This is a genomic window from candidate division KSB1 bacterium, from assembly GCA_034506395.1.
GTDB lineage: Bacteria > Zhuqueibacterota > Zhuqueibacteria > Thermofontimicrobiales > Thermofontimicrobiaceae > Thermofontimicrobium.
Map to the genome: position 1 here is coordinate 1 of JAPDPQ010000034.1, position 52,645 is coordinate 52,645.

37 protein-coding genes and 1 riboswitch are annotated in these 52,645 nt (G+C 44.9%); of the genes, 29 read left to right on the top strand and 8 right to left on the bottom strand.

The window, feature by feature from the left end; translation table 11 throughout:
• Window positions 1-525 precede the first annotated feature (525 nt).
• Window positions 526-2,499 (top strand): tetratricopeptide repeat protein, encoded by a 1,974-nt coding sequence (locus ONB37_16885; GenBank protein ID MDZ7401834.1) that lies wholly within the window; start codon window positions 526-528, stop codon window positions 2,497-2,499.
• A 167-nt stretch (window positions 2,500-2,666) separates the two neighbouring features.
• Here the strand turns inward: ONB37_16885 and ONB37_16890 are convergent, their stop codons facing one another.
• The gene (locus ONB37_16890) at window positions 2,667-2,810 is read right to left on the bottom strand and encodes a hypothetical protein (protein ID MDZ7401835.1); all 144 of its coding nucleotides are present in this window, start codon (window positions 2,808-2,810) and stop codon (window positions 2,667-2,669) included.
• Here ONB37_16890 and ONB37_16895 point away from each other — a divergent pair, their 5' ends adjacent.
• The 14 genes from ONB37_16895 to ONB37_16960 all read left to right on the top strand — a co-directional run bounded on the left by ONB37_16895 (window position 2,811) and on the right by ONB37_16960 (window position 24,171).
• Window positions 2,811-4,016 (top strand): helix-turn-helix domain-containing protein, encoded by a 1,206-nt coding sequence (locus ONB37_16895; protein ID MDZ7401836.1) that lies wholly within the window; start codon window positions 2,811-2,813, stop codon window positions 4,014-4,016.
• A 1,052-nt stretch (window positions 4,017-5,068) separates the two neighbouring features.
• Window positions 5,069-5,854, top strand: a complete 786-nt coding sequence (locus ONB37_16900) for a hypothetical protein (protein ID MDZ7401837.1) — start codon at window positions 5,069-5,071, stop codon at window positions 5,852-5,854.
• Window positions 5,851-6,609, top strand: coding sequence for a 4Fe-4S dicluster domain-containing protein (locus tag ONB37_16905; protein MDZ7401838.1), 759 nt, complete (start codon window positions 5,851-5,853; stop codon window positions 6,607-6,609). Before ONB37_16900 ends, ONB37_16905 begins: the two co-directional genes overlap by 4 nt.
• Window position 6,610: 1 nt before the next feature.
• Entirely contained in the window at window positions 6,611-7,828 is a 1,218-nt protein-coding gene (gene nrfD, locus ONB37_16910; GenBank protein MDZ7401839.1) for a polysulfide reductase NrfD, read from the top strand.
• Window positions 7,829-7,959: 131 nt separating this feature from the next.
• Complete coding sequence (locus ONB37_16915) at window positions 7,960-9,624, top strand: ATP-binding protein (GenBank protein MDZ7401840.1); 1,665 nt, start codon at window positions 7,960-7,962, stop codon at window positions 9,622-9,624.
• 331 nt (window positions 9,625-9,955) lie between these two features.
• Window positions 9,956-11,371, top strand: coding sequence for a sigma-54 dependent transcriptional regulator (locus ONB37_16920; GenBank protein ID MDZ7401841.1), 1,416 nt, complete (start codon window positions 9,956-9,958; stop codon window positions 11,369-11,371).
• Between the two features lie 397 nt (window positions 11,372-11,768).
• Complete coding sequence (locus ONB37_16925; protein MDZ7401842.1) at window positions 11,769-12,128, top strand: response regulator; 360 nt, start codon at window positions 11,769-11,771, stop codon at window positions 12,126-12,128.
• Window positions 12,129-12,137: 9 nt separating this feature from the next.
• Window positions 12,138-14,711: a T9SS type A sorting domain-containing protein gene (locus ONB37_16930; GenBank protein ID MDZ7401843.1), complete on the top strand. Its 2,574-nt coding sequence runs from the start codon at window positions 12,138-12,140 to the stop codon at window positions 14,709-14,711.
• Window positions 14,712-15,162: 451 nt separating this feature from the next.
• The gene (locus ONB37_16935; GenBank protein MDZ7401844.1) at window positions 15,163-16,608 is read left to right on the top strand and encodes a T9SS type A sorting domain-containing protein; all 1,446 of its coding nucleotides are present in this window, start codon (window positions 15,163-15,165) and stop codon (window positions 16,606-16,608) included.
• A 410-nt stretch (window positions 16,609-17,018) separates the two neighbouring features.
• Complete coding sequence (locus ONB37_16940; protein ID MDZ7401845.1) at window positions 17,019-17,810, top strand: CxxxxCH/CxxCH domain-containing protein; 792 nt, start codon at window positions 17,019-17,021, stop codon at window positions 17,808-17,810.
• Between the two features lie 286 nt (window positions 17,811-18,096).
• Window positions 18,097-19,383 (top strand): hypothetical protein, encoded by a 1,287-nt coding sequence (locus ONB37_16945; protein MDZ7401846.1) that lies wholly within the window; start codon window positions 18,097-18,099, stop codon window positions 19,381-19,383.
• A 152-nt stretch (window positions 19,384-19,535) separates the two neighbouring features.
• Window positions 19,536-20,708 carry a cytochrome c family protein gene (locus ONB37_16950; GenBank protein MDZ7401847.1) on the top strand — a complete coding sequence of 391 codons (1,173 nt, stop codon included), beginning with the start codon at window positions 19,536-19,538 and terminating at the stop codon, window positions 20,706-20,708.
• A gap of 284 nt (window positions 20,709-20,992) precedes the next feature.
• Window positions 20,993-22,921 (top strand): cytochrome c3 family protein, encoded by a 1,929-nt coding sequence (locus tag ONB37_16955; protein ID MDZ7401848.1) that lies wholly within the window; start codon window positions 20,993-20,995, stop codon window positions 22,919-22,921.
• Between the two features lie 80 nt (window positions 22,922-23,001).
• Complete coding sequence (locus ONB37_16960) at window positions 23,002-24,171, top strand: response regulator (GenBank protein MDZ7401849.1); 1,170 nt, start codon at window positions 23,002-23,004, stop codon at window positions 24,169-24,171.
• Between the two features lie 96 nt (window positions 24,172-24,267).
• Here the strand turns inward: ONB37_16960 and ONB37_16965 are convergent, their stop codons facing one another.
• Together ONB37_16965 and ONB37_16970 are read right to left on the bottom strand one after the other, a co-directional pair.
• The gene (locus tag ONB37_16965) at window positions 24,268-25,068 is read right to left on the bottom strand and encodes a response regulator (GenBank protein ID MDZ7401850.1); all 801 of its coding nucleotides are present in this window, start codon (window positions 25,066-25,068) and stop codon (window positions 24,268-24,270) included.
• Window positions 25,052-26,587, bottom strand: coding sequence for an ATP-binding protein (locus ONB37_16970; protein ID MDZ7401851.1), 1,536 nt, complete (start codon window positions 26,585-26,587; stop codon window positions 25,052-25,054). Before ONB37_16970 ends, ONB37_16965 begins: the two co-directional genes overlap by 17 nt.
• A gap of 652 nt (window positions 26,588-27,239) precedes the next feature.
• Here ONB37_16970 and ONB37_16975 point away from each other — a divergent pair.
• The 10 genes from ONB37_16975 to ONB37_17020 all read left to right on the top strand — a co-directional run bounded on the left by ONB37_16975 (window position 27,240) and on the right by ONB37_17020 (window position 40,282).
• On the top strand, window positions 27,240-27,818 hold the full coding sequence (locus ONB37_16975) for a molybdenum cofactor guanylyltransferase (GenBank protein ID MDZ7401852.1): 579 nt from the start codon (window positions 27,240-27,242) through the stop codon (window positions 27,816-27,818).
• A complete protein-coding gene (gene fdhD, locus ONB37_16980) occupies window positions 27,811-28,593 on the top strand; it encodes a formate dehydrogenase accessory sulfurtransferase FdhD (GenBank protein MDZ7401853.1) in 783 nt (260 codons plus the stop codon). The genes ONB37_16975 and fdhD overlap by 8 nt, the downstream gene beginning before the upstream one ends.
• A 21-nt stretch (window positions 28,594-28,614) precedes the next feature.
• A complete protein-coding gene (locus ONB37_16985) occupies window positions 28,615-29,511 on the top strand; it encodes a formate dehydrogenase accessory protein FdhE (protein MDZ7401854.1) in 897 nt (298 codons plus the stop codon).
• A gap of 221 nt (window positions 29,512-29,732) precedes the next feature.
• Window positions 29,733-32,756, top strand: a complete 3,024-nt coding sequence (gene fdnG / locus ONB37_16990; GenBank protein MDZ7401855.1) for a formate dehydrogenase-N subunit alpha — start codon at window positions 29,733-29,735, stop codon at window positions 32,754-32,756.
• Window positions 32,756-33,544 (top strand): 4Fe-4S dicluster domain-containing protein, encoded by a 789-nt coding sequence (locus tag ONB37_16995; protein MDZ7401856.1) that lies wholly within the window; start codon window positions 32,756-32,758, stop codon window positions 33,542-33,544. Before fdnG ends, ONB37_16995 begins: the two co-directional genes overlap by 1 nt.
• A gap of 1 nt (window position 33,545) precedes the next feature.
• Window positions 33,546-34,670 (top strand): Ni/Fe-hydrogenase cytochrome b subunit, encoded by a 1,125-nt coding sequence (gene hybB, locus ONB37_17000; protein ID MDZ7401857.1) that lies wholly within the window; start codon window positions 33,546-33,548, stop codon window positions 34,668-34,670.
• A 168-nt stretch (window positions 34,671-34,838) separates the two neighbouring features.
• A complete protein-coding gene (locus tag ONB37_17005) occupies window positions 34,839-35,966 on the top strand; it encodes a redoxin domain-containing protein (GenBank protein ID MDZ7401858.1) in 1,128 nt (375 codons plus the stop codon).
• 45 nt (window positions 35,967-36,011) lie between these two features.
• Window positions 36,012-37,106 carry a hypothetical protein gene (locus ONB37_17010; protein ID MDZ7401859.1) on the top strand — a complete coding sequence of 365 codons (1,095 nt, stop codon included), beginning with the start codon at window positions 36,012-36,014 and terminating at the stop codon, window positions 37,104-37,106.
• Between the two features lie 60 nt (window positions 37,107-37,166).
• A riboswitch (molybdenum cofactor riboswitch) is annotated at window positions 37,167-37,287 on the top strand.
• Between the two features lie 250 nt (window positions 37,288-37,537).
• Complete coding sequence (locus tag ONB37_17015) at window positions 37,538-38,332, top strand: hypothetical protein (protein MDZ7401860.1); 795 nt, start codon at window positions 37,538-37,540, stop codon at window positions 38,330-38,332.
• Window positions 38,333-38,335: 3 nt separating this feature from the next.
• The gene (locus tag ONB37_17020; GenBank protein ID MDZ7401861.1) at window positions 38,336-40,282 is read left to right on the top strand and encodes a TonB-dependent receptor; all 1,947 of its coding nucleotides are present in this window, start codon (window positions 38,336-38,338) and stop codon (window positions 40,280-40,282) included.
• Between the two features lie 89 nt (window positions 40,283-40,371).
• On the opposite strand, the gene ONB37_17025 is transcribed toward ONB37_17020, so the two are convergent.
• The 5 genes from ONB37_17025 to ONB37_17045 form a co-directional block, all read right to left on the bottom strand.
• Window positions 40,372-41,427: a hypothetical protein gene (locus ONB37_17025; protein ID MDZ7401862.1), complete on the bottom strand. Its 1,056-nt coding sequence runs from the start codon at window positions 41,425-41,427 to the stop codon at window positions 40,372-40,374.
• A gap of 34 nt (window positions 41,428-41,461) precedes the next feature.
• Window positions 41,462-43,645: a TonB-dependent receptor gene (locus ONB37_17030; GenBank protein ID MDZ7401863.1), complete on the bottom strand. Its 2,184-nt coding sequence runs from the start codon at window positions 43,643-43,645 to the stop codon at window positions 41,462-41,464.
• 152 nt (window positions 43,646-43,797) lie between these two features.
• Window positions 43,798-44,607, bottom strand: coding sequence for a hypothetical protein (locus tag ONB37_17035; protein ID MDZ7401864.1), 810 nt, complete (start codon window positions 44,605-44,607; stop codon window positions 43,798-43,800).
• Between the two features lie 57 nt (window positions 44,608-44,664).
• Window positions 44,665-46,416, bottom strand: coding sequence for a T9SS type A sorting domain-containing protein (locus ONB37_17040; protein ID MDZ7401865.1), 1,752 nt, complete (start codon window positions 46,414-46,416; stop codon window positions 44,665-44,667).
• Window positions 46,417-46,891: 475 nt separating this feature from the next.
• Complete coding sequence (locus tag ONB37_17045; protein ID MDZ7401866.1) at window positions 46,892-47,866, bottom strand: hypothetical protein; 975 nt, start codon at window positions 47,864-47,866, stop codon at window positions 46,892-46,894.
• A 787-nt stretch (window positions 47,867-48,653) separates the two neighbouring features.
• On the opposite strand from ONB37_17045, the gene ONB37_17050 reads away from it, so the two are divergent.
• The 4 genes from ONB37_17050 to ONB37_17065 form a co-directional block, all read left to right on the top strand.
• A complete protein-coding gene (locus ONB37_17050; GenBank protein ID MDZ7401867.1) occupies window positions 48,654-49,772 on the top strand; it encodes a histidine kinase in 1,119 nt (372 codons plus the stop codon).
• A complete protein-coding gene (locus tag ONB37_17055) occupies window positions 49,741-50,523 on the top strand; it encodes a response regulator (protein MDZ7401868.1) in 783 nt (260 codons plus the stop codon). Before ONB37_17050 ends, ONB37_17055 begins: the two co-directional genes overlap by 32 nt.
• 536 nt (window positions 50,524-51,059) lie before the next feature.
• Window positions 51,060-51,521 (top strand): response regulator, encoded by a 462-nt coding sequence (locus ONB37_17060; protein ID MDZ7401869.1) that lies wholly within the window; start codon window positions 51,060-51,062, stop codon window positions 51,519-51,521.
• Between the two features lie 86 nt (window positions 51,522-51,607).
• On the top strand, window positions 51,608-52,645 hold a 1,038-nt coding region (locus ONB37_17065; GenBank protein MDZ7401870.1), incomplete at its 3' end, for a carboxypeptidase-like regulatory domain-containing protein.

Here is a 52,645-nt window from a genome sequence, read left to right on the forward strand (position 1 = left end):
TTCCGATAATGACTGGCAGCATATCATAACTTCATTTTCCGTTAATCGGATATGATGGATCTTATGGTTAGACATCTAATGGTCAAGTGTCGCAAGGCTCAATCCAGTAAGCTGTGCTGCCGTCGCTAGGGTAATTAGCTCCTGACTTCCGCAAATTGGACAACATGCAATTGCTGGAGTTTGGCCTTTTTTTACCCTTTTGTGGTATTTAATAATGTTGATTTCCTTTATTTTCTTTCTAATGATTTTCTCCTGATTTAATCAACTCCTGCTTCTCTCCCATTGAACACAAAGTATATCTCTTCAAGCCATGGAATTTTTTAACAAGAAAATTTAAAAATAATTTTGATGACTTGCTTGACAAAACCATGAAAAAATTTTGAAAAAATTACGGCATGTTCGCTCTTCAAGCACATTCTATTTACTAAAATGAAAAATTATTTCTTGACAATGAAAAATTTATGTTTTAGATTTTAGCTGCAATCATAAGACGCTCTTTATATTTGGAGAACTACCGAGATCCGTATGGCTCGCAAAGGAGGAAAAAAAGTCTATCGGTTTTTCGATTTTACGATTGAAACACGTGAGCATCGTTTGCTAAAGGATGGTCAAGAGATCTATCTTCGGCCCAAGACGTTTGACACCCTGTTATACTTGATCGAGCATCATGGTCGCCTGGTCCCAAAAGATGAATTAATGAAACAGGTGTGGACTGATACCATCGTTACTGAGGCGGCTATGGCTCACTGTGTCGAGGAAGCACGAAAAGCGCTCGGGGATATTCCGCATAATCCCTGCTACATCAAGACGATTCCCCGCTTAGGCTATAAATTCATCGCACCTATTCAGAAAATTTGGCTGAACCAAGACGAGGTCGTTGAGGAAGAATTATCGTTTCTGCAAGTCACTGTTCGGGAGGAAGAACGGGAATCACCAAAGGAGATTGGGGATTCGAAAGCAATGGCATTCCCTTCAATTTCGTTCTCCCCTTTGCTTGTTCATTTACCAAACCGCCTGCAGTCATATTGGTCAAAAACACGAAAAAAAATAACCGTGCTTGTCCTGCTATTTTTAATGATGATTTTTGTTGGAAGATATCTATATCATCGCAGCCATCCTGATATTCAATCGATCGCAGTCCTCCCCCTCACCAGTTTGAATGCTGATCCCTCACAGGATTACTTTGCTGATGGAATGACCGAATCGTTGATCAATGAGCTGGCAAAGATCAGTGCAGTTCGGGTGATTTCACGCACATCGGTGATGCAATACAAGGGCGTCTATCGGCCGCTATTAGACATTGCGCAGCAACTGAAGGTGGATGCCGTTGTGGAAGGTTCGCTATTCTATTCTGATGATCGGGTGCGGATCACCGCACAATTGATTCAAGCAAAACCTGAGCGTCATTTGTGGGCAGATAGTTATGAGCGAAAGATGAGTGACATCCTCGAATTGCAAAGCGAAATCACTACAGCAATTGCCACTGGGATCAACGCAAAACTGCAGCCGCACGAAAAAGCCCATTTAAGTCGAATTCGACAAGTTAATCCTGACGCTTATCACGTTTATCTAAAAGGTCGCTTCTTCTGGAATAAGCGAACACCAGAGGGTTTTAAAAAAGGAATCGAGTATTTCAATCAAGCGATTGCAATTGACCCAAGCTATGCACTGGCTTACGCTGGGTTAGCCGATTGCTATAATCTGCTGAACGATTATGATATATTAGAACCCAGAGAAGCAATTTCCAGAGCCAAAGCGGCTGCTGAGCAGGCCCTGGCCATAGAACCAACCCTTGCCGAAGCTCATGCTTCGCTGGGTTTTGCCCTGGCCCGCTACGATTGGGACTGGAAAGGCGCCGAGCAGGAGTTGTTGCGTGCTATTGAATTGAAACCCAATTATGCGATTGCCCACCATTGGTATGCGCTGCAACTTGCGATGATGGGGCGATTCCGAGAAGCCAGGACGGAAATCAATAAAGCGCTGGATTTGGATCCGCTATCGCTAATTCTCAACGCCAATATTGGCTGGATTTATTTTTTCGAGAGAAATTATGATCTGGCAGAAGAGCAGTTGAAGCGAACACTCGAAATGGATCCAAATTTTATGTCGGCTCAAGTCAAGCTCGCCTGGGTCTACGAACAGCAGGGCCGTTATGAGCAAGCGATTGATCAATTTAACAAGGTGCTTGCTACATTCGGCGATGAACCGCATGTTTTGGCATTACTGGCAAATAGCTATGCGCTTGCTGGACTAAGTAGTAATGCTAAAAAAATTATCGAAGAATTGATTGCGGCCTCAAAGCAGAGATATATCTCTCGCTACTGGATCGCAATGATCTATGCCTGTCTTGGAGAAAAAGATAACGCTTTTTATTGGCTGAATCAAGCGATCGTTCAAAAAAATAGCGGATTGGTCTGGCTGAAGGTCGAGCCCAAACTGGATCAGTTGCGGACAGACCCAAGATTTTCTGAAATTATCCATAAAGTTGGGCTGTTTTAGTGGCATTCAAATTAGATTTTGGGGCTTAAAATCTAAAAGATTATGGTGGTGTTTTTACAAATTGACTGCATAGCCACTCATCATTGAGAAAGAGAATTTGGCGTACGGCGAAAACATTTTTGGTGTAATTCGGTTATTGATAAGAATCATTTACTCATTATTCATCTTTAGCGTTTATCTAGCTCTTTAGAAAGCATTTTCCACCTCACATAAACGATGGCAGCTCTGGCTTCGGGGATCTCCTGGATGCGAGCTGAGGAGACCACGTTTACGATGGCCCTGGCCGAAAGCTGTTTGTTGATCGCCTCCATTTGTCCTTCTGCAAAGCTGAACAATACGTCGAGCTATTAAAATTTCTGGTTTGGTGCGAGATCAATCGCACGCCTGTGAAAAAATACCCCATCGGGGTGGAAATTCTCAAGAAGGTCAAAGGGTCCAATCCCGCCATCGATCCGTCGGTGCGTATCTATATCCATCGGCTCAGGAATAAAATCAAGGCCTATTATGACGACGAGGGGAAAACCGATAAAATCATACTGACGATCCCTAAGGGGCATTATGAGGTTCGATTTCAGCAGCAATCCTTTGTCAAGCGAACCTTGCTCCAGCGCTTAGCTTCTAGACGCCTGCTCGTTCTCGGCATCATCATAGCGCTGGCAATCACCAATAGTTTGACTCTCTTTTTTTACCTCAGCCGACCAAAATCCACTCCAACCATCAGCAACCCGATCCCCAAGGATGATCCGATCTGGAGCGATTTTTTCAGCAATCACCTGCCCACCACCATTGTGATCGGCGACCATTTCCAGTTCTGGGAATTTGATAATGACCAGCAAAAGCCTCGAATTATTATCGATTATGGAATTAATAACCAAGCCGAATTCGAACAGTTCAGCCAGAAATTTCCCAAGCGCTCGGTAAAAAAAGAGCGCCATGGCGGACTGCCCGTAAATTCTGCCTGGAACATTTATGACCTCGCTCATGCCCTGTATTCATTTGATCAAACTGCCACCATTGAGCTTTCTTCTCTTTTTGCGGCGACGCAATTTGATTTGAAAAACTTCATCGACCGCAATGTGATCTATATTGGGGGCTTCAGCAGCCTCCGTGAGATTGGGACGATCCTCGCCAAGTTGCCAATCCAGTATAAATACACCAATAATTTCAAAGGGATTCTGACGGTGAGAGTTCCTGAGTCGGACTCGCTCATCAGCTTTGTGGGCAAGAAAATCGATAACCAATACCATCAGGATGTGGGGTTGATCGCTAAGGTTGCGGGTTCAAACAACGAGAATTATCTGTTCCTGTGTGGCTTCGCTTTTCCCTCCCAGATTGAAACCGTGCGCTTGCTCAATCGCCCTGAGCTGTTGGCTAATCTCTATTCTCAAATTGCAGTAGATAAGCGGGCTTTTCCCAAACACTTTATCATCATCGTTGAAATTTTATGTACCGAATTTTCAGCAATCAGCACCAAGGTGAAATATTTTCGAGAGATTCCTGCTACGGTTCAAAAATAAGCATTGAACGCCATAGTTACCTATTGCTCTTAAATTTCGCACTAGCCCCTCAACTATCAAATAGCAAACGAAAATTATCCATGACTTGTTAAGAGATTAAATCCTTTTGAAAATAATCTCTATCCCCTCCGTACATCCTCAGCTACAAATTAAATACGCAAAAGCGTTTCATATTTCTTTAGGATTTCTACATCCAATTAAATTACCCAATGGCATAAATCTTGGTCAGCTTTTTTTCTATCAAAGGGATAGAATTTTCGCCATCCAAAAGCAGTTTTGGTTACAATACCCAACAAGTCCGGTGAAACAATTTATTTGCTAATAAGAAATTCATAAGAAAATAGTGAAACTGGAAAATTGTTGTAAAGGAGAACTCTGATCCTAAAAAAATTTGCTTGATTGTTTGTTAATAATTTGATATTATGAAATAGGGCTCAAAGTGGTCAAATAGTTGGTTCTCGATAATTAACCATTTGCACAATAAATCCATAGAAAACTCAATTGCTGACTAACCAGTTTGAAGATGACCCGAGCTATTTTAGATTTGAAGCATTCAATAAATGCGATATTAGATTCTGTGAAAGCACCCTTAATAGTATCTGATTGCTGAATACTTTTCATGAAAGAGCTCCCTATCAACAAAATGACCCTTCGAAATGGATCGATAGGGCCATTCGGTAAGGGTATAAATTAAAACGTCTCCAGAAATGCTTAATATGCTTTACCAAAGGGGATGAATTTGACGTGGGGTATGCACTATCAAAAATGGCCAGCTTGGTAGCTGGACGATTGAGTAGTCAATGGTTGACACATTCAATTTCAGCTCTGGTGAATTCCATCTGTTTGTGAAAATTTTATTTCAAAACCTATGCTGCTAATTTTTCTCTTGCGAAGCTATCATATAACCAGGATATGAAAAAACTCATAAACAAAACCACCTCGATTGATAATTTTTCATTCTGAGAGCATTCATTTCTGAGGCCATCGATAGAGCTTTTTCATTTCCTGCAATATATTCTGTTTATTATTAACCAAACCATGGAAAGCAGAAAATGACAGACTCAGCCGAGAAACGGAACAACTGGTTTTCCAGAATCCTTCAAAAAATGCCTCAACAAATCAGAGCGCTAATCATTCTTGTTATCATCTTTTTGGCTGCCTTCATTTTCGGCAGGAGACTGCTGATCCCCAAAACCTTTGGAATTTACGGTCACTATCGGGCGGCGGCCGTGGATTTGAATCTGGCCGTGCCAGCTCGATATGCGGGACAGCAAATCTGTAAAGAATGCCACGAAGATATTGTGGCGATCCGAGATCAATATTCGCATCGTACCATTGCCTGCGAATCGTGTCACGGGCCTGGCTTGGCCCATAGCGAGTCGCCTGACGAGCAGGATCTGCTAGTGCCCAGAGAACGGGAATTTTGCGTCCGCTGTCACGATTACATTGCGGCTCGGCCCAAGGGTTTCCCGCAAATAAACGCAGCGACCCATAACCCTGGGAAGTCCTGCCTGGAATGCCATCCAGCACATGCCCCCACTCTACCGCACGAACCAGGCGAGTGCAGCGCCTGCCATAGCCAGGTGGCAACTGCGCTGGAAGAATCGCAGCATCAGTTCATGTCCTGCACCGATTGTCATCAGGTGCCAGAACAACACAAGATGAATCCCCGAGCCAATAAGCCCGTTCTGCCACAAAGCCGTGAGCTTTGCGCCGATTGTCATGCCGAAGGCAGAGAGACAACCGTCGATGCGCCTCGTGTGGAGCTGGCGACGCACGGCGGCAATTATGTCTGTTGGCAATGTCATTACCCCCACTTTCCCGAGGTGAAACAATGAACAATATAAGAACTGATCAAAGCCGAAGAGAATTTCTCAAACGATGTCTACAAATCATTTCTGCAGCGGCATTGGTGCCGTTGAGCGCCCAGGCCTTCGCAGCGGAAGGTTATAATCCCACTAAGCACGACTACGGAATGGGCATTGATGTCCATAAATGCATTGGTTGCGGTCTGTGTGTTCAGGCCTGCAAGACGGAAAACAACGTCCCCAAAGAGCCGTTCTATTTTCGCACCTGGATCGAGCGCTACACCATTCCTGTGGCGGGTGAAATTACCGTGGAGAGTCCCAATGGTGGCAGCCAGGGCTTTCCGCCCAGTGCATTGGCCCCAAAAGATGTGATGCGCAGCTATTTCGTGCCCAAGTTGTGCAACCATTGCGCCAAGCCGCCGTGCGTGCAAGTTTGTCCCGTCGGGGCGACGTTCGTCTCTCGGGATGGCGTGGTTTTGATGGACCCCGACTATTGCATCGGCTGCCGCTACTGCATCCAGGCCTGTCCTTATGGGGCCCGATTTATGAATCCCCATACCAGAGCCACGGACAAATGCAATTTCTGCTATCATCGCATTACCAAAGGGCTGCTGCCTGCCTGCGTCGAGGTCTGTCCCACTCAGGCTCGGATTTTCGGCGAATTGACAGCGACGCCGAATCCCTTATCCCGATTCCGCCGAGTCAATAAAATTCAGGTGCTCAAACCTGCGTTGAATACCGAGCCCAAGGTCTTTTACGCCAACTTAGACGGGGAGGTGCGATAACGTGGAAAAATTATTTGCGCTGCTCAATCATGCCTTGCAGAACGTGACTGGCTTTATCTACCCCAATGAAGTCGAACTGCATTGGAACATTCTGATCGTCATCTATCCGTATATCACAGGTCTGGTGGCAGGCGCTTTCATTCTGGCGTCGCTGGAGCGGGTGTTTAATGTCAAAGAAGTACAGCCCACTTATCGCCTGTCATTGCTGACGGCGCTGGCCTTTCTAATCGTGGCGCCGCTGCCATTGCAAGCGCATCTGGCTCGACCCGAGCGGGGTATTGAAATGTTTCTTACGCCGCATCTGCAATCCGCCATGGCCATGTTCGGTTTTGTTTATTTGTGGTATTTACTGGCGGTCTTATTGTTGGAAATCTGGTTCGATTATCGGGACAACATTGTCCATTGGTCTCGCAGTGAAACAGGAATCAAAAAAATCATTTATAAAATTCTTACGCTGGGCACGACCGATGTATCTGAGCAGTCGATCGCCCTGGATCGTAAGATCGGCAAATTCATCACCATCATCGGCATTCCCTCGGCGTTCCTGTTGCATGGTTATGTGGGATTCATCTTCGGTTCGGTGAAAGCCAATCCCTGGTGGAGCAGCGTGCTCATGCCCATTGTGTTTTTATTCTCCGCCATTGTTTCGGGCATCGCTATGGTGCTGCTGCTTTATATGATCAGTAATTTCCTACGGGGCAAAAAGAACAACATGCCATGTCTGGACAAGCTGGGTTCCTACTTGCTGTATGTAATGCTCATCGACTTTTCGCTGGAGTCGCTCGATTTTATCCAGCGGCTGTACGAGGCTGAGGAATCCATCAAAATATTGGGGGAAATGGTGCGAAGCAAGCTTTTCATCAGCTTGATCGTCTCGCAGGTGATCATTGGAACCGTGTTGCCAATTCTATCTTTGGCGTTTGTCAAACTGATCCGCACAGCCGAAGCATTTCGTCGAGCCATTTATTTTATTACCGCCATTCTGGTGCAAATCGGTATTTTCAGCATCCGCTGGAATGTGGTTATTGGTGGCCAATTGTTCTCCAAAAGCTTCCGAGGGTTGACCGTTTATAAAGTGGAGCTCTTTGGCATCGAGGGGCTCTTGATGGCGATCGGTTTGCTGGTCCTGCCCTTTGTTATCTTATGGATATTGGTGAAAATTTTGCCGCCGTGGAGCGAGAGCGATCTCTCGATCGATCCACTGCGCAATCAGAGATAACCAAAGATCAATTGCCAATCTCATAACCTGCTGCCGGCAGGATGTCAAATAGAGCAAGGCGTCATAGCCTTTGGCCTATTGATCATTTGATTTTTAGTTCACTGAATTTTGTTGGAGCGGATGTAACATAAATGAAATATCGGACGCTTATTTTCGTGCTCCTTGCGATCATCATTTTTGTGCTTGGCCTGATTGCCCATTTGCAATATTTTCGAACCAAGCGGCATATTATTGAGTTTTACAGCCAAAAGCAGATGACGCTAGCAAGACAGGCCTCATTAGGTTTGGAAGCATTCATCAAAGATCGCATTCGAACTTTGGAGGTCTTAGCAGATAAACCAGATTTTAAACAATTCGTGATCCCGAATATTTCAGCCGAATTACAATACACCTACAACAAAGTTATAGGTTTTGAATACCTTATTTTGGTGGATCTTTTTGGCCTTCCGAAAATCGGATACCCAGATAATTTTCCGTGCTTAACGGACCAAGCTCCTCAAATGCAACAAAAGTTCCTCGAATCTTTTGCAGCCGCTCGAGATCGTCGAAACACTGAAATATTCTCAAAAGATACCCTTGTAAGTGGGAAAGTTTTTATCTGTTTGATTTCACCAATTTATTCATACCGCAATGAATTTCAAGGCGCTATTTTAGGGGTGCTACATATCAATACAGCTTTACAAGAAGCGCTAAAACCCGTCTTTAAAGGAAAAGATGATTACGTTTGGCTTCTCAATGAAGGGGGCTATTTGCTCTATCACCCCAATCATGAAGATATGCTGCTGCGAAATATGATCAAATCGGAACCAAGCTGTCAGACATGTCACCAACCATTTATCTTTGAGCAACAAATGCTCATGACTGAAATTGGGGTTGGGATCAAACAAAATCGAAACTCTCCGAAAGTGTTGATTGGCTACGCTCGAGTCTCGTTACCAAATACCCATTGGATTGTGGCAATCAGCTCTCCTATCTCCGAGCTACTGGTATCGATTCGAAATCAATTTATCAGTTTCCTCTTGCTGGTTATTTTCATGATGCTGGCAATCACCTTAGGTGCTGTTTTGATCAGTCGCATTAACCACAAATTAATGCTGGCCAAATGGGAACGGGACCAGGAACGTCAGAAGCATCTGGCTATTATCGGCGCCATGGCAGCTCGCATCGCTCATGAAATCAAAAATCCTCTGGCCAGTATTCAAACGGGCATTCAGTTGCTGGAAAGCCAGCTCCAGAATGGAGAGCCACAAAAGAGCTACTATGAGCGCCTACGGAATGAAATCCAGCGGGTTGATAAAATCTTGAAGGGACTGTTGTCTTACGCCCGTGAGGAGCGACTTGAAACCCGATTAATGGATATCACCCCATTGATCAAACGCTTTGCGGCGTTAATCACACCGACGCTGGAAAAGCAGGGATTGGTACTGGAGACGCATATCGACGCCGATCTGCCACAGCTCTGGTTGGATGAGCTCAAAATGGAACAGGTGCTCTGGAATATTATGTTGAATGCAGCTCAGGCCAGCCCCCCTGGCGGACGAATTACTTTGGCTGTTAATAAAAATCACGGGGGACTGGAAATCCGATTGCGGGATGAAGGTTCAGGAATTCCAGATTCGATTCGTCAAAAGATCTTTCAGCCGTTTTTTAGCACCAAGCCCCACGGGACTGGTCTGGGGCTGGCGATCAGTCAGAAAATTGTCGAATTGCATCGAGGCAAAATTACCATCGAAAGCAAGGAAGGAGCAGGCACCACTGTGGTAATCTATTTGCCTGCGCGAGAAGCCAAAACATGATGGCTGAGAAAACTTTCCCTGCTAATTGATAGCTGTCCGAAATTATTATCAAGTGTCATTTCGAGCCACCAGTTGGCGGAGAGAAATCTGTAATTCCAATCTTTGTGTAAAAATTAGATTCCTCACTTCGTTCGGAATGACAATCTCAGGGACATTTCGTTCAGGCTCTAATTAAGCCAATGAAACCAATCTCGCAACTGACGAATTTTCAGCTTTAATGCAATCGACAAGGTTTTAATCATTAGGCCTCACATGAAATTTGCCAATGTTAATCCCGAAGAGTAACAACTGTGTAAATCTCATTTAACATCCATTGGAAGCCATTTGAAAAATGAACCCTTATATTTTAATTGTAGATGACGAGGAAAACCTGGCCTTTTTTCTAAAGAGTGCACTGGAAGCCAAAAATTATGCAGTGGAGACGGTGGGATTATTGGCTGAAGCGAAAAAGGCGCTGGAGTCCAAATTTCCCGACCTGCTGCTGCTGGATTTGAATCTACCAGATGGGAATGGACTGGAGTTATATCGCCTCATGAAAGAAAAGGGCCTGGGCATTCCGACGCTGGTGATCACCGCCCACGCCTCGGTAGGATCGGCTATCGAGGCGCTGAAATTGGGGGTGGATGATTACATTATCAAACCTTTCGAGCTGGATGAAATTCTGGTCAATATCGAAAAGCAGCTTCAGCGATTTCAACTCAACAATCAATTCAATTACTACAAGCAACGGTTACAGGCATCGTATCAGGACGAATTTTTCATCAGCACGCTGCCCGAGATGCAGCAACTTCAAAATCTGGCAATAAAAGTAGCGCAGGTTGAAGAAAGCACCATCCTCATAGAAGGGCCAAGTGGTACAGGCAAAGAGATGCTGGCTCGATTTATTCATCACCATTCGCCGCAGGCCGATGCTCCTTTTGTGGAGATCAATTGCGCTTCTTTGCCAGAAAATTTATTGGAGAGCGAACTGTTCGGCTATGAGCCTGGTGCCTTTACCGATGCCAAAAAGCGCAAGATCGGCTTGATCGAATTGGCGCATAAAGGGACGCTATTTCTGGATGAAATTTCAGAGATGTCTCCTGCCCTGCAAGCAAAATTGTTACGGGTGATTGAGACTCGGGTATTCAAACGATTGGGTGGGATCAGGGATATTAAAGTGAGCTTGCGGATTATTGCCGCTTCGAATCAAAACATTCGCCAGCGAGTGGAAGAAAAAAAATTTCGTGAGGATCTATTTTTCCGACTGAACATGTTCTATCTGACGCTCCCACCTTTGAAGGATCGTAAAGCTGAGATTCTGCTAATGGCACAGTTCTTTTTAGAGAAGATTGCCCGTCAACTACGGCGTCCAGTGCGACGCATCGCTGCTGATGCCCAGAGGATGATTCTGGATTATGATTGGCCAGGCAACATCCGTGAACTGCGCAACACTATCGAACGAGCCGTGATCCTATGCGACGGGGATACAATTGAGCTCAGACATTTAGCCTGCGAAATGATGCAGCAGCAAGCAACTTTAAAGTCATTCCAACCGACCATCGCCGATCTGGAGCAGCTTTCTTTAAAGCAATATTTAGATGGGATCGAGAAATCACTTCTGCTGCAGGCATTGCAGATGAGCGGCGGGAATCAATTGCAAGCGGCAAAAATTTTGGGAGAGGAACGGCACATTGTTCGGTATTTAATCAAAAAGCATAACCTAGAGGACTATCAAATCTCAATGCCCAAAATTTCAAATATCAAATAGATCATAATATTGATATCATTTGGTAGAATGAGATTTTTTTCCAGCGGATGATCAGAAAGCAACACAAGCAAAATCTCGGCATTGTCGCTATGCAACCGATTGTATCAATCCTGTGGAAATGGTGATGTTCATCGCTTTGCTATGTTTATCCCCCCGAGCTTATGAAGTGGAGAAAATTAGCCACTTTATTAACCAACAAAATTCCAAATGATTATCCCTCCTATTCGGTCATTTTTGCCGCGTTTTGTCAATAATTTCTGGTGAATTTTAGCCTTTAAAAAAGTTGCATGAAGAATGATTACCCATTAAGCAATTGAATTTAGAGTAATTGCTGAGCCATAAAATAATGGCATATAATTTGACATTTATTTTACAGAAGCGTCATAAAGGGCAATCAATGAATATTCTGGTGATCGAAAACGAAGAGTTTCTGGCAGAGAACCTCTGTCGCTATCTCAAAAAAATTGAAAATTTGAGCATCAAGTATGTGACAAGCGCCCAAGAGGCGTTGCAACTTTTATCTAAAGAATGCTATGATTTAATCATTTCGGATCTATGGTTATCAGATGCTGAAGCTGATGATTGGCTATTGCAAGTTGGCGAAATTTGTGAGGGGCAAAGCTTAATTATCACGTCTGCCTATCCCATACCCGAAAAGGTGCGATTGTCCAATAAGCTGAATATCATTGGCTATTTCGAAAAGCCATTTGATATAAAAATTATAGTTAACTTAATCAATCAATTAACCAAATCATGAGGAGTTGTTATGGTTAAAAAAGCTACCCTAATTATCATGGTCGTATTTGTTGTTGCAGGCATGGTAGCAGCGCAGACTGTGAAATTGGAGCCTTATGGAATTTCGCCCCGTGATGCAGCGAAAGATCCCAACGATCTATTTGATCGGGCTTATAATGGCCTGCTCAATGTTGGGGTCGAAACTCAGATGTATTTGAAAGGCTCTATTTCCAGCGGCAAGCTAACAAGCCCAAGCTGGAGCGTGACCAAAGCCCCTACTGGTTCGGTAGCGACGATCACCAAGACCGTTGATCTGGATACAGCCACCCAGGTCGCTGTGTTCACACCTGACCTCGTCGGTACTTATGAAGTACAATTTTCTGCCAGCGGCAAATCTGCAAAAGTGACCATCAATTCAGCGACTTATGTTGGGGTAGGTGATGGCAACTGTGCCCTTTGCCATAGCGGAAAAACCAATGAATGGAAAAAGACGGGGCATTATTCCCTGTTTGAACGAGCCATGAATGGCGATCCAGAGGTTGCGGGGCATTATGCTTCCTATTGTATTAGCTGTCATGTAACAGGTTATGATAGAAACGCCAAAAATAATGGTTTTGACGATCGACCATTTGTTTTTCCAGATTCGCTTTATCCTGGTCAATATGATAGCTTGCTGAAAAAATTTCCTGATGCCATGAAATTGGCCCGGATTCAATGTGAAAGTTGCCATGGCCCAGCAAGCGCTCACATGGGTGTAACCAGTGATTCCAAAATGGTATCCTCATTGAATACGGAAAATTGCGCCTGGTGCCACGACTCTGGAACATTTCACGTTTATCCTGAGCAATTGGATTATTCCGCTCATGCGCACGCTACGTCAACGCCGAGCGGGCCGGGTCGTGCCGCTTGCGTCCGTTGTCACACGGCGGCTGGATTCGTGGATTTTCTGAATGGAGTCACACCGCCACGCACCGATTACGTTCCAATCACCTGTTCAGCTTGTCACGACCCGCATAGCGACAAGAATGCCCATCAAGTGAGAACTGTGGAGGCCAAGTTAGCCACAGGAGAGGTCATCACCGAAGGTGGTCTGGGCAAGCTCTGCATGAACTGCCATCAGAGCCGTCAGAATGCAGTGACATATACAAATGCTGCCTCCAGTCGTTTCGGTCCGCACTATGCTCCTCAGGCGGATATGATCAGTGGCAAAAACGCTGTCACCTTTGGCAAGAATCTACCGACTTCGCCCCATCTGAAGGATATCGAAAACTCATGTGTGGATTGCCACATGGCCCCAGGCATGTCCATCGATCCTAACACTATCGTGGGCTCCCACTCATTTAAAGTCGTGGACAATAATGGCAAAGACAATGTTAAAATTTGCCAGGGATGCCATGGCAATGTCGGTGAAAGCTTTCACGAAAAGAAATTCTACGTCAATGGCAATGCCGATCATGATGGTGATGGCAAGGAAGAAGGATTGCAAGAGGAAGTTCAAGGCTTGATGGATCAATTGGCGGCATTGCTACCCAATCCAGATCCGCATGCTGAAGTAAACAATACCTGGACCAAAACCGAATTGAAAGCTGCTTTCAACCATCGGATGGTTTACTATGATGGGAGTCTTGGCATACATAATCCTGCATTCACCGTCGCTCTACTTAAAGTTTCGATCCAGGCGTTGAAAAACAATGCGATTGAGGGCGAAATCGTTGCCATCGAAGATGTTCCCAATGATCAGGGCAAACAAGTCACAATCATCTGGGATAAATTTGTCGATGACGGTGTGGCCGTTGATCCAGTTGCCAAATATATTGTCAAACGCCAGGATGGTGAGGTCTGGGTTGGCGTCGGCGAATACACCGCCCACGGCGCCGATCGATATGCGTTAGTCGTTCCGACGCTTTATGACTCAACGGCTGCCGGATTAGCTCTGACCACCTTTAAAGTCGTGTCCATTTCGCAATCGGGGAATGTTCATGAATCATTGCCAGCCCAAGGGTATTCAGTGGACAACTTAGTGCCTCATGCCCCAGGCAATTTCATGGCAATGGTCGCTGCTGGCAATGTCGAGCTAAGCTGGGAAGCACCTGCAGATCCTGACATCAACTATTACAAAGTCTTTCGGTCAACAGACCCATCATTTGTCCCCAGTGACAATAACCTTGTTGGGACCACAGTAGAACTCAAATTTACCGATAAGCCAACATCGCTGGGAAGTTACTATTATGTGGTTGCTGCGGTTGACTTCTCAGGAAATTTGGGTGAATTCACTCATCCTGTGAATGCCACCTTAACTTCAATCGATCAGGCCGACACTGTCCCATTAACTTATGAGCTCTATCAGAATTATCCCAATCCATTCAATCCTGAGACCTCAATTAAGTTTTCGCTGAAGGCAGCGGGAAATGTTTCGCTCACCATTTACAACTCGGCAGGACAAATGGTGAAAAAGCTGATCGATCAGGAGATGGCGGCTGGGAATCACAGCATTAGCTTTATCGCCGATGGTATGTCTTCTGGTGTATATATCTACCGCATCGTGGTCCACAATAGCGAAGGCAATCAGTTCCAGGCGATTAGGAAGATGATATTGATGAAATAATAATTCAAATTATAATTCAGAAATGTTCCGATGAGTTAAACTACTCATTCAATTTCTTCAGAAAAGCCGACCTCAGTGAGAATGAGAGTTGGCTTTTCGTGTCTAAAAGAAACTCAAACTGCGTCTCTTTGCGAAATGTCATAAGAAGATTACATTCTTATAACTGGGCAAGCAGGAATTTCATCACTCGATTGACTTAAGCATCAATTTCCAAGAATATTCCTGTCACCCAGCATAGATAAGCAGGAATGCCACTGTCTCTTTAAGTTTTGATTCTTTAAAAAGTAAGCCAACTCCTATGCGATCAAATTAGGGCTGCTTAATAATACAGAAATTTTGTCCAAAATTCTTTAGCAAACTCAATTATTCAAAAAAATAGATTGCATTTTTAGAAATATATTATTATATAAAATTCCTAAATCAATTTCTCACCAATTTTAGGAGAAATACTATGAAGTATCTTACCAGAGCAGCGATGCTGACATTTCTAATCCTATTGATTGCTGCATCGCTTTATGCCCAGGTGCATTTTGCTACCAGCATTCACGCGACGCGAGCGGGCAAAAATTTTTGGTATGGCGCAGACACCAGTGTTACCAAATCCCCAGCACCAGGATTCGAGACATTAACCAATGTCCCAATTAGCCATCCAAATGTTGCCTGTAATTCCTGTCATCCAGGCGATAATTTGGATGCCAATGGTGATGCCTACCCAACTCCGTTTCCAGGCGCCAGTTGTGTCGACTGTCATGCCACCAAATCGGGCAACCGAGTGACAGAAGATGATTGCTACGGCTGTCATAGCCGTCAGGTCACTGAGGCTAAGACATTGAATTATTCTGATGTGCATCGCAGTGCCAGCACCCCCTTAAAATGCTGGGATTGCCATAAGAAATCAGAGCTGCACGGCGATGACGGTGTGGCTTACAATTCGATGTTCGAACCTGGGGCAATAAAAGCTGATTGCGGGGATTGCCATACCACCCAGGCAGGAACGCTCCCAGATCATAGCACTTATGATCCACACAAAGGAAAGCTTCATTGCGATGCCTGCCATACTCAAACGGCCGTGGCCTGCTACAACTGCCATTTTGAAAGCCAGGTCGATGCCGCTAAGAAACGGGCGAAGCAAACCATCCATGGTTTCATAATTTTGGTCAATCGAGCAAAAGATGGCAAAGTCGGAACCGCTTCATTCCAATCTCTGACCTATAAAGGCCATGCATGGGTGGCGTTTGGACCGTTCCATTCCCACTCTGTGACCGATAAAGGCAGAAAGTGTGTGGATTGCCATCAGAATTTCGGCGGCCAGATCCCTGCCATTCAGGAGTACAATGCCACAGGCAAGATTCATTTTGCCAAATGGAATACCGCTGACAGCACATTGAGCTTTGTGAAGGGTGTCATCCCATTCCCAGAAAACTATCAAACCGCCTTCAAAATGGATTTCCTGACCTATAATGGCAGTAGCAGTGATCCAGTTGCCCCATCGAAAAATTGGTCATTCATTGGTAAAGATACTTGGGATGGGCATCAATTGCTTTTTGCGACCCCGTTAAGCCGTGCCCAAATGAGCAAGCTTGGGATGAATCCGCCGACAAGTATCGATGATGCCGCAAACGGTGCTCTACCCGTTCGCTATGCGCTGCATCAAAACTACCCCAATCCCTTTAATCCAACCACCACGATCTCTTTTGAATTAGCGGAGGCGCAATTCGTTGAGCTGAAGCTTTTCAATTTAGCGGGACAGGAGATCCAAACATTATTGAGCCAACCATTATCAGAAGGGCGTCATACTGTGACGCTATCCGCTCATCATCTTCCTTCAGGCGTGTATGTCTACCAGCTCACGGCAGGCGATTATACCGCTAGTAAGAAATTAGTGGTGATGAAGTAATTCGTTCTAAAAATTCGGTTACAGTATTGCAAAGCCGACGTCTTCAATTTAGACGTCGGCTTTGAATTGTTAAATCCTGGCTGAACGCATAGAAATAAAAATGATAAATCGCTGATGCACTCGATGGCGTTGATGCGCATATTAATAATTTTTCTGTTGACTTTTTGAAAAAATTTTAATATGATTGTTTGAACTTTCAATTCAAATAAATGCATCTTAAGAGATGTTAATTTCATCGAAGAAAACATCGCATCTATTATCGCCCTTGCTCAAAGCACCAATAGCATGCCGTCTATTCAATCTATGCATTAATAAACTATTTTCTCAGCAAAATATTTTTGTTCCATCCCCCACACGAATTTTGTTCGCCATAAAAGGGGGCAAAATCAATTAACCGGAATGAGAACAATATGAAAAAGACCCATTTATTTTACCTCGTCGTCACAGGGATGATGCTTAATTTTATCGCCCATTGTAGCAAATTGCAAGAAGACTTGCCGACCCAACCTCAAGCGCCACCAGTTCAGGCTCATCCTTCTGGCTGGACAGATACCCTGGCAGCGAGTTTTCATGGCAATTATATCCGCCAGCACCAGTGGGATCTGACGAGCTGCCAACAATGTCATGGGAAAGATTACGCTGGTGGGACATCGAAGAGTTCTTGCAATACCTGCCATATAGGCACGCCTGAGGGGTGTACCACCTGTCATGGCGGTGTTGACAACAACACAGGCGCTCCACCTAAAGATTTGCAGGGCAATAAAACCACGACGGTAAAAGGCGTCGGCGCTCATACTATTCACCTCACAGGCGGGGCTTTTAGCAACGGTTTTGCCTGCACCGAATGCCACAAAAAAGTGGAGCATTTCAACGACAGCCATCATATTGGCCCCGAGCTGTTGCCTGCTGAAATCGTCTGGGGCGAGCTGGCCAAAAAAGGTGATGCCGAGCCATTGTGGGATGGAGTCCAGACCTGTCAAAATGTCTATTGCCATGGCGAGTTCAAATATGGCAACAAAGACAATAATCCCTCTTGGATCAAAGTTGATAGCAGCCAGGCTCAATGCGGTTCGTGTCATGGTTTGCCGCCAGCCGATCCTCATCCGGCTGTCACCCTGTGCTATTTTTGTCATCCTGGCGTGGTCAATGCATCGATGGAGATCATTGACAAAAACAAGCACATTAATGGAGAAAAAGATTAATGATAGCTCTCTCCCACAGAAACGAAATGCCACAGAATTAAAAAGATCAAAGATCCATTTCTGTGGGACAGCAGTTCTGGGGGAGAAATATACTTCTGAAAAATAGAGAAGCTTGTCATTCCGAGCGAAGCGAGGAATCCTGTAATTTTAAAAGCAATAACGGATTGCCTCGTCGCTTCGCCCCTCGCAATGACTTTGTTATTTTACATGAATTTAGTAGGAAAAAGACTTTCTAAGCCAAGCTCGAATGAACAAAGCGAACGTATCTCAACATGGAGACTCCAACATGAAAACTGCTTGCCATTGTTTTCTAATAATTGTGTTTTTGTTGATTGTCATAGCCGCCCCCAATTATGCTCAAACCATCAACGCCAGGTTTACCACTGCAGCCTACGCCTGGGAGCAACAGGAGATCGATTCCTCGAAGGCGGATCATTTTCGCTTTTACCAATTGGCGCAACTGTCCATCGGCAGGCTGGGGCTGCCCAATCTCTCGTTTCACAGCTATATCCAATTCTCCAATGACTTTTCCGATCAGGCAGTTGATGATCCCCGCTGGTGGATTTATAACTGCTATTTCGATTTGAAAAATATTGCAAATGCCATTGACGTTAGTCTGGGACGGCAACGCATTTATGCTGGGGTCGGCTATGGCACGGTGGATGGCTTGCAATTGCAATATCGAGTGAAGGATTATTTTAAAATCAAATTTTATATCGGAACCCTGGCCCCGCTCGCCAAATCTACTGAAGTCCGCGATTTTAATTCTGATAATCTCACTTACGGCTTTCATTTGTCATCGACAAAGTTGAAAAAAGTGCGCCTCGGTTTGAGCTATGCTCGCCAGAGCGTGGAGCCAATGCAATATCGCTCGCCTGGTCTATACACAGGCACATTTCGGCTGGAGCATCCCATAACTGTGTGGCAAAAGGAACTGATTGGGTTGGATGTGAGCAGCCAGGTGTCCTCAAAATTTCAGCTCAATGGTCGGCTGGATTTCAATCTTCAGGCAGAAAATGTAAAGCGAGGCGAATTGGGCGGGCGCTATCAATTCAATCGAAATTTCGAAATCGGGCTGGACTATATCTATCGCACACCGTACATCGATCAGAATTCAATCTTTTCGGTGTTCGAGATCAATCCCAATCAGGAACTCGCCTTGCAGGGACGCTATCGCTGGAATGATTATCAATTTTATTTAACGGCGGCCAACGTGATTTTAGAGGATGACAACAATTTTCGGCTTGGCCTGGGGTGCAGTTGGAAGTCGCTCTACCTGGGATATAATCGACGGGCGGGCTATGGTGGCGATAGCGATGGATTAACGTTCAATTTCAGCTATCCTTTGTTGCCGAAGCTGAATGTCACGCTCGGCTCGAATTTCGCTTCGTACCGATTCTCTGAATTTTCGACTGAAAAGGATCAGGCAGTGGCAGGCGTGCTGGGATTGGATTATAGCCCCACCAAAAATCTGACGTTGCAAGCGGAGGGTCAAGTTTTAAATAACAAGATTTTCAGTCATGATGTGCGGTTTTTCTTCAGAGGAACGTATGCATTGTTTCAGCGGCTGTGACGATTTTTCCCCAACGGATGATAAAACGCCAACGGATGTTTTTCTAAAAGAAAATCTGTTGATGTTCCATCATCCGTTGGATAGATTGTTTCATGATAATCAAAAAAGTCGCGTCATATAAATTCCCAAAAATCTCTTTTCAGGAGAGAGTAATGAAAAAGCAATTCATTTTGATCTTGTCAGGCATCTTAATTTTGAGTAGTTTCCTTTTTATCAATGCCCAGGATAAGCAAGGGATATCGAAGAGCCCGAAATTCTCGCACCAGAAACACCTCAAAGACGAAGGGATGGAATGTACCGATTGTCATGCTTCCATTGCCCAGAGCACCAAAGCTGACGATCGTAACCTCCCAGGCCATGATGTTTGCCAGAACTGCCATGACGTCGAGGACGATCAGAAATGTACATATTGCCACATCGATCTGGGAAATCTGGAGCCCTGGCCTACTCCAATGCGAAAATTTTATTTCAACCATCAGGCACATGGTAAGTTGTCCTGCCAGAAATGCCATGAAGGGATCGAGAAGGCAGACATCGGCGGTGGCAAATTCATTCCTTCCCAGCAGAATTGTAATTCTTGTCACAACGGTCTGACTGCCACGATGGAATGCTTAGAATGCCATTCGAGCTCCACTCCATTTCGACCTGACAATCACGTTCCTGCTTGGTCTCGGGAACATGCCGTTCATGTGAGAGCGAATGTAAGCGATTGCGGCCATTGTCATACCGGGAATTACTGCCAGGAGTGCCATGAGTCCACGAGTTTGATTACCACCAAAATTCTGCCTCAGAGTTATTACCCCAATTACTCGCCGCATCTGAAAGGGCAGGAAAACCAAGTGATCAAATCGGTCCACGGTTTGAACTATCGGTTTGTGCATCAGCTTGATGCGGCAGGAAAGGAGAAAGATTGCCAGATCTGTCACGAGACTTCGAGCTACTGTGCTCAATGCCACAATTCAGGCTTCAATGCCCAGATGCGACCTGCATGGCATGGTGGTCCCGATTGGGGTGCTATTGCGCTGGGCGTTGGCACGGGCGGTGGCCGCCATGCGGAATTGGCTCGACGGGATATCGAACGCTGTGCCGCCTGCCACGAAGTCCAGGGCGCTGATCCCGCCTGTTTGCAGTGCCATACCGATTTTGATGGAATCCGAAATACCAATCCCAAAACCCATGGCTCGGGCTTTGCCAATCGTTTCGAGGAAGACTCGGATTTCCATCACGATGATGGAGCAATTTGCTTTACCTGCCATACGAATACCAAACGGGCAGGCGTGGGATTTTGTGGCTATTGCCATGGTCACAAGGAGGACGAGCATTGATAGCGACCCGCAGGCGGTAGCTGGGTCATCATCGCCGAATTGATCGAAGCCACTCGTCGCTTTTCATCGTAATAGCCGTAGAAAAATAATTATGCTAACTCATCTGAAAAGTTGTTGTTCGATCGCATAAGTTAATTGAGCTGATCGAAATCGAATCATTAACACTTCACCAAGGGTGTGCACTATTTTAAATTTTTGCTCGTTAATTACAAACCGTAAATCGTCATCAAATAGAGAGGAAAGCGTTGAATTACAGATTCCCTTTAATTGTGATGTTATTGTTAATGGCCACGAGTAGAATCAGCTTGGGCCAGGTGAAAACTTCAGACTGCATGGAGTGCCATGGGGATAAAGATTTAACCAAAGTGAAAAACGATTCCGTTGAAATATCGTTGTTCATTGATATAGATAAATTCGGGAATTCAGTCCATGGCGGCTTTGAATGTGTAGATTGTCACCGCGATATCAATGAAATTCCCCATGAGGAAAACCTGAGGCATCCCGATTGCAATCAATGTCACGACGAGGTGGCAGCCCAATATTTCCAGAGTTTGCACGGCATGAGCTTAGCGAAGGGCAATGAGGATGCACCTTATTGTTGGGATTGCCATACTTCGCACTATGTTTATGCTGGGCAAGATTCATTATCGATGACTTCGAAATTGAATCAACCAGCCACCTGTGCCAAATGCCATTCCGATCAGCGGGTGATCACGAAATACAATATTCCCATTGCCAATCCATCCGATCGATACATTACCAGCGTCCATTATCGAGCGATCAAAGAAAAAGGCGCAACGGAATCCGCCTCGTGTAGCGATTGTCATGGAGTTCACGACTTAGAGGCAAAATCGCACCCGACTTCAAGGATCAACAAATTCAACATCCCGAAAACCTGCTCGCAATGCCACGGGGGGATCTATCAAGAATACATTGAGAGCATCCATGGCGTGGGATTGATCGCTGGGCGCACCGATAACCCTGTCTGTACCGACTGCCACTCGGAACATGGGATCAAAGCACATACGGACCCGACTTCGACAGTTTACGCGACTGTGGTTTCGCAAACTCTCTGCGCCAATTGCCACCAGGCCGAACGCATCGTGGCAAAATATGGTCTAAAAGAAAATGTTGTGAAAAGCTATTACGACAGTTACCACGGCCTAGCGGTTCGGGGGGGATCTGTGGTCTCGGCGAATTGTGCCAGTTGCCATGGCGTGCATAACATTCGTCCATCTAGCGACCCCAAATCTACCATTCACAAATCGAATCTTGCGAAGACTTGCGGCACCTGCCACCCTGGGGTTAGCGAGAAAGTAGCCCAAGGCTCAATTCACGTCTACGCTTCTCCCCAATCGGACAAAATCATCTACTATGTCACGATTTTTTATTACACCCTAATTTTTGGCGTGATTGGGGGGATGGTATTTCACAATGCCCTTGACTTTCGCAAAAAGCTGGTTGGTAAATTCAGAGGTGACTTTGTCCCCCATCTCGCTAATTTCGATGGCGGAATGATAGAACGGCTGACGTTGAATGAACGAGTTCAGCATTTCCTATTGATGGGTAGCTTTATTGTGCTCGTGTATTCTGGCTTTGCTTTGAAATTTCCCGAAGCCTGGTGGGCTGCCCCACTGGTCCGCTGGGAAGGAGCGATAGTCTTTCGTGGATGGTTGCACCGAGTAGCTGCTATGGTCCTGATCGGTTTAGCTATCTACCATGTGTTCTATCTGATCACCACGAAACGAGGCAAAGAACAGATCAAAGCGCTTATTCCAAAATTAAAAGACCTGCAGGATGTCATTCAGATGCTCAAGTACTACCTCGGTATCGTCGATGAAAAACCCAAATTCGATCGATACAATTACATCGAAAAGGCAGAATATTGGGCACTCATTTGGGGCACGGTGGTCATGTCAGTTACTGGCTTTATCTTATGGTTTGAGAACATCTCGCTGCGCTGGTTCCCCAAATGGATCACCGATGTCAGCACAGTCATTCATCTCTATGAGGCAGTTCTGGCGACCCTGGCGATTCTGGTGTGGCATTTCTATTTCCAGTTCATCGATCCGAGCATCTATCCGATGAATACCACTTGTCTCACAGGCAAAATGCCAGAAGATCATTTTCGGGAAGAACATCCGTTAGAATATGAGCGGCTTTTGGCTGAAAAAACGGAATTAGCCAGTTCTGACCAAGCTGAATCCCTTTAAAATTTCTTAATCGTATCATCCAAGCTTCTAAATCTAATAGTCAGATATAAAAGACTTTCCAAATAAATTTGGAGCAAAAAATGGTCGTTATCATCGTAATCATAACCGTTATTATCTTCGTGCTGGCGGATTATTTCGTTCGACTTACCATGCAGAAGGCTGAGGAAAGGAAATTAAAAAAGGAACGAGCGGCAGCGTTGGATACTAGTTTGCGTTTGGATTTCACCACAGAAGCAAAAACCCTTAAACGTGTCGAAGTTGACAATCCGAAAGCCAAAATTTTAGCTGTGGATGACGAGGAGATCGTGCTCGCCAGTTTCCGTAAAATTTTGGTCCTGGCTGGGTATTCAATTGATACGGTTGAAACAGGTCCCGAGGCATTAGGGCTGATTCAGAAACATGACTACGACTTTGTGTTCACCGATTTAAAAATGCCTGATATGGACGGTATTGAAGTGACAAAGGCGGTCAAACATCTGCGGCCAGATATCGACGTCATCGTTATTACAGGGTATGCTACCATCGAATCGGCTGTTGAAACCATGAAATATGGAGCGATGGACTATGTGCAGAAACCATTCACGGAAGACGAACTGGTCGCATTCGTCAATAAAGCACTCATCCGTCGCCAAGATCGAATTGAAAAAACCACTAAACCTCAGGTGCGTTTGGTTACTCCATCGATTGGGGAATCGACATCGAAACATGAAATCAATGTCCCTTCTGGCATTTTCCTGTCTCCATGTCACTCATGGATCAGCTTAGAGCGCAATGGCTTAGTGCGTATTGGCATTGATGATTTTGCACAGAAGATGCTTGGTAAGTTCGACAAACTGACATTACCCAATCGGGGTCAGCGTGTAAATAAAGGGGAGCATCTGTTTTCGGTCCATAAAAGCAACCAGACGATCACCTTTCCTGCCCCGATCAGTGGCAAGGTCGTTTCAGTCCATGCCGAGCTGAACAATCGAATCAATCTGCTCCATATTAAGCCCTACGAATTGGGATGGATTTGCAGCATTGAACCGTCCAATCTCCATGAAGATTTGAAGATGTTAAAAATTGGAGCAGAGGCTGTCGATTGGTATCAGAAAGAGGTCGACAAATATCAAGAAATGGTCAAATCCATCGTTCGTGAGCAGGAAAAAATGAGGGGTGAAAGAGAAATCTCACCAGGAGAAGCAGCCGAACAATTACAACGGGAAATTTGGGCGCGATTTCCAACTTCTTTTCTTCAATCATGTTTTTAGACGTGGATTAAAAATTTCATTCAATCAAAGTTTTGCATCGAAACCAACAAGGAGACAAACGATTGAAATAATGTGAAAAATAATTTCTGTAAAATTTTATTGGTGGTTGAGATTATCCAATTCGCTCTCTAAACAGGTAGGAAGCATTTTTAATAACCAGCCCCGACCAAATGGGTCGGAGTTGATCAGATTGGGATTCTGCTGGAGTTCATGATTTATTTCAATCACTTTGCCACTGAGCGGTGCCCAAACCAAGTGAATAAGTTCCTTGCTCTCAAAAATTCGAACGCATAAATTGCCCTGCCAAAGATCTGAATAGCGGGTTGGAAATTCGATCCTTTCAAGAGGTCCAATCCGTCCAAAAAAGGTCTGGCCAATCCCGAATGTTACAGCCCCTTCGGATTCCAGCCTTGCCCAGGAATGCTGGCCCAAAAAATAATAATCACTCTTTTCTTTCTTCCAAGCTTTACTAATCTCAGCAGAGCTGACATGCTTTGCATCTCGTTGTCCTGCATCTTTTATTATAGCCCTATGCCTCATCGCTCGGTAAACCACCCCCAACAACTCATGGACATCAAACGGCTTGGGAAGGAAATCGAAGGCACCTGCACGAAAGCTGCGGATTGCATTCTCGACCATGGCATATCCCGAAATAATGATCACAGGAACATCAGGATGGGTAATTTTCAGTCGATTGATTAAATCAATCCCAGAGACGCGAGGCAGCATCAAATCGGATATGATCAATTTATAGCTATTTTGCTCCAGTTTTTCAATTGCGGTTTCAACATCAACAGCCTCATCGATATTGAATCCCTCTAAAACAAGCAACTTCCTGGTCGCTTTGACAATAATTTGTTCATCGTCAATAATGAGTATATCAAATTGTTGATTCATAGTTCTTCACTTTATTCAAAGTTGAAGAATTGCCATTTATCGGCAGATGGATCGTAAATGTAGTCCCTTTCCCCAACTTGCTGGTGACGTCGATCTTCCCATTATGTTTTTCGATGATCCCCCAGACGATGGCGAGCCCCAACCCAGTACCTTTTTGCCCTTTGGTCGTATAAAACGGCTCAAAAATCTTGGTCAGATTTTCAGGAGCAATCCCGCAGCCTGTATCCGTCACTTCAATGACAATAAACTCAGATTCGGTTCTGTCACTATTTTTTACAACGATAGTAATCTCGCCACCTTTTTCATCGATCGCATCTGCTGCATTGACAAGCAAGTTAATCATCACCTGTTGCAACTGATTACCGTCGGCTCTAATCAATGGCAAATTATTCGGAATGTTGATATGCAACGAGATATTTTTGAGACTCAACTGGTTGCGCATAATTCGCACTGCTCGATCAATCACCTCTTGAATATCGACGCTCGTCTTTTTGGGAGGCTCTTGTCGTGCAAAATCAAGCAATCGTTTCACAATATCGCGACAGCGCAGCGTTTCTTTTACAATGACCTCGAGATCTTCCTTCACTTCTGAGGCCAGGTCGGTTCGTTTTAGCAACATGCTGCTATAAGACAAGACGCCAGTAAGTGGATTGTTGATCTCATGGGCAATCCCAGAGGTCAGGCGCCCAAGCGAGGCTAACTTATCGGATTGGTAGAGCTGCCGTTGCGCAGCGACCAGCTTTGTGGTCATCTCATTGAACGATCGAGCCAAATGCCCGAGCTCATCTTTTTTAATCGGTTCAATTTTGTATTCGAGATTGCCATTTGCAACGATCTTTGTCGCCGTCACTAAGCGTTCAACAGGCTTGCCCACTAATCGATGCACCAACAACCAGAGCATGACACTGATCGCGATAATGGCGCTCCCACCAATGATCAAAATCTTCTTTCGGTTGGCAGCAATCTGTTGTTCCACCTCCACGAGCGACATGGTCACATCGAGAACTCCAAGGACGGATTGGTTTTGATCGTGAGCATGACACTCTGCTTGCCAGCAGCTCGGCTCATTATAAATTGGATTGATGATCGCCAAACTTTTTCTATTCTTCGCGGAAGTAAAAATCCTGGTACGCTCAGGTATGGTCAATTTTTCAATCGGTGCGTCTTCTGCATGACATGCATAACAAGATTCTGCTTTTTTATCAACCATCTGGTTAATTTCGGTCGTGTCCGTGGAATAAATTATTTCCCCGAGTTTGTTAAATATACGTATCTTTTCGATGCATGGCTGTTCGCTGATGGTCTCGATGATTTGATAGGTATGCTCCCGCTGGTTTAGCAGCATGTCATATCTCGTCCCGCTTTTGATTACTTCGCTGCAATGATTGGCGTTTTGCTCGACCAGTTGGATCATGGCGCGGTGCTGCGATTCAAAAATGACATAAAAAAAAATGACAACGATCGAAATCGTTGTGCCTCCCACAGCGAGGATGAGCTTGTAGCTAATTTTGTTGAGCATTGGATATTAGGACCAAAATCCAGTTGTTAAGATAAAAATGATCTCATGAAAAATAACGCTGAGAATTTTTAACTTTTTTTGAATGAATATAAACCAATTGTTGATTATAGTCAAGCGAAAAATTCAAGGCGCAAAGGCAGCAGATATCGCTTCGATCTTGTCTACTTATTGCAATTATGTTATTGGTGATTTAATCCACTATTTTGTTGTTCTTTGCCACAGAATCTCAGCGTCCAACTTTTTTAAATAAAATTAAAAAAAGCGTTGACTTATTTAGAAAGATGTATTATATTATCCCCGTAACAGAATTATGAAATCTCAAATGGTTCTAAAATAAAATAAACCGATAAGCGGTTTTTGGATAATTGTCCAATCTCGTTTTAGTTGCTTGAGAAAAAATTATGCTGATCCCGAATGTGAATTCAGCTTTGTTTTCTTATCTCCCCTTGCCCGCTTTCAGTATTTTTTTCTTCGTCTCAATTCTTAGGCTTTCTTTTTTCAAATGTAATTTATCCTTGAGAATCGATTTTCTGGGGTTCATTTAATTAGAAAATCATATCATAAATGAAATAGGCTTGAAAAAATTAAATCAAACTGAACAAAATTCGAAACTGAGATCTGATCTATTGATCAAAAGGAGCATGAAAGAAGCTTGACCGGAATTATTTTAGCAGGTGGCAAAAACAGCCGCATCGCCATGACCAAAGCACTGATTCGATTTGGCGATACGACCATAATCGAGAGAACTGTCAATCTTTTTCGGAAGCTGTTTAATGAGATCATTGTCGTCACCAATCAATTTAGCGACTATGAACATCTAAACGTGAAATTGATAAAAGACCAGATCCCTGGTACTGGGCCGTTAGGTGGATTGTACTCAGGTCTGCGAGCCGCTTCCTCCGATTACAGTTTAGTAGTAGCCTGTGATATGCCGTTTATTGATTCCGGCATTATTCTCCACCTTCAAAATTATGTCTACTTGGCAGAATATGATGTAATCATCCCCGAACTGAACGGATTCATCGAACCGTTGTGCGCCTTCTATTCAAAAAACTGCATCCCGGCTATTGAAGCGCACCTCGGTCAAGGAGATTTCAAAATTCGCTCGTTCTATCCTCGTGTCAGGGTAAAAGAGGTGCCATGCAATCACTTTCGCTCAATTGAGCGCGCATTTTTCAATATTAATACCAGAGAAGATCTGCAATTAGCGAGAAAACTCCATTGTGGATGATCTATTAGAAAAGATAGCTATTGTTCAAATCGCCGATGATAAAAGATTTGAATTGGATGATGTTGTCGTTAAAGAGACCCCGCTGACAATTTTTGTCAATGACGAAGAATTGGTAACATTATTGTGTTTACCTCAGCATCAGAAAAACTTGGCAATTGGATTTTTATTTTCAGAAGGAATTATTACCAGCAAAGTTGAGATTGAAAGCTTACATTTCAATGCCAATCGAGGGCTTGTTTGGATCAAATTGAATAAGCCTTTTGCTATAGATGATAATTTTCGGAGAGGCCGAACTGTTACTACGGGTTGTGCGAGGGGCTTAACTTTTCATCAGATTTTTGAAAAATGGAATGGCGATTTTGTTTCAAGTAAGTTGACGATCGATCATCGGATCATCCCAGCATTGCTGACGGATTTTAAAAATCGGTCGCAGCTATTTCGCGCGACTGGGGGAACTCATAGTGCGTTGCTTTATCAAGAGGATCGGTTTTTGCTTGAGCGGGAGGATATCGGCCGTCATAATGCCATTGATAAGATTATTGGCGAATGCGTGATGCATGATATTCCTGGCGCTGATAAGATTTTGATGACTAGTGGTCGAGTTTCTTCGGAAATTTTGCTCAAAACTGCCCGCTATCAAATTCCGATTTTGATTTCGCATGGAGCACCGACCTCAGCCGCTCTTAAACTGGCTGAAGAAATCGGCATGACGCTGGTGGGTTTCGCTCGCGGAAAACGGATGAATATTTATACGAATGATTGGCGAATCAAGTGATAAACGCTCATGAGGAGCACCATGACGCTTGAGGCTCAAATCAATTTCTTGAAAAAAAGGGGACAATTTGATGAAGCTTATTTGTTATTCTTGCGACAAATTTTGACCTTCCAGTCGGATCTGAAAGCAAAAATTAATAGGGAAAAACTTGCAATCCTGGGGAGAACCAGCGATGTCGACTCTCGGTTGCAAATGGGGCTCCCTTTGTTGGAGAAAAATAACATCTATATCGAAGGCGATGCTGTTCACTCCGATTTCGCCCAATTTCTTTTGATGCTCGAAAATTACCCTCAAGAATATCCGCCAGAAAACATTACGGCTTTGCGCAATCTATTCAATGAAAATGACAGGTTTCCGGACCAATTTATCCAAGCTTTTGTGGCTGAGAATAAAGACTATTTCAGCCAGCTCTCTCAAGCCTATGATATTGCACCAGGCACACTGATTTTTATAGCAAAAACGGTTAGCTTACCATTTTTAGAAGCACTTGCTGAATTGTTGAAACCATATTTGGACAAGAAAAACGAAGTCTGGCTGCGACCATTTTGTCCATTATGTGGTAATTTCGCTGGGATGGCCAGGTTAGAAAAAGAAAATAGACAACGACATCTATGGTGTGCCACCTGCCATACAGAATGGGCTTTTCATCGAAACCAATGTCCCTATTGTTCCAATAACCACCCAAATGGCATTCGATATTTTTTTGATGATAATGAGCCACTTTATCGGGTTTATATTTGCGATGAATGCAAACGATATCTGAAGACTGTAGATGAGAAGAATTACGGGTATATTCATCCGCTGCAACTTGAGCTGGAAGACATGATCACTTACTATTTGGATGAAATTGCAGTTAAAGAGGGCTATCGAAGTCCACTTTGGTGGTACGATCTAGATATGCCTCGTCATGCGAATTAACGATTAAGTTGCGGAATCGAAATGCCATGTCTGGACAGTGAATGATCCTGCTTAAATCGATTTGATTTATTTGTTATGTAGCTATTCTCACGATTCGAGTGATTCGCTGATCACAACATCTTATGTGATAACTCCCATCGAAATCAGTAAAAAGTTAGATCAATCATTAACTCATAACTAATTCTGGCATATTTAAAATTTCAGCGGAGGAGAAGGCGGATATGAATGTATCGAGAAGAGGATTCTTGAAAGCTTCATGGGTCGCTGGTTCCACGCTCGCATTGGGAGGTCTTGGGTGGAGTAAGGCATTTGCTAAATCGCCCAAGGAATATAAGTTGAAATATGCGACGGAAACCACGACCATTTGCCCGTACTGTGCCGTTGGATGTGGTATCATCGTTGCTTCGCACAACGGTAAGGTGATCAACACTGAGGGAAATCCGGATCATCCGATCAATCGCGGTTCTTTATGCAGCAAGGGCAGCTCCTTGTATCAATTGGCCAATAACCCGAGACGGCTGACCAAAGTATTGTATCGCGCGCCTTATAGTGACAAGTGGGAAGAAAAATCCTGGGAGTGGGCGCTGGACGAAATTGCAAAGCGGATCAAAGCGACCCGCGATGCCTCGTTCACCGAAAAAAACGAAAAGGGTCAGGTTGTCAATCGCACCACGCAGATTGCCTCGGTTGGCAGTGCCGCATTAGATAACGAAGAATGCTGGCTTTACCAAAAGATGCTTCGCTCATTGGGCCTGGTGTATATCGAACACCAGGCACGGATATGACACTCGGCAACTGTAGCGGCTCTGGCAGAGTCGTTTGGCCGAGGGGCAATGACCAATCATTGGAATGACATTGCCAATGCCGATTGTATTCTCATCATGGGGAGCAATGCGGCAGAAAATCATCCAATTTCGTTCAAATATGTCACGAAAGCCATAGAACGCGGTGCGACATTAATTAGTGTGGATCCTCGATATACACGGACCTCCGCGAAAGCGCACATTTATGCTTCATTGCGCTCGGGAACTGATATCGCATTTCTGGGCGGTATGATTAAATACATATTGGATAATGAGCTTTACAACAAAGAATATGTAATCGAGTACACCAATGCTGCCCATCTCATTAATCCCGAGTTTAAATTTGAAGACGGGTTGTTCTCAGGTTATGATGCAGAGAAACGCAGATATGACAAGACAACCTGGGCTTATCAACTCGATTCCAGGGGAATTCCAAAACGGGACGTCACGCTTCGAGATCCGAATTGCGTGTTCCAATTGTTGAAGAAGCATTTCTCCCGCTATAATCTTGAGATCGTATCGAAAATCACTGGGACTCCGACCGAAAAGTTGCTTGAGGTGTACAGAGCCTATTGTGAAACTGGCAAGCCAGGGAAAGCGGGAACGATTCTGTACGCTATGGGCTGGACTCAGCACACGGTGGGCACCCAAAATATTCGGGCGATGTCCATTATCCAATTGCTGCTCGGCAATATTGGCGTTGCTGGTGGCGGAGTGAATGCTCTGCGCGGTGAATCCAACGTTCAAGGATCCACGGATCATGGGTTGCTGTTCCATATTCTGCCTGGCTATTTGAAGACACCCAAGGCGTCTCAACAGACTCTGGCTGACTATAACGACCAGTCTTTTGCAAAAAGCAACGATCCGATGAGCGCCAACTGGTGGAGCAACTATGCGAAATATTCGGTCAGCTTTTTGAAATCGATGTTCGGTGAGCATGCCCAAAAAGAGAACGATTTCGGCTACTCTTGGTTACCGAAAATCGAGGATACTGGCAATTATTCTTGGATCAGCTTATTCAACGCCATGGATAAAGGCGAGATCAAAGGATTCTTTGCATGGGGACAGAATCCAGCATGTAGCGGCCCTAATAGCGACGGCACGATCAAAGCGATGACCAATCTTGATTGGCTGGTAAATGTCAATCTCTGGGAAACAGAGACTGGAGCTTTTTGGAAAGCACCTGGCGTCGATCCGAAAACGGTAAAGACCGAGGTATTTCTTTTGCCTTGTGCAGCATCCATGGAGAAAGAAGGTAGCGTAACCAATAGCGGCCGCTGGATGCAATGGCGCTACAAAGCCGTTGATCCGCCTGGCGAAGCAAAGCCGGATGCGGAGATCATGCATGAACTCTTTACTCGAATTAGGCGATTGTATGAGACCGAGGGCGGTGCATTTCCTGATCCGATCCTTAAAGTGAAATGGGACTATGCACCGAACGGCCATGTTGATCCCCATCTCATCGCTAAAGAGATCAATGGCTACGATTTAACTACTGGGAAGCTTGTGGCCAAGTTCGCGGACCTGAAAGATGATGGCACAACTTCATCCGGTTGCTGGATCTATTGCGCCAGCTATACGGAAGCGGGCAACATGGCTGCAAGGACCGACAATAAAGATCCCTCAGGAATTGGGCTCTATCCTAAATGGGCGTGGGCATGGCCAGTGAACCGACGGATCCTTTATAATCGGGCTTCCGTGGACAAATATGGACAGCCATTTGATAAAGAACATCCCGTTATTCGCTGGGATCCAACTGCAAACAATGGTGAAGGCGCTTGGGTCGGCGATGTGCCCGATGGCCCGTGGCCTCCGCTGGCGAACAAGGAGAAAGGCAAATACCCGTTCATCATGCGAGAGGAGGGCTTTGCCCGGATTTTCGGAATGGGTTTAGCTGATGGACCATTCCCAGAACACTACGAGCCGCTGGAATGTCCAGTCGAAAAGAATTTGCTGTCGAGCGTATTGCTCAATCCCACGGCCAAGGCGTGGCACAAAGTGGAAGGCAACATGAACAAATTTGCTGCAGTGTGCGATCCAAGGTACCCATTTGTCGCCACAACCTATCGAGTGTCCGAACACTGGCAAACTGGTGCGATGACCCGACAACAAGAATGGCTGGTGGAAATGCAGCCAGAGATGTTCGTGGAGATGAGCAAGGAATTGGCGAACGAACTGGGGATTAAAAATGGCGATCGAGTGATAGTTGAATCAGCTCGTGGGGTTGTCCGCGCCAAAGCGGTGGTGACGGGTCGCTTCAAACCATTCAAAATTGGCGATGGTCAGACCATCCATGAAGTCGGATTACCGTATTGCTTTGGATTCATCGGATTGGCCACAGGTGACAGCGCCAATAAATTAGCTCCAGCGATCGGCGATGCTAATACCATGATCCCTGAATCCAAAGCGTTCTTGGTCAATGTCAGGAAGGAGGTGGCGTGATGAAACACGTATCATTTCTCATCGATATCACAAAATGCATCGGTTGCCGCGGCTGTCAGGTGGCCTGCAAACAATGGAACCGATTGCCCGGCGAAAAGACCGTCAATGTTGGGACGCATCAGAATCCGCCAATCCTTTCTGCCAAGACCTGGACCCTGATCCGCTTCGATGAATTCGAAAAGGAACAAGGAGTCGATTGGGTATTCACCAAGATCGGATGTATGCATTGCGAGAAGCCTGGTTGCGCCTCGGTCTGTCCAGTTGGAGCGCTGCATAAAACCGAGACTGGTGCAGTGATTTATGACGACCACAAATGTATCGGCTGTCGCTATTGCATGATGGGCTGCCCATTTCGCATCCCGACATTCGAATGGGATAAGGCGTTCCCATATATCCGCAAATGCACATTTTGCTACGATCGGTTATCTGAAGGCGAAATTCCAGCTTGTGCCAAGGCTTGTCCAACTGGTGCCATCACTTTTGGAGAGCGCACCGAGCTGATCGAAGAAGGAAAAAAGCGCATCAATGCAAACACTGGCAGGTACAATCCCCATCTTTATGGAGAAAAAGAAGTTGGTGGAACGTCCGTCCTTTATCTCGCTCCAAAAGGAATTGAATTCGCATCCTTAGGCTTTCCAACTTTGGGTGAACGGGCGCTGCCTACCTGGACGCATAATGCGCTGAAATTTGTGCCTGGTCAGATCGTGGTCGTGAGTGCACTCATGACTGCGTTCTATTGGTTGACCAAGCGGAAGATGAAGAACAAAGCCGAACAAGAGGAGGTGTAGCATGGCGAACAAAAAGGAAAAGATCTTTGGAACTGGCTCGATTGTGCTATTCGTGCTCATCGGTCTGGCTCTGATTGTCGCATTGATCCGCTACTTCCTGGGGTTGGGCGCCATTACCAATTTGTCGGACGCCTATCCGTGGGGAATCTGGATCAGCTTCGACCTCCTTTGTGGCGTTGCTCTGGCAGCGGGTGCGTTTGTCACTGCGGCAGTGGTCCATATCTTCGGTGGCGAAACCATGAAACCGCTGCTACGTCCCGCGATCGTCACTGGTTTTCTCGGCTACTTGCTGGTCATTATGGCACTTTTGGTGGACCTCGGACAATATTTGCGCATCTGGCATCTGATCATCTTCTGGAATTTCCATTCCCCGCTGTTCGAAGTCGGGTGGTGTGTAATGACCTATACCACTGTACTGGCTTTGGAGTTCGCCCCAATGGTGTTTGAGCGATACAACCTCAAAGCGCCCCTGAAATTATTCAAAAAAATCTCCATTGTGCTTATCATCGCTGGCATCGTGCTTTCCACGATGCATCAATCTTCACTCGGAACGATGTTCTTAATTATGCCTGAGAAGCTCCATCCCTTGTGGCATACGCCCATCTTGCCAGTGCTGTTCTTAACCTCAGCAATTGCAGTTGGCATTGCGATGGTGATCTTTGAAAGCACGATCAGCGCCAAAGTGTTCAAGCGAAAACCAGAAACCTTTGCTCAAGGTAGGTTGGCCATTGGTTTGCCTTGGGTGCTGGGGATCTATTTTATCATGAAACTCGCTGATTTGATCGTCCAAGGCGATTTCTGGCTGCTGTTCAAGGGCTCAGCGGCAAGTTACTTGTTCATTCTGGAGATGGTTATTGGGGTGATTATCCCCTTCTTTATCTTCTTGAGCAAGCGCGTTCGCCAAAGCACCAAAGCAATGTTCAATGGCTCGTTGTTTGTCATCGCAGGACTGATATTGAACCGATTCAACGTATCCATGTTCGGCATCAAGGCTCCAGCTTACGCATGGTATTTCCCACATGTGATGGAAATTATTATCACTGTCGGTCTTGTCTCTGCGGGAATTATGGCGTATTACCTTATCGTGCGCAACTTCCCAGTATTAACGGAAGAGCCTTCGCACTGATTATTCGGGTCGAGCTTTTGAACTGGTTGACAGGGTAGTTTGGCAATCTTTTTAGAGGACTTCGCCCCTCTAAAAGGATTGCCTTCCCTGCTTTGACATTTGAAATCTGAATTGTCGCTGGGCGACCACATGCTCAAAATCAATATCGCATAACTGAAAGAGCAGCCAATGAAAAAAAGATTTGCTTTTTGGATTTCGATTGCAGCCATAGTTTCGATCGGATTTTTCTGTTCCACACTCGAAAGCCAAACGATCAAGCCGCTATTGAAACCGGGTGATCCTATACCAGCAATTGAAATTAAAGCGAATTTGACAAATGCAGAGCGGCAATATCTCGGGGTTAAAAATTCAAAGAAATTTCGTCTGAGCGAGATTCAGGCTTCAGTCATCCTCGTGGAATTTTTCAACAAGTATTGTCCGCACTGCCAGCGGCAGGCGCCAATTTTGAATGAACTTTATAACGACATCCAGCAAGATGCTGAGCTAAAATCCAAGGTCAAAATGCTGGGGATTGGGTCAGGTAATAACGCACGACAGATAGAGCTATTTCGACAGGAAAAAAACATTCCATTCCCGTTAATCCCCGATGAAGAATTTGTGTTGCACGACGAAGTTGGTCGCCCAAAAACACCTTTTACGATTCTGATCAAAAAAACAGATCATGCCAACGGAGTGGTGAGCTCAGTATCACTGGGTGTTGTTACAAACAAAGATCAGTTACTGGCGGAGATCCGCACCCTGGTTGTCTCAAATGTTTTGGTGCTCCATAAACCAGAAGAGCAAACAGGAGCGCCGCAGCGTAAAGGGGATGCGGCCCAGCTAAGCGACGAGGAATTTCAAAAAATCGTGAGCGATCGACTGGCCGCTTCCGGCGAAAAGGTGATCCAATTCCAACGCATCCTGACTGTCGATCCGATCTTCGATATTGTCTATAAAATCCAAGTGCAGCGATCAACTGGCCTAGCGACCGTAACCTATTTTGTTCGGAAAGTGTACCGAAATACGGTGTGTGGCAATTGCCATGATGCCCATTTCTGGTACTGTTTCGACACGAAAGGGAAAATCATCAATTTTTACTCTATTTATCTCACCAAAGCTTATAACAAGCTCTGGAGCGAGAGTGAATTACTTGCTTTTACCAAACGGTTCATCGGACGATCGATTCAGGACAAATTTATCTTTAACCCTACAACAGATGCAGTGACTGGTGCAACAATTACCGCTAGTTTGATTTACGATACGCTTGGGGAGACAAAAAATTTGTTCGCTCAACTGAAAAAGATGGGAGCCATATAGTCAATTATTCAAACCGAGCCAAACAAATTTGAGGAGGTTAATCCAATGAAGCGCGTGATTCTGATGAATCTTTTTCTCTTAGTTTTAGTTGCTACTCTTTCTGCTCAAGTAAAACTGGAGCACTACGGTTTTCTCAAAGGCGATATGGTATATACCACAAAGGGCGTAAAATCTTTTAATGCAGAAAATCTGACCGCTGCCCAAGTCGCCAGCGGTGTTGATAATCCAGCATTAGGTTTCACTGCACAGCACAGCCGTTTTGGATTGAAAGGCAGCGCTGGTGATGCGATAAAGGTCGGCGGCACGCTCGAGCTGGATTTCTTCTGGGCTGGTTTTGATGCCAATGCTCGATCCCGGGTTCGCCTGGCTTATGCTTCCATGGCGAAAGGAAATATGGAACTCCGCTTCGGCCAACAATGGGATCTGTTTTCACCCAATATCCCAATGACCAATAACACCAATGGTATCCTCTGGTTCAGCGGCAATTACGGTTTTCGTCGGGCCCAGTTCCAATTCCATTACAAAATGCCCATGGAAAACATGACCCCCATGCTCCAGCTCTCAATCGGCGAGGCAACCCGAGAGGAATCAGGTTTGGGTAGCGATAATAAAGCAGCATTTCCAATGATTCAGGGACGTCTCTCCAGCAAGTTTATTAACAAGCATACGCTGGGCGTTTATTTTGTTTATGCCAAATACGATCCGAATCCAAATTCAGATAACGACGAGTTCAACACCTCTGGCTTCGGTCTGGATTTCGACTTTCCATTCAGCACCATGCTGGCATTGAAAGGCGAAATCAATATGGGCACCAATTTGAATAACGCCAACTTATTCACCCCTGCTGGCAATGGCGCAGCCAAAGATGATCGCAAAAGCATGGGCTTCTGGATTAATGCGATTTCCAAGCCATCGACCAGTGTGAACTTCGTGCTGGGTTTCGGCTCTGATAAAAATCAAACCGATAATTTGGCCAATGGAGCAACCGAATCGAACAGCACGATTTATGGGGACATTATCTTTCCATTCGGCAATGGTTTCTCGATCGCGTTGGAAGCTCAGCACATTTCAACCAAAATCAAAGGCGGCGATACCAACTCCGCCCTTGTATTGGATATTGCAGGAATTCTTAATTTCTAATTTGGAATCGTCGTGATGATCGTCATCCGCCCCATTGGTGGATGACGATCATTCAATTTTATTAAATCATATCTCCGAGTCCTTCTGCCTACGGGAAAAATCCCACGGCAAAGGACCGATAGGGTTTGATTGGAAACGGTCAAGCCTCCCGGACTTGGAAAGGAGATCCTATTTTGTCTCTCGATTTTCCTACGAGTACAACCACAAGGGACATCCTTTTTAATCCCCAATCGATTCATTATGCCACAAAAACACATGGCATGCATGGAGCGGGAGAGCTACTGGATTGCTTTTCGATCGATTCCCTGAGGAGAAAATTAAGCCGCAATTTGCGCGAATTAGACGAATTGCGCTGATGACCGATTGGCGCAATTAGACCAATTAGCGAAATTAGCAGTGAGAGAATTATTGATTTCAACTCAGGAGGTTTTATGCGCTTTTCAAATTCACCTTTGCTCTCGTTCATCGCCGCAGTTCTTCTTAGCCTCGGTTTAATAGCAGGATGTGATAAAGATAATCCTACAACACTGAAACCCGATCCAGAAGACTATCTCTGGATCCATTTTAAATCCGATTCCATTAAAGTAGATTTTGCTTCGCTACCAAAGATCGATGCTGATGGCGAGGAAGCCATTCAACTCAGCTCGTTTATCAGCTCGGCGTTGATCCAACCTTACCAGGACAAAAATGGAAATCTGCATGATACGCGACGCTTATACTCTTATCAAATTGTCGGTGACGATGGTTTTTCCGCCACGGTGAAAGGATATCCAAATAATATTTGGGAGCACCTGGCATTAGGACATATTCTCACAAAAACTCGGCAGGTCGTTTTCCCCGATGACAAGATCGATTTGCCCGGGGCTTACAATGTGAAATTCGCTCGGCATATTTATATCCATCGCAAGTTTGATGTGGTGACACCAGACTCGATATCCTTCATAGAGCTGAGAAAATTAACTCCGATTTCGATCAATAATCCGGATGGCGTGGCGGAGCTGGCGCTGCCACTAAAAGATTTCTTATCACCTTTTGTGGCCAATCCAGAGAATCGACAATTCAGCCTCATGGCCGTCGATGGCTACCAGCCGCCGACGGATTTGACCTGGGATCAATTTCAAACAGGATACTGGCTGTTGACCAGCGAAATCACCTTGTTCACTGATCCAGCCCTAAGCAGTGGAAAATATAAATTGAAAGTATTAGAAAAGATTTTGGTGAAGTAAGCCATGAGACGAATCACGATTCTGCTTATTATTTATTCGCTTTTTTCTCTAAGAGCCCAGTACGGTTTTGGTCAATCTCAATATTTCTTTCAGGGTGATTCTGTGGTTGAAGCGTATCGCTTGCAAGAAGTGGTTGTGTACGGCAGCCGTGAGCCCATCCCTGCTTCAATGAGAATTGAGATTAATCAATCGCAAATGAAGCACCGAAATTCCGCTACGGTAGCAGAGTTGCTTAATTTGGAGCCAGGATTGAATCTCAAGTCGGGATACAAGGGTGAAACTGAAACACGAATCCGAGCCTTTCGCTCCAGCGAGGTATTGGTTCTGGTGGACGGCCGGCCCATCAATCCCGGCTATTACGGCAAAGTCGATCTCTCGATGTTGCCGCTCGACAATCTTGCCAAAATCACTATCGTGAAAGGACCGGCATCGGTTGCCTATGGTGCCAATAGCATGGGCGGGGTGATCAACATTATCACGCAGAATGGCATGGAAAAGCCTCGGACCGTTATCGAGACGAAATTTGGAGACCACCAATTTCGTCAGCTCAACTTGAATCATAGCCGGCAAATCGATCGCTGGAACTACTGGTTTTCGGCCTACGAGCATTATTCCAAAGGCTTTACCATGAGTCAGGAATTTGTGCCAACGAAGTACGAAAACGGGGGCTTGAGAGACCTGAGCTCCTATCACAAAATGGGTATTAGCGGCAAGCTGGGTTTTCAGGCGACCGAGAAATTTTTGTTGGCCCTAGCATCCGATTATCATTGGGCGAAAAAAGATATTCCGGTCGCTACCCGTTTCGTCCCGGGAGATACTCCCCGCTACTGGCGCTTTCCACATTGGAAACGATCCAGCACTACACTCAGTAGTGAATGGCAGCCCAATCCTAAACTTCTTTTGAAATTGATCCTGTTTGCAGATTTATATAATGATCGGCTGATCAATTATCTCAATGCCAACATGAGAGATGACCAGATCGACTATGATTCGCTGCTTGAAAATATCACGCTGGGTGGATTGATGCATGGCGAATATCGGCTATCGAGCCAGCATCACCTCCTAACTGGAATCCAGTTTCGGAAGGATTTGATGGAGAAAAAAGCCGATTTGGAAGAGCCATGGGAGGATCATTTTGCCATGACTGGCTCAATATTTCTGCAGGATGATTTTCAGCCCTGGAAAAAGACGACCATAACGGCAGGAGTCGGATACCATTTCCATCGAACCGAATCCAAAAATTCTACAAGCCGATTTGCACCGATGATCAGCTTGCAACAAGAGCTGCCTGGGGCATGGAAATTATTTTCGAGCTACTCCCATGCGATTCGATTTCCAGTGCTGCATCAATTGTATAGCGCCACTTCTGGCAATCCCGAGCTGCAACCCGAAAACGCCGATAAATTCGAACTGGGGATCAATAAAATATTCCAGTTTTCCGATCCGAATCGATATTGCTCAGTAGATTTGGCAGTGTTCTACAATAAAATGGACAACATGATCTATCGGGCCACCCGCTCATTGCGGTTTAAAAACTTAGCTCAAGCGACGATGCAAGGAGCAGAAGTGCGATTCGATTGGTCAATTCATCGTTTTCTGGGAGGCGAATTTTGTTATAGCTATATCGATGTGCCCCGGTCCGCTCCTGAGATTAGCGATTACTTGCCTGCAAATAAACTGCGGCTGATGGTAAATTTGAAGACTGATTTCAGAACAAATTTGAATTATGAAATGGGGTACGTAGATACTCGGCATTTTTATTATAGCAGCGTTTTCGCCGTGACATTGCCGGCTTATTTCGTCCACAATATCAACATTAGTTATGAGTTGACGAAAAAGATCAACATGCGACTGGAAGCGAGCAATCTGTTCGATGCTCAATATGAAGAGGAATTTGGCTATCCCCAGCCAGGCAGGCAAATTATTGGTGGATTACGACTTATTTTATGAGCTAAAATTCGCTCTTCAGATCATTGAGAGAAAATTTTTAAGGATGCGACCGCCATCGGATCATGGGTGATGGCGGTCGCACAGTGATTTCACCAGCCAATCTCAATCGATACAAGATCTGAACGCGTCTGTTTCTCATTCTCCAGCAGTTGATACAATGAGATCTCTCCAGATCGATAGGCCTCATAATTTGTGGCTGGAATTTTTTCCCCAGAATTCGACACAACAAATATTCCCTTGGCAATCACTCCTTGATTTGCCAAAGGATCAATCAGGGCAAATAAATTTTGCCATAGCACCGCTTCTTCGTTGGTTAATGACCGCGCAAAAAGGGCCACATTACCTGCAAAGAGAAAGAAGATCTTCCTCAATCGAAACCCAAATGGGACTTTTTCGCCTCGGACTTTCAACGTTCCCGAAGAATCTGGGGACAATTTCATCCGCTGTGCAATCTCATCGAACAGATATTCCTTGAGATGCCCATCAAAAGTGAAAACGCCGAAGTCCATCCCAGCGCAGCCCATTGCCGTCAGCACCTGGTTTACGCTCCAGCCAGAAAACTTTTCTGAAATAGAATCTCTGAGCGATTGAAACGCTGGCAGATCGAAAAAGAAGAATCGCCAAATTGATGGCTGCGGTGATTTGGTCTCCAATACGAGCTCAATTTTGGACGGGTTGTTCACCCAATGCATCTCGTGGAGATCTGGAAAGATGATTCGCATATCACCGAATTTCTGTGACCACTTCTTATTTTTTATCGCAAAAGCGCACATTGCCGTTTCAGCTTGTTTCATCCGCGGCCCAGTGATGGCTGATGAATAGCCATCTGGGGCTCTGATCACCAGACGCCTAATGGCCGACCAATCGATCTGCTGACTCTGCCAAATGAAATCTCTCAGATAAACTCCTTGCCACATGATATTCTCTTTGGTCTTATGGTCTGGCAATTCAACACTATGAATCGGGAGAGATTTGATGACGTCAAGATGGATGAATTTCGAAGTGGTATCATTTGCATCGGGATGAACGATGATCAATTCAAAACCCGATGCTCTAAGATCTTGCAAGTCGGCAGAAATGCCGAATGAACAAATCAGGATAATCCATCCGATAATAATGGTTGCTCGAAAACTGATTCTCATCATGGCTCCAAAATAGATTACGACCCTTGGAAAATAGCTAAAATTCTCCTTGCACCGAAAGAGTAAATGTCCTCATTGGCATCAAATTGCTCTCCATCGGTGCATAGTTGTATTGCAGCAGATTATTCACGCCAAGTTGAACGCTCCATTGACCAAGCTTATATGCGAGACGCGCATCTAAAAATTTCATCGGCACTCGGTCGTTAATAGGATAAATTTTGACTGCTTCGATACGCGAGGCATAGCGATAGTCGATTTGCAGATCGAATTTGCCAAACAGAAAGCCAGATTTGAAAGTGGCCAATAATTTGGGCCGATAAGTAAGTGGCTCGTTCCATTTTAAATCCTTATGATCCATTACCGTCAAGCTGGCTTGCCAATTAAAATTGAATTTCAGATGGCTAATGCGAAAAGGCATGCTAAGATTTGTCATCGCTTCTATCCCTTGAATCCTGGCATTGAAGATGTTGCGGAATTGAATTTGCCCACGGATCAAATCCAGGTGTGGCTCAATGAGGTTCTGATATTCGTTCTGGAACAATGCGAGATCGAAGTTCCAGTTTGGTGTCAAATATGTGCGCAGTCCGATTTCATGGGCCCAGGATTTTTCCGCTTTGAGCTTGGGATTGGCTTTGATCTTGAAATTCATAATTGCCAACTCAAGAAAACGTTCAACAATTGTGGCTGCCCGAAAACCTCTCCCACTCGAGGCGCGGAGGATGGTCTTATTTGAAAGTTGCCAGTTGACACCAACGCGCGGACAGAACAAATCTTCCTTGGGGCCAGCGATCAGTTGGTATCGGTCGTAGCGGAAGCCAATTGTTACTCTGAAATTGTCTCGGAGTTTCCATTCATCCTGAAAATATGGCCCGATGAAATAGCCCCGATGGTCGCCGAAATATTTGGTGCTCCCGGCATCATGCTGATATTGCACCCCAAAAGTAATCTGGTGGTTGCTATATGGTAGCCAATCAGATTGCAGCTCTATCCCCTGCCCCACTGCTGGGTTGAAATCGCTGCTTTCGCCGAATTGATTGCCCATAAGGGTCCGCACCAGGGAGGTGCGCAGGTTGATTCCAAATCGGGCGGAAAACGGGATGGCTAATTTCGAATACAGCGTCAATTGATTCGTAGCGGCATAATTATTCAAATTGGCTTCGTCCACTTGATAGGGAGCGTTCTGTCCCTTCCACTGCACGAAAAAGCCACGATAAATGTAGCTATAGGCGGCATAGCCAGTCCACTTAATATCATTTGCAAAGCGATAGTCAAATTTGGCTGTGAGGTTGTATTTGTTGAAGTCGCCGAGCTGGGTGTATCCTGTCGAACGGAATCGCCCGGCCGAAATTTGGACGCCGAGGCGCTGAAAGCTCTGGCTATAACTCAGATCGGTCCGAAGATAATAGAGCCGACGATGATCGGTCCACTCCCATTCTTCATAATACGGCTTATCATATTTTCCCAGATTCACCGCCACGAGCCATTTGGCTGCAGGTTGCGGCGATTTGGTGATGACATTCACCACGCCGCCCAGTGCTGAGGCGCCCCAGAGGCTTGAGCCAGCGCCCTTGAGCACCTCGATCTGCTCGATATCGAGCGGCGGCAGCGCATCCCAATTGATCTCCCCAGTGTCGCTCGAGTGAATGGGAACGCCATCCAACAACAGCAGTACCTTATTGCCTGCGCCAAAGGCATATCCTGATGAACCCCGAATGTTGATCTGATCGCCCACGAAATGAACCCCGGGGGTTGTTTCTAACGCGCCAATCAAATCCGTGGGGCTGCGCCGTTTGATATCCTCTGCCGAAACGATAGAGAGCGACACCGGCACTTGATCCAACCGCTGTTTGGTCTTGCTGGCAGTGATGACAATCGGGTCGAATTGAATTGGGGCTGGCTCAAGGGCAATCATAATCCGGGTTTCATCTCCAGCGCTAACCACTACGCCTTGCTTCAGCTCATTTCGATACCCGATCATCGACACTCGAATCGAATAGTTGCCTGGGGGAATTCTGGCGATAGAAAAATTGCCATTGCGATCACTACTGGTTCCATAGATGGTGCCCAGTAATTGGATATTGGCTCCGACAAGGGGATCCTGAGTTCGAGCATCGAAGACCTTCCCCGCGATTCCTGTTTGAGCATTTAGGCCGCTACTGGCCAACCCAATAAGGATGAAAGCAAGACATAACGTTGCTATTTTAATTCGACCAGATTTCATATTTGAACTTCAATGAACAACCTGTTTTGATTTCATATTTCGATGCCTCTTCCCCCTGCTTGCTAAATAAAGGGAGAACTAACATCCAAACAATCCGAGAGACTCGGATGACAAGCACAATGAATAACACCCCAAATTTGGAACTTCAATTTTCAAGGTTGGGATTGGATCAGAGACCAATCTGCATGAATATCGATTCCAGAGATGGTCGCATTGGCTGGAATGCTCAGCTTGCCAGGCTGCCCCGGTTTATTCGGATCTTGATAAATCCCGATCGTCTTGAAATCGCTCAAATCCGCATGCTCTGGCAGCCAAAAGACAGCCAGATAGTTCACATTGCCGTGGCGGATCGGCAAACGATAATGATATGGATTGCTGTTGATGCTATAATCAATGGATTTGAGCCAGAGAAGATAATGGATATTTTGTTCTGGCGGATATTGATAGGCAGCGATGGCCGTGATATGCGTATTAGCTGGAAATGGCCCATTGAAATAGATCGTGCCTTCAATAGCTGCATCACGGTCGACACGGCTCCAATTGGCATAAAGTTCGATTTCAAAGACTGGATTTTCCTTGGTGATATCAAATCCTAAGGGCTGGAGACTGTTATTCGGATCGAGGGGCAGCGCCAGCACATCCGCCAGGTTGGATTCGGTCTCGGTGCTGTACCACCAGAGGCTGACCGCATCGTAATGGCCGAACGGCAATTCCATCTCAGCATAGACCGTGTCCTGATCAATAGGCAAGCTATTGGGACTGTGATACAGCTCATTGATGGCATGCGGTGGGAACTCTGGCATCACAATGAGATAGATGCCCTGGGTATTTGCCGGCGGCGTGCCACGAAAATAAATGGTCACCGCAACTTTGCCTGGCAATGGCGCAATCCCATGATCAATTGAGCAACGCAAACCTATCAACAATAAGATAACCAGAAAACCAATTTTTGATTTCAGCATTGAGATTGACTCCCAAAGCCCTTTTAACAATTTCTCATCCTTTGCTATGGCAAATAATTACCGAAGCAAAATCAGCTTTTTCACTGAGCAAAACTCACCAGCTTGAATCTGATAAAAATACACACCGGACGCCACAGGCCGATGATGCTCGTCATTACCATCCCAGCGAACTTGATAAGTACCAGGTCTAAAAAAGCCATTTACCAATTCCACAACCTGACGTCCGTTATTATCATAAATGAGAAGTATCACATTCTGTGGTGCTGGCAAAGCGAACGAAAGAATTGTGGCACTGTTGAACGGATTGGGGTAATTCTGAAATAAAGCATAGCGTTTTGGGATGTCCGATTTTTTTCTATTGATGGGCAACTGTGTATACCATTGAGGCTGAGAGGCCACCTGCAGGGGGTGATCTAGAGCATTTGCCAGTTTTTCACCATCAGCTTTCGTCAAATTCTTGGGGAGAAAAAACGCAGCAAAATTAAGCTTGAGGCTAACCGTGTCGCTTGCATTGCTCCGAAATAGGATCCCCTGATCACCATAAGAAATGCCATCGCCGGTATCGCCACCTTCGATATAGGTCTCATCCGCCTGACCGCCTGACTGGCTGTCATGATAATAGACCTGGACATCCCTCCAGGTCGTATCCTTGAACTCAGCATAGGTAAACAGCGAACCCTGATCCCCAGTCGTCAGCGTCCATTCTTTGATCGGTGTAATAGCTGTTCGATCCACTTGATCTGGCACTCCATCGATCAAGACATTTTGATTATACCGATTAAAAAATCTCATCCCGCTGGCAGCCGCATTGAAATCCCATGATTGGCGCAACAAGTCCATTCGAACATAAATGTCTTCATTGGTGTTGAATTCTTTTTTCAGCGTTTCAGGATCGAGATCGGCGCCGCCAGCAATAGTGCCACTGAAAGGATAGAACTTGGTCTTTACATAAAAGGCGGTTTCATGCATTATCAGAGGTTTAAATTGGACCGTTTGTCGCACCTCACGGATCAATCGAACCACCGGTTTTGGGGTGAACCACAGATGATAGCGCTCCTCATCCGTTTCCTGATACACATATAAATTTTCGCGCTCATTGGCTGCTTGACTGCCATTTTTGCCGATGGCGATCGTAAAGATACCCAAATCAAACACGCCAACCAGCCGCAACTTCTGAGTATCGAAAATATCCACGCCACTCCCGAACGGTGGTTTGATCATGATATCTTCAATTAACCCGTTCTTCTTGCTGAGCCGAACGGAATAATAGTTATTGCTCACCAGCATTTGATCTGGATCGAACTGAAACCCGTATGGCGAAGGCACTGGATCATTAATGGTGCTGGAGCGAAATAAGTAGCCATAGGCGCGGTTATTGGGATTTTCGGGATCAGTAACCGTAATTTCAAGTCGTGGATAATTTTTTGATTCGTCGTTATCAATCCACGACGAACTTGGTGCTTGGTCGCCCAGGTCTCGCAGCATGAACACCAATTCATCTCGCAAGTCCAATAGGCCATCATCAGGCAAAAAATAGAAATCCTGAAACGCGCCCGGGCTGAATGGGTCCTCCCCATATTCCATCTCATCAAATTGAAACGGGATCATAGCCCAGCTTTTCGTGTTATCGTGGAAGGCAAACATAAAGATTTCCGATATGGGGGCATTATAGAACGAGGCCAACACTTCGCCACGTAGAACCACTGGCTCATAGATGCGATCCTGATAAAGTTTTTTGGTCGATTGAGCAGATACGACCGATCCCAATATTAGGATCAAAAAGCCGACGATGATCTTTTTTCGCCGCATACCAATCACTCCCCGTTCACACCACCATTTCGATTTGCGTTTGGAAAAAACAGATTTCAAAAATTTGTCCAAAATTACGAAAAGAATTAATTGAAGTCAAGGCTTATTGTGTTACCTTTTTGAAATTGGCAAAAAGAAATCATCGAAGCCGTCGTCATTGAGCAAACATGAAGGGGAGTTACATCTATAAAATCGAATCATATCAAATTTTTCGAAGCTCCTTATTTTGTTCAATTCATCTGATTTTATTACCCTAATTTGCTGGGCAGCGCTTTGAAGGAAAAGTAATTTAGAAAGTTTGAACCGATGATAATTGACCTTGATGAGTCGAAAAATTTGCCTCAAAAAATACAGCCAGCCAATAGACCAATTCAGTCCATTGGCTGACTCTTCGCTCCGTCAACAGTCGATCTTGACGAGTTAATAAATGTTCTACTTGGATTCAGATTGCACGATGCGCATGGATCGTAATCAATCAAAATGCCGCCTGAGCACCAAGCCTCAAATTCCATTGATAGTGATTTGAGGTGGGAATATTATAGCTATTGTCCCTCCTCTCTGAATGAGACCTTCCATAGGAGGCATTGACCAGAAATCGGAGCTGATTCAGCAAATTTATCCTAAGGCCTGCGCCAAAATCATGAGCCGACCCACTGGCATTTTTGTATGAGTTCTTTTGATTATCATAATACAGAGAAACTTCCATGTTTGATAATAGGCCAGTTTCCAGGTCAACGCGAACGCCTTTTAGATTGGACTGATAAAAAGAAGTTCGATGCGATTGTCGCCAGCTAATGGTAGCCACATAATCTTTGGGCTGAACGATGCGACCATAAAAATAATCGAAATCATTCAGCTCATCACCAGAAAAATTCAAATTATAAAAGGTCAGGCCTGAGGAATAATTCCAGGTGCTTTTGTCGTTGTCATTCTCAGCTTTTTCTCTCACCCTGGAATATTCGGCATTGAGAAACAGATTGATATGATCGGTCAATCCGAAATCAAATGCATCGTAAAGGCTCCATTTCAGATTAGGGTCATAGTTCTTAGAATAAGAGGTCCAATGAAGTTGATTTTTCAGCTCAGATTGTTTCAGATAAATGCCATTATAGAACGAGCGCCGGAAATCGATTGTCGACAATGTTCGATGGATGGAAAGATAGTTGGCGCGAAGATGAACGGCATAACCATCTCTCTTGTCAACTGATTTGAAATATTCCTCAGTACCGCTAAAATAGCGACTGGTTCTGCTATAAGTCTCCTCTTGATGGTTAAAGTTAACCGATCCGTCAAATAAAAATCGCCGATCAGGGATAAGCCAATATCGGAATTGAGGTTTTCCATTCTCTGCTTTTGGTAGCCAGTGCCAATTTGCTGGATGAATATTATGAAGAGGAATAGGGCTATCCGCCGCCAACACGGCAAATGATATGTGGAGTTCGTTTGTCATTTTAGCGAGTGACTCCATCCGTTTCAGACGAATGGAGTCATTTTTCTAATTTAAACCCCTATATGCCAAAAATTAAAAGCCCTCTCCACAGGGTTCGAGCTCTTCAAAGAGGGTGGCAACACTTATGCATGGCACAATATGACAAATAACTATTTAGTGAATCAATTCAACTTAATTGAAAACTAAATATCTAAATCATTTTGACAATTCACAATGAAGAACTGCAATTGATATTTCAAAAACAAATTCGCTTCATTAATGAAAAATAAAAAATGATTGAGGATAACTTGTGTAATAAAACAAAATTCAAAATTACAGTTCTGGTCTTCTGAATGAACTATATTTCAATTGCTTTTCAACGCTTCGATCAATCGTTCATCCAAAATCAATTGGCTTCGGTCTCGCAGATGCTCCAAAAAACAAAAAGAGGGTCTCTAATAAAATTTCAGTTGCAATAAATGATGTCATATGTTATATTTTAGAAAAATGAGTCAGTCGGCTCATCATGGGCATAAAATCATGAAGGTATAATGGGGTATTGGATTTGTGTCATGCTGTTGCTCCAGCGCTTTATTGACGTCTTATTTAATCATTTTTTTCCCAAATGATAAAAGAATTGGATCCTGGGCAAGAATTGTTGACCGTTTGCCAGTTGGCGAACCAATCAAATTGCTCGAATCCGTCAACTGGCGAATTAGTGAACTTGGTTTAATTCGGGAAATTAGCGGTTACAGGTCTTTTTGCTCTGGCTCGTTCAGGTCAGGTGCAGCTCAAAAATAGGATATTCATGGCAAGATGGAATAGAAAATGGCCGCTACATCTTGGTTTTACCCTGTTGATCTGGTTTTCACTGGCAATCTTCTTTGCGATCGATGAATATCGAGATAGCATCACTCGGGGTGACACTCCGAATTTTGCTTTAGAGCTTTACTGGAAATTTAGTTTCTGGTTGCCCTGGGGGATATTATCACCACTGATCTATTACATCACGCAAAAAAAACCAATCGAGCGAAGCAACTTGCCTGGTAGTATCGGAATCAATTTATTGGCCTGCCTGGTTATTACGTTGATCAAAAACTTGTTCTATTTTATTCTGACCTATCCCATCCGCTTCTATCCAGAATGGACGTCGTTCTTCGAGAAGTGGAAGAAAGAGCTATCATACAATTTCCAAAATGATGTTCTGGTCTATTTATGTATCATCGGTTTTTATTATATCATCAAGAAATATTTTCAGGCCAAAGAGCTGGAGATCGAGAAATATCAGATTGAAGCCCAGTTGGATCGGGCGCAACTCCAGATTTTGAAAATGCAGTTGCAGCCTCATTTTTTATTCAATGCGCTCAACAGTATTTCGGCGCTGGTCTACAAGGATGCGGAATTAGCCAATAAAACGTTGACGCGCCTCAGCAACCTGCTGCGTGGGATTCTGGATAATTCGGGCACGCAAGAGGTCGCTTTGCGAGACGAATTATCGATCTTAGAGAACTATCTGGAGATCGAAAAAGTACGGTTTCAGGAGCGCTTGCGAATCATTATGAACATCCAGCCCGAGACGCTGGAGGCCCTGGTGCCGAATTTGATCCTGCAGCCCATCGTGGAAAACGCCATCCGTCATGGCGTGGCACCCTTTGCCAAAATGGGGACGATTGAAATTCGTTCGCAGCGCGTGGACGGGATGCTTCGTCTTCAGGTGTGTGATAATGGTCCTGGAATTAAAGAGGATCAGCAGACCACGTTAAAAAAAGGGATTGGGCTCTCGACGACTTATGAGCGACTCGAGAAATTGTACAAATCCAACTTCCAGTTTGAAATCTGCAATTCTCCTGATGGTGGATTGATGGTGAATATTGAATTGCCTTATCGAGTGCCAGATGAACGAGAACACCAAACTGCCTACCCATAAAATCAAAGCACTGATCGTGGATGATGAGCCGTTGGCGCGAGATCGAATACGCCAGTTGCTAAAAGGCGACCCAGAAATCGAAATCGTCGGCGAATGTAGTAATGGACAGGAGGCAGTGGTTGCCATCCAATCGGAAAATCCTGATCTGGTCTTCCTGGACATCCAAATACCAGAGCTGAACGGTTTTGAGGTCATCCAATCCATCGGCGTTGATAAGATGCCATGCGTGATTTTCATTACGGCATTTGATACGTTCGCATTAAATGCGTTCGAGGTTCATGCACTGGATTATCTGCTTAAACCGATAGATGTGGAACGATTTCAGCAGACCGTAGCGCGTGCCAAGCAGTTCATTCAAAATATCCAACTCAGTCAATTAACCGACCGTCTCAATCATCTATTGATCACGTTGAAATCAGATAAACGCTATTTATCTCGTTTCACAATCAAGATCGGAAAGACCATTTATTCGCTCAAAGCCGAAAGCATCGATTGGATTGAGTCGGCGGGCAATTATGTCATGTTACATGCGGGCAAGGAGAAACATATCTATCGCACCACCATGAAATGTCTGGAGAACATCCTTGATCCCGAAAAATTTGTTCGCATTCATCGGACTCGAATTGTGAATATCGACGCAATCAAAGAATTGCAGCAATTAGATTACAATGAATTCCTGATTATTTTAAAAAACGGTCAGAAATTGCCACTCAGTGACTCCTACAAACAGAACCTGCTTCAATTTTTTTAAGCTATTTATACCCGTTTCATCCCACAATTTGCCTCTTTCATCAGCGATTTTAGCTCCATTATCCCATCGCTATTGCACTTTAGCTAAATTTCATTAGCTTAATAATGGCTGGTTATTTGTCATTTGACGGAATAGAGCAAGCAATGGCTATTACTACTCAGATCATTTAATAGCTTACGGATCAGAGTCATTTCAACCGAATAGAGGAATCTGTAAATTTAACAGCCCAATTAACGTTAGATTCCTCTCCGTCGATTAGCGATAGGCGTCAACCTAAGAGTTTTTTTAACGCAAAGAACGCAAAGCAGACGCAAAGGGCGCAGAGTGATTGAAATGATAGCAAATTTCTTAGCGAGCTTTGCGTTTAAATTCAGGCTAATAATTTGAAATTGACTTTTTTGAATATTAAATCATCCGTTAAGTTGACGCATATTGCCGATTAGCGGATCGGAATGACAATTCAAATGTAAGCTCCAATGTGCTGGCAGCAATAACTAGGCATTCTAATGGATCAAAAATGGACATGGTAGGGAGCCATGGGTATCTATCATGTGATCATTGTTGATGACGAACCATTGGCACGGTTTCGAATTCGTTCGTTATTGGAACAGGATCCTGAAATCGAAATTTTAGCGGAATGTGAAACGGGACTGCAGGCGATTGATGCTATTCGAACGTATGTCCCGGACCTGATATTTTTGGATATTCAGTTACCTGAAAAGGATGGCTTTGGAATTATTGAAGAGATTGGTGCCGAACGAATGCCCGAGGTGATCGTGGTGACCGCTTATGAAAACAAAGCTATTCTGGCATATAAAAAATATCATTACCCTTATTTGCTAAAGCCATTTGATAGCGATCAATTTAAAGCGATTTTGAGCCTTGCAAAACGAAGGATTATTGAATCAATAGGGCAACATCATGACCAAGGTCGCCAGCAAAAGCCGATTAAAAATTCGCTTGAAGTGAGAAAACAAATAAGTCGCGCGCAACGATAGCTATTGGTTTAAATAAAGCTCTGAAAGCTGTCGACTCAAGAATAAAAGCTAATAGCAGAATTAGTTTAATTATTCGGAGATAACCGATGAAGCGACTCCCCATTTTCTTTATTCTATCACTTACCATGGCCACATTCGTGTTGGCTGGCACCACGGGAAAAATTGCGGGCGTGGTGACAGATATCCAGACCCATGAACCGCTCCCAGGGGCAAATATCATCATCCTTGGCACCCAGATGGGGGCTTCCACCAATCTAAAGGGCGAATATTTCATCCTCAATATCCCGCCTGGGCTCTATTCAGTAAAAATTTCTTATATGGGCTACATTTCGCAGACGGTTTCCAATGTGCGGGTGAGCATCGATCGAACAACCGAAGTTAATTTTCGTTTGCAGCCAACGATCCTGGAGACTGGCCAAGAGGTGGTGGTGACGGCGGAACGGGAGCGGATTCAAAAAGACGTGGCATTTTCGCAAACCGCGATTGTAGCGCAGGAAGTGAGCATTGCCCCGACAGGCACGGATTTGCGTGCCACCATTGATATGGCCCCCTCGATTGATCGCAATGACGATACTGGCAATCTGATTGTTCGCGGCTCATTCCAGGATGAAGTCGGATTGGTGGTGGATAACTTCACGTCGCAGGACAAGCGCAACGGCACGCCCATCTTCAAACTCAGCCGTTCAGCAATTCAGGAGATTCAGATTCTCACGGGTGGTTTTAGCGCTGAGTATGGCCAGGTGCGTTCGGGTTTGATCAATGTGGTCACCAAAGAGGGCGGCGATAAATACTATGGCTCCATTGATGTTCGCTATCGCCCGCCAGAGATCAAACATGTAGGGGCCAATATCTACAGCCGCCAGAACTGGTGGCAAATTGGCCGCTATACATTCTTGGACACGATTCGGGGGCCGGAATATACCAACTGGCGTGGAGAGGTCGTGCCCAGTTGGAAAAATGAATATGGCGAAAACATCGATGCCAATTATGATGGCAAGCCCGATTTCGAGGGCTGGCGTGCTCGCTACCAGTCCTATTTTGTGGGTCCCAATGCGCGCACCAAGGAGATCAACGGGGTGGATAAGACGACATTGTCGCCAGAAGAGCTGTTGCAGGCTGAAGAG

Excerpts from the sequence above, each read along its gene's own strand:
- ONB37_16940 (MDZ7401845.1), top strand. The coding sequence starts at position 17,019 with ATGAAAAAGACCCATTTATTTTACCTCGTCGTCACAGGGATGATGCTT.
- ONB37_16995 (MDZ7401856.1), top strand. The coding sequence starts at position 32,756 with ATGAAACACGTATCATTTCTCATCGATATCACAAAATGCATCGGTTGC.
- ONB37_17030 (MDZ7401863.1), bottom strand. The coding sequence starts at position 43,645 with ATGAAATCTGGTCGAATTAAAATAGCAACGTTATGTCTTGCTTTCATC.
- ONB37_16920 (MDZ7401841.1), top strand. The coding sequence starts at position 9,956 with ATGAACCCTTATATTTTAATTGTAGATGACGAGGAAAACCTGGCCTTT.
- ONB37_17040 (MDZ7401865.1), bottom strand. The coding sequence starts at position 46,416 with ATGCGGCGAAAAAAGATCATCGTCGGCTTTTTGATCCTAATATTGGGA.
- ONB37_16885 (MDZ7401834.1), top strand. The coding sequence starts at position 526 with ATGGCTCGCAAAGGAGGAAAAAAAGTCTATCGGTTTTTCGATTTTACG.
- ONB37_17035 (MDZ7401864.1), bottom strand. The coding sequence starts at position 44,607 with ATGCTGAAATCAAAAATTGGTTTTCTGGTTATCTTATTGTTGATAGGT.
- ONB37_16890 (MDZ7401835.1), bottom strand. The coding sequence starts at position 2,810 with ATGGAGGCGATCAACAAACAGCTTTCGGCCAGGGCCATCGTAAACGTG.
- ONB37_16900 (MDZ7401837.1), top strand. The coding sequence starts at position 5,069 with ATGACAGACTCAGCCGAGAAACGGAACAACTGGTTTTCCAGAATCCTT.
- ONB37_16945 (MDZ7401846.1), top strand. The coding sequence starts at position 18,097 with ATGAAAACTGCTTGCCATTGTTTTCTAATAATTGTGTTTTTGTTGATT.
- ONB37_16915 (MDZ7401840.1), top strand. The coding sequence starts at position 7,960 with ATGAAATATCGGACGCTTATTTTCGTGCTCCTTGCGATCATCATTTTT.
- ONB37_17045 (MDZ7401866.1), bottom strand. The coding sequence starts at position 47,866 with ATGACAAACGAACTCCACATATCATTTGCCGTGTTGGCGGCGGATAGC.
- ONB37_16930 (MDZ7401843.1), top strand. The coding sequence starts at position 12,138 with ATGGTTAAAAAAGCTACCCTAATTATCATGGTCGTATTTGTTGTTGCA.
- ONB37_17050 (MDZ7401867.1), top strand. The coding sequence starts at position 48,654 with ATGGCAAGATGGAATAGAAAATGGCCGCTACATCTTGGTTTTACCCTG.
- ONB37_17015 (MDZ7401860.1), top strand. The coding sequence starts at position 37,538 with ATGCGCTTTTCAAATTCACCTTTGCTCTCGTTCATCGCCGCAGTTCTT.
- ONB37_16935 (MDZ7401844.1), top strand. The coding sequence starts at position 15,163 with ATGAAGTATCTTACCAGAGCAGCGATGCTGACATTTCTAATCCTATTG.
- ONB37_16905 (MDZ7401838.1), top strand. The coding sequence starts at position 5,851 with ATGAACAATATAAGAACTGATCAAAGCCGAAGAGAATTTCTCAAACGA.
- ONB37_16955 (MDZ7401848.1), top strand. The coding sequence starts at position 20,993 with ATGGCCACGAGTAGAATCAGCTTGGGCCAGGTGAAAACTTCAGACTGC.
- ONB37_17060 (MDZ7401869.1), top strand. The coding sequence starts at position 51,060 with ATGGGTATCTATCATGTGATCATTGTTGATGACGAACCATTGGCACGG.
- ONB37_17025 (MDZ7401862.1), bottom strand. The coding sequence starts at position 41,427 with ATGATGAGAATCAGTTTTCGAGCAACCATTATTATCGGATGGATTATC.
- ONB37_16925 (MDZ7401842.1), top strand. The coding sequence starts at position 11,769 with ATGAATATTCTGGTGATCGAAAACGAAGAGTTTCTGGCAGAGAACCTC.
- ONB37_16960 (MDZ7401849.1), top strand. The coding sequence starts at position 23,002 with ATGGTCGTTATCATCGTAATCATAACCGTTATTATCTTCGTGCTGGCG.
- hybB (MDZ7401857.1), top strand. The coding sequence starts at position 33,546 with ATGGCGAACAAAAAGGAAAAGATCTTTGGAACTGGCTCGATTGTGCTA.
- ONB37_17055 (MDZ7401868.1), top strand. The coding sequence starts at position 49,741 with ATGAACGAGAACACCAAACTGCCTACCCATAAAATCAAAGCACTGATC.
- ONB37_16965 (MDZ7401850.1), bottom strand. The coding sequence starts at position 25,068 with ATGAATCAACAATTTGATATACTCATTATTGACGATGAACAAATTATT.
- ONB37_17020 (MDZ7401861.1), top strand. The coding sequence starts at position 38,336 with ATGAGACGAATCACGATTCTGCTTATTATTTATTCGCTTTTTTCTCTA.
- ONB37_16950 (MDZ7401847.1), top strand. The coding sequence starts at position 19,536 with ATGAAAAAGCAATTCATTTTGATCTTGTCAGGCATCTTAATTTTGAGT.
- ONB37_16985 (MDZ7401854.1), top strand. The coding sequence starts at position 28,615 with ATGACGCTTGAGGCTCAAATCAATTTCTTGAAAAAAAGGGGACAATTT.
- ONB37_17010 (MDZ7401859.1), top strand. The coding sequence starts at position 36,012 with ATGAAGCGCGTGATTCTGATGAATCTTTTTCTCTTAGTTTTAGTTGCT.
- ONB37_16970 (MDZ7401851.1), bottom strand. The coding sequence starts at position 26,587 with ATGCTCAACAAAATTAGCTACAAGCTCATCCTCGCTGTGGGAGGCACA.
- ONB37_17005 (MDZ7401858.1), top strand. The coding sequence starts at position 34,839 with ATGAAAAAAAGATTTGCTTTTTGGATTTCGATTGCAGCCATAGTTTCG.